Genomic DNA, 50,453 nt, shown 5'->3' with positions numbered 1-50,453 from the left:
ATTTTTATTATTTCTCTATTACAATATTTTTATAGGTGCGTATATTTCATATAATAATTTTAATGCATCTATATTGTTATTGATAATAGTATCAGTAATAGTTTTTTCATCTTTTTTAATCAATGCTTTTTCTATTATATACCATAAAGGCTTTGAACTAATTATTTTACATAGTATCTTATTTTTTATATAATTATCATCTATAAGTCTTTTTACTGCTTCAATATTCAAAGGCATATTAATATCATATAGTTCATAACTTCCAAGCAAATTAGGAGCTTTATCAATTATTATTTTTAATACTCTTTTTTGTATATTATTCAATTCTATATTTATTAATTCATTTCTTTTTTCTTTATAAGGAAAAACTCTTAAAGAAGTTTCAATTAATATATCATCATAACTTTTTTCATTATTAACAACACCTGCAATAAATATATCACTTTTTGTTTTAATGCCTTCAGTATTTAATAATGTTTCAATATCGCTGGAATAAAGCCATGTATGTTTTGCTATATTGGAAAAATTATCGTCCCATACCCAATCAACACCAGCACAATTATTTTCAGCTATGTACAATAGTAAATCAGAAATCTCTTTATTAAACACCCCTGTATAGGCTAAACAAATTGCAGCAGAGCCTCTAACTAAGAGAGATTCACTCGTTTTCATAATATTATAGACTTCTTTAATATGATTATGAACTTCTAATTTTTTATAGCTGTCATCTGTCATATCAATATTTGGATATTCTTTATAATAATTTTTATTAGAAATTTTATAATTATATTGTGCTGCTGTAAAACCTTGTACTAATAAAGTAGAAGCCTGACGAATATAAGCATTAGTTTTATTTCCATTTTCTATTTTCAAGCATTCTTCATAAGAAACATTCAAAACTTTAGGAAAAGACTTTGATATAAAACATAATAAACGCATAGCATTTAAAGAATTACTTTTATTATAATAATCAAATATTTCATCTTTATATTTTTTAACAGTACTGTAATATTTTGTCTTATAAAAAAACGGTGTATTAATAAAATGATTTTCTCCTAATGCTATTCTTGCTAGAAATATGCATGCCAATTCTGAAGCATTATTATTAAACTTAAGTAAATCAGCCAAATAAGGAACAGCCATTTTTGAAGATTTATAAACACTTCCCTGATGAGTAGTTGCAGCATAAAGTCCATACACTCCAAAATTAACATCATTATTATCATCACTTGTAAGGGCCTCTATATAATAAGGAGTTAAATCTGCTTTACCATAAGCATCATAAACATTTCCCCATTTTTCATCATAAAGCCCATTAGGAACATATCTGTTTTTTCCTATTAATGGAGGACGCTCTGTTTTATCCAATTGAAATTCAGAATTATTATCATATTCTATATAATAATTATCCCATTTTGGATATGATTCTATATTCATAATAATTTATATTCCTTACAAAATTCTACCACAAATTAAATATTTTTATTAGCTAATTCTAATACTATACTGAAGATATTTTATTTTGTCAACTGATGCACTTTACATAGAATTATCAACTTTTTTCCGCAGCTTCGTCAAAGTTTTTGCAACAGGCATGTTTCACAAAAAACTCAATTGCTAGAACTTTTTATTTTAAATATATATTAAATATGAAATATGACTTAAATTTAGACTAAAAATGCAGTCGGTGTGTATGCTACCACACCTGCCTAAGGCAACAAAGAAGCAGGTACAGACAGTCACTGAATGACCGCATGTTTATATATTAAAATGATAGTGTATACAACATGTAAAACATTTTGTCTGTAATTTTAAAATAAATAATTTTATACTCAATCTCGTCAAGTAGTTTTGAAACAAGTCTAATATAGAAACTACTTAGCACCGTTAGCCTTTAAAAAATTAACCATATCTTCCTGTTCTTTTTCTTCGGCCATTATCAAAGCAGTTTTTCCATTATCTGCTTTATAATTAATATCAGCCCCAGCATCAAGCAGAACCTGAGCCATTTCAATATTTCCTTTTATAGCAGCCCCCATTAACGGAGTGTATCCCTCTTTGGTAGAAAAATCTATATTAGCCCCCGCATCAATAAGAGCCTCTACAATAACTATATGATCCTCTATTGAAGAAACTACTAATGGATTATACCCAACATTATCAGCTCTGTTAATATCAGCATTAGCTTTTATAAGTTCTTTTACTACATCACTATATCCGTCTATACATGCCGCCAATATTGGAGTAGTACCATCATCAGCAGATATATTAACATCGGCATTATTTTTTATTAATTCCCTAACAGCATCTATTTTTCCAAATCTTGCTGCATATATTAAAGCACTTCCTCCGTTAGAGCCTTTTTCATTTATATTAGCCCCAGCTTTAATTAAGTCTCTTACAATTGTTACATCGCCTATAATAGAACCCATCATCAAAGCAGTATCCCCAAAATTATTTTTTTGATTAACATCGACTCCAAATTTTATTAATTCTTTAACAATACCAGAATAACCGCTGTCAGAAGCTACCATAAGAGGCGTACTGCCGTTAATATCTTTTATATTTATATCTGCCTTAGCATTAACAAGCATTCTCAACACTGATAAATCTCCTTTAACACAAGCCCACATTAAAGCAGTCCATCCATCTTTATTCTTAAGATTCAAATCAGCACCACTCGATATTAGTTCCTTTACAGTACTGCTGCTACCTTCAAGAACCGCTGCCATTATTGGAGTATTTCCAAAACTGTTACCCATATTAATATCAGCTCCATTTGCTAAAAGCTCCTTAACTATTTTTTCATATCCTAAAAGTGAAGCCCATATTAAAGGCGTATTGCCTTCAGTATCTTTTATATTAATATCAGAACCTTCATTTATCAGCTTTTTTAAACCATTAATATCATTGTTTGCAACAGCTTTTATTATTGGTATATTAACAGGAGGCTCTTGCTCCTCTTGAGAATACAAAATATTTAAAGATAAAATAAAAATTATAAATATCAGCCTTCTTAACATAATTCATTCCAAAATAAGATATATTTAATTATAACATATATGAAATATTATTATAATAATCAAATATAGAATTTTTTTATTTTTTATATAAAAATTACATATTGACAATAGTACGTATACGTATTATATTTATGACATAAAATATCAATAGGAGGTAAAAATTGATAAACTTATTACAAAAAACTTGTTTAATTTTCTTAATATCGTTTTTTTCAGTATTTGCAGCCGAAAAAACCCCAATGGATTACCTAAATGACAACACTCCTCTAAAGCCTGCAAAAGTATTTGATAATGTATACTGTATAGGCTCTGTAAGTGTTGTAGCTTGGGTAATAAATACTTCTGACGGACTTATACTTATAGACTCTATGTGGGACGACAGAGATGCCAAACTCATAGAAGAAGGTATCAAAGGTTTTGGATTAGACCCTAAAAACTTAAAATATATAATATTAAGTCATGGTCATGGAGATCATTACGGCGGAGCAAAATATTTAAGGGAAAAATACGGTGCTAAAGTTGTATTAACAAAAACAGATGAAGAGTTAATGTATAATTTAAACACTGGAGCAAATTCTCCTCGTTCTCCAAAAACCAAAGTTGATATTTATTCAAAGGATAAAGATGTAATAACTTTAGGAGAGATGAGTATAACTATATTAGAAACACCAGGTCATACTGCTGGATGCACTTCTTTTATATTTCCCATAAAATTCAGAGGAAAAGAATATACTGCTGTACTTTGGGGAGGAACTGGACTTCCAAAAGAAAAAGAATTAATATCAGAATATAAAAAATCAGCAGAATATTTCAAAAAAGAAGCTCTGTCAAGAAATGCAAGAGTTTCTCTCACAGCACATTTATTTGCTGATAACGGATATACCAATTTAGAAAAAGTAAGAAATTTAAAAAACGGCGAAGAAAATCCATTTATTATGTCAAAAGAGGATATGGAAAAATATTTAAACTCATTAATAAAAAGAGCTGAACAATAATTAATAATATAAGCTATTAACAAAAAATAAATTATATGCTATCATTATAAAAATATGATAGCATTTTTTATATAAGGAGCTTAATATTAAAAATATAGGATACGATGTTTGTTATACTGCAAGAAAAATATATCAGTATATAGGTAAACAAATAATTGATTTTGATATTACACCCGAACAGTTAATAGTATTAAAAGAACTTGCTAAAGAAGAAGGGATATCTCAAAAAGAACTCTCAATAAGATTAGACAAAGATCAAAACACAGTAAAAGCTATGATAGATAAATTAGAAGTAAAATCTTTCATAGAGAGAAGAGAAAATAAACTAGATAAAAGAGCTTTTTCACTGTATCTTACCCCAAAATCAAAAAAAGAACTTCCAATTATAGAAAACTATGAAAAAAAAGTTTTAGAAACAATAGTAAAAGAACTAAATACAGAAGACACTGATAAATTTATAAAAATATTAGAAAAAATTAGAGATAATATATCAAAAATATAAGGCAAAAGATAAATAATTTATCCCTTGCCTATTAATATTACTGCTGAAATAATACAGCTTTAAAATTTCTTCCTATATTTTCTGCAACCTCATAATATTTATTGGCGGCCTTTTCTTCAAAAACCTCGTTTAAACATTCTTTAAACAATTCAAGCCAAGTATCAAATAATTTTATATCAAAAGGAAGTAAATTAATATGAGGCTGAACTGGATTTCCCATATAAAGTCTTTTATTCAATAGCATAGTTTTCCAAAATTTTGCTATTTTTTCTTTATGTCTTTCCCAAGATTCATCATCTATACCAACCGCACCGTTAAATATAGGTCCTAAATCTTTATGAACTCTTATTCTTGCATAGAATATGTCCATTAATTTTTCTATTCCTTCATCGTTTATCTCAGTATATTTCATAATAAATTGTCCTAATAATTTTATTTTTTATTTTTTAATTATATAAAAACTAATAAAAAAATACAATTAAACTTCATAATTTTTTATACTTTTTTAACCTTAATCAATAATATCAAATTTATTCAATAAATAGACTAAAAAAATACGGGGAACATATAGTCCCCCGCATTAATTCTTAACATAAATAAACAAAAATACTATTTAATTATTTTTTAGAATAATCATAAAAACCTTTACCAGTTTTTTGACCAAGTAATCCGCCACGAACCATTTTTCTAAGCAAAGCACTAGGTCTGTATTTAGGATCTCCTGTTTCTTTTTGAAGAACTTCCATAATAGCAAGTACTATATCAAGACCAATTAAATCTCCTAAAGCAAGAGGTCCCATTGGGTGATTAGCTCCTAATTTCATAGCATTATCGATACCTTCAGCAGAAGCTATACCCATAGCATATAATTCAATAGCTTCATTAATCATAGGAACAAGTATACGGTTAACAACAAAACCAGCTGTTTCATTAACTTCTACTGGAGTTTTACCTATTTCCTGAGATATTTTAATAACTTTTTCAACAACATCTCTAGGAGTATTAAGACCAGAAATAACTTCAACCAACTTCATAACAGGAGCAGGATTGAAGAAGTGCATACCAACAATTGGTCTTCCCATACCCGCACCTATTTCAGTAATAGAAAGCGAAGAAGTATTAGAAGAAAATATACAATCTGGTTTGCAAATTTCATGTAATTCTTTGAAAGTTGTTTTCTTAACTTCTAAATTTTCGAAAGCAGCTTCAACTATTAAATCTGCATCTTTACAAATATCTTTAAGACCAGTAGTAATTTTAGCTAAAATTTTATCAGCATCAGCCTGCTGCATTTTGCCTTTAGCAACTCTTCCAGCAAAACTTTTAGCAATTCTATCTTTACCGCCTGCAGCAAATTCTTCTTTTATATCGCACAAATAAACTTCATAACCTTCTGTTTGAGCAAAAGCCTGTGCTATACCAGAACCCATAGCACCAGCACCAATTACACCTACTTTCATTTTTTAACTCCTTAATTTTAAAAATTATTATTTTTTTATTATTGCAAATAAAAATTGTTCGCTCGCACTGTATCATTGAGACAAAATATATAGCAAATAGATTTACTATAGCTCACAATTTTTATATTTAGCATTCTAATAATTATTTATTAACAAATTTTTCTACTTTTCTTTTTTCCAAGAAAGCCTTCATACCTTCTTTTTGATCTTCTGTTTCAAAACAGCTTCCAAATAATTTTTCTTCTATAACAATAGCTTTATCCATATCAACTTGTAAGCCTTCATTAATAGCTTTTTTGCTATTTCTTACAGCTATAGGAGCAGCAGAAGCTATTGAAGAAGCTAATTTTTCTGCAGCTGCCATAAGTTCTGCCTGAGGATAAACAGCATTAACAAGTCCTATTCTTAAAGCCTCATCAGCCTTTATATTTTTTGCTGAATAAATCATTTGTTTAGCCATTCCAACACCTACTATTCTAGGAAGTCTTTGAGTACCTCCGAAACCAGGAGTAATACCAAGACCAACCTCAGGCTGACCGAATAAAGCATTATCAGAACATATACGAATATCACAGCTCATAGCTATCTCACATCCGCCGCCCAAAGCAAAACCATTAACAGCAGCTATTACTGGTATAGGGAATGTTTCAATTTTTCTAAATATATCATTACCTTTTTTACCAAAAGCCTCACCTTCTGCCTTAGTAGATGTACTCATTTGAGATATATCAGCACCTGCTACAAATGATTTCTCACCTGCTCCAGTTAATATTAAACATCTTATATTATTAAGATCAACACTGTCAAAAGTCTTTTCTATTTCATCTAACACTTGAGAGTTTAAGGCATTAAGAGCTTTTTCTCTGCTGATAGTAATAATACCAATCATGCCTTTCTCTTCATATTTAACGAATTCCATTGATTTCTCCTTTTTATTGCTAGTGATAAACTCGCTTACAAATAGCTTATAACTTCCTTTGTCAGTTATAAGCTGCTCGTTTATCACATTTATTGCTAGTGATAAACTCGCCTATAAATACACCACAACTTATTTTATCAGTTATAATTACTTATTTATCACTTTAAAATTACTATTACTTATAAAAAAAGTATAATAATTTTTATAAGCAATAATAAAATAATTTTTCATATAGCCATGTCTTAAAATATAAAACACGACTATATGAAATCTAATAACCTTAATTTGATAAGGCTATCTCATTAAAAAAATCAAACCCATAACACTTAATTTTATAAAAAATAACCAAATATCATTATTCTCTTTCTACAATAGTAGCACAGCCCATACCGCCGCCGATACAAAGAGTAGCAAGACCTCTTTTAGCATTTTTAGCTTCCATTTCATGAAGTAATGTAACTAAAATTCTGCAGCCTGAAGCACCTACTGGGTGTCCTAAAGCTATAGCTCCTCCGTTAGGGTTAAGTTGTTTTTCAACATCTATACCTAATTCTTTACCAACAGCAACTGACTGAGCAGCAAAAGCTTCGTTAGATTCAATAATATCGAAGTCTTTAATAGTTAAACCTGTTTTAGCCATTAATTTTTTAGTAGCTGCAACTGGTCCGATACCCATAATTCTAGGTTCAACACCGCCTAAACCGCCTGCAATCCAAGTAGCCATAGGTTTAATGCCTAATTCTTTAGCTTTTTCTTCGCTCATTACTACTACAGCAGCAGCTCCGTCATTAATACTAGAAGCATTACCTGCTGTTACTCTTCCGCCATCTGGTTTAAAAGCTGGTTTTAATTTAGCTAAAGTTTCTACTGTAGTACCAGGTCTAGGACCTTCATCTTTGTCTACAACTACTTCACCTTTTTTAGTTTTTACTGTTACTGGAACTATTTCTTTTGTGAAAGCTCCTGATTCTTGAGCTTTAACAGCTTTTTGCTGAGAATTAGCAGCAAATGCATCTAATTCTTCTCTTGTAAGTTTCCAATCATCACAGATATTTTCTGCTGTTATACCCATATGATAGTTATTAAATGCATCCCAAAGAGCATCATTAACCATAGTATCAATAATAGTGTCATTACCCATTCTGTATCCATAACGTGCTTTTTTAAGAGCATAAGGAGCCAATGACATATTTTCTGTACCGCCTGCTACTACTATATCAGCATTTCCTGCAGCTATCATATTAGCAGCAACATTAACTGCATCAAGCCCAGAACCGCAAACTACATTAAGAGTCATAGCAGGAACTTCTACTGGCAAACCTGCTTTTATAGAACATTGACGGGCAACATTCTGACCTTGTGAAGCCTGTATAACACAGCCCATATACACCATATCTACTTGATTTGGAGCTACTTTAGCTCTATTTAAAGCTTCTTTTATTACTATTGCACCAAGTTCAGCTGCTGGAACAGTACTTAAAGCTCCGCCCATACTTCCTATTGCTGTACGGCAGGCACTAGCTATTACTATTTTTCTAGACATAATTTTAATCTCCAAAGAATTATTAATTTTTATGCATTTCTATTTATAATATTAATGCGTTGCTTTTAGTATAATACATTTTTTTATCAATTTCAATTAAATATTACAAATTTTTATTATACCTAACTATAGTATATTATCTGCATTTAAATTTACTATATATATTATATAATTTATATAATATACTGCTTAAATATAAACCAAATAATAAATATAATATATACATTAAACAACAAAAAAAATATAATAATTTGTTACCAGTTACATTAAACTCTAAATGATAGCCCAATAATAAACATTAATTTTATATATTGAAAAATACATATATAAAAATATTATTTCTTTTTATTTTATTTTATGATAAAATATAAAAACTATGAATAAAAATATAATGAAACTGCCTCAATCTGTGGCTAATCGTATAGCTGCTGGAGAAGTTATAGAAAGACCTGCTTCTATGCTTAAAGAACTGCTTGAAAATGCTGTTGATTCTGGAGCTTCAGATATAGAAGTATCTGTTGAAGAAGCAGGAATAAAATCCATGATTGTAGAAGATAACGGAGATGGAATACATTTTGATGAGCTTCCTCTTGCTGTTACTCATCATGCTACAAGTAAAATACATTCTATAGAAGATTTAGACTCCATATATACATTAGGTTTTAGGGGAGAGGCTTTAGCTTCTATATCGGATGTTACAAATTTAGAAATCGTTTCAAAAAGCAGAGATGAAAATAACGGAGGAAAAATAATTATAGAAGGCGGTAAAATAATAGAGCATAAACCTTCTGCTGCCTCACAGGGTACAAAAGTTATAGCTAAAAATTTATTCTATAATATACCTGCAAGATATAAATTTTTAAAACACATTTCAAGGGAGTTTTTTCTTGTTAAAGAAGTTTTTGATATGGAGGCATTGGTACAGCCTCAAATTTCAATGAAACTTAAAAATAATGGAAAAGTAGTAAGTTCATATATAAAAGCGGATAACATAAAAGACAGAATCGAAAATTATTTATCCGACAGCAATATATTTAGAAACTTAATAGAAATTGAGATAGAAAAAAATGATGTGTTAATTTACGGGCTATTTTCAAACTCAAAAATAAGCCAATCCATTAGAAAAAATAATTTTATATTCTTAAATAACAGACCTATAGAAAATAGAGTTCTATCCTACGCTATTAAAAATGCGTACTCTAATGCCATACCAAAAGAGCGTTATCCTTTCTTCTTCTTATATATTAATATTGATAGTAGTAAAATAGATGTAAATGTTCACCCCAGCAAAAAAGAAGTGAGAATAAAAAATGAAAGAGAAATTTCTGGAATACTGTATAATGCTATATCAAATAATATAAATTCGGTAAATAATTTTGATTCTGTTAACATAGAAGTTGATCTTGATAAAGATATCACACCTACTTTTCCTATACAGAATAATAATTTTGATAATAATATTGACAATGCCAATAATTCAAAAAATAATAATATAGTTAATAATAACAATCAAACAGTTCAAAACTATTCAAATGAAAATCGTTCAAAAAGTTATACATTTAATAATACATACCAAAAAACAATTAATTACAATGAAACACTTTCAAATCATAATAATACAGAATTCGGAGAATATACAAAAGCCGTAGGACAGGTATTTTCATCATATATAGTAGCCGAGCGCGGTAATGAAATGTATATAATAGATCAGCATGCCGCTTATGAAAGGCTTAATTATGAAAGAATATATAAAACTCTTATATCAAAAAAAATAGAATATGAGAAACTGCTTATACCATGCGAAATAGAATACAAGGATTATGAAATTGATATTTTAAACTCTTCAAAAAAATCAATAGAAGAGATAGGAATAAAATTTGAAACTAATTCAAAACATAGCATTATAATGGAGGATATACCAATATATATCCCTAGAAATCAAAAAATAGAAAAAATAATAAAAGACATTTTAGACATTTATATAAATAAAGGCGACAATAATAATTTAGAAAAAATAATAAAACATACCTGCTCTACAATATCATGCAAATATTCACCAAAGGCTGGAGATAAACTTTCAAACAGTGATATGCAGACATTACTTGATTTGCTTGAAGAAGAAAATATACTTACAAACTGCCCTCATGGAAGACCTTTTGTATTAAGACTTTCAAAAGAGTATTTGGACAAAAAATTCTTTAGATAATCTATTTTTTATTATGTTACATTTTATTGCCATTAACTATAAACTTACTTAAAAATATATTATAAACTCAATAATTAAATTGACAGGTTTACATTTATAATTAATTTAGTATATACCTAAACAATTATAATTTGTCAAAATTAATTTTTTAAATTTAAAATATTTCAGGGCTTCACAGTCGTGCCGCACCTCAGTTTTCTTTTATGATGTATATCCGCCTGCGGTGTGGTATAAAAGAACCATACGCTGTACGCCTATGGAGAAAGAACTGAATTTTTAGTCTGAATTTATATACTATCATACATTTAATACATATTTTAAAAATATAAAGTTCTAGAAATTGCGTTTTTGTGAAATGTATACGAAGGATAAAAACTTTTGGTGAAGCCCACCCGCAAACGAAGGAAGTACCGTTAGGTATGGTGTGTACAGCAAAAAAGTTCATAATTCTGTATAATGTGCACCAATTGATAAAATAAAAATTGTTCCAATATATAATTTTTTAAGCAGATGCTAATTCTCTTCCTACACTTTTTAATTCATCAAGTATATCATTTGAAGGTGTTTCTTTTGCTATTATTGGCTCTCTAAATAAAGATATACCATTATTAATAGCATCTTCTCTCCAATCTCTCATCCATTTTCCATCACCCCAGCCATAAGAACCAAATAGAAATATATTTTTATTTTTTAAATAAGGTTTGATTGTTTCATACATAGGTAAAAACTCTGTATCTTCCAAAGTTTCAGCACCCATAGCAGGACAGCCAAAAGCTATAGTATCATAACTTTCGGTTTCCTCTATGCCAAAATTATAAGACTTAAAAACTTCAACAGAAGCTCCTACACTTTCAGCACCTTCTTTTATAGCCTTAGACATTAATCTAGTGTTGCCTGTCTTACTCCATACTACTATAGCTATTTTTTTTGACATAATTTTTCTCTTTAATTATTAATTAGATTTTTTTGCATTTTCTATAGCTTTAGAAAGATCATCTAATAATTTACCAGTATCAATATTTTTTAGAGCATTAGAAATATCTTCTGGTAATTTGTTAGTGTCAATATTTTCTATTGCCTTTGCAGCATCATCTAGTAATTTACTAGTGTCAACATTTTCCATAGCTTTTGCAGCTTCATTTAGTAATTTACTAGTATCAATATTTTCCATAGCTTTTGAAATATCTTCTGATAATTTATTAGTATCAATATTTTCTATAGCCTTTGAAGCATCTTCTAATAATTTATCAGTATCAATATTTTCTATAGCTTTTGAAGCGTCTTCTAATAATTTATCAGTGTCAATATTTTCTATAGCTTTTGATACATCTTCTAATGCCCCGCCTGCTTTTTTTACACCATCTTTAGCTGCATCTGAAGCATCATCTATTTTTTCATTTATTTTATCAGTTGCCTTATCTATAGCACTTTTATCCTTTCCGCATGAAACAAAAAATAATGACAAAACTATAAATAAAACTAAATAAATATTTTTCATAATGAAATCCTTATATACTTTTTATGTTAAAATTATAATTATTAATGCATATTTGTCAAGATATAGGAGCATTAGATATATAAACATTTATCTTATATTTATTTTTTATGTTTTTTGAATTATATATACTTGTAGCCTTTGCAAGTCTATCATTAAACTTTTCTACTAAAAAATCAGCATCTTCTACTTTAGGAGCTAATATTACCTCTTTTAATGACTTGTTATCAAATATATAAAGATAATTTTTGTAAGAGCGTTTCATTTTATCATCAATATGAAGAGGATTACTTCCATATTCTATAAGCTGTATAATACGCATCTCCTGCTCTTCTATAAATGAAGCATCTTTTATCAAATACTGCATATTCATAAGAAGCTGATACGATAATGCCGATTCTTCTAAATTAAAATCCTTTATTACCTTAAACATAGAATAAAATATATATCCTATATTGTTTTTTAATTTATCATAAAATTTACTGCCTTCATTCCAAACATCATATTCTTTATTTAGATTAATAATAAGATTATCATAATCTGATTCGCATGGATTAAATATTATTTCATTTTTTTTTGTAATTATAATATAATACAAAATACAAAGGCAAAGTCTGCTCTTCATAAAACTCAATATTAGAATAATTATTTTTGTCATAAGAAAATGAAAATAAAATACTAGATCCGCAGTTATTAAAAGATGTATCAAAAAAAGATTTATCAAATACTAAACAGCAGCCCGTACCTTCTTTGTTGTCATATTTGCCGTATAGTCTATACATAGTAAGAGAGTCTTTACATCTACTGAATGATGTTTGTAATGCTATAAAATTATTAATGCTTGCATATTTTGAATTGACATTATTATTTCTTAGAAGCTGCATCAATATCTTGCCTTCTTTAGGATCATTTGCATTTTTTATGCTTGTCATTCTAAGTTTATTTTTCTTTAAGTATGTATTGTATTTCGAGTTATCTGCTTTATCATATCTCTTATCAAACGCCATGTCATCAAATACTTCAATACTTGTATAATGCGATATTTCATTAACTTTATCATTATCTTTTACTGATACCAAATATAAAAACACATACTGCAGTATCCATAGCTTTTTTAATTTTATTCTATTTTCAATATTTATATCCCTTACTATAAAATTAAAATATTCTTCTTTTTCTTCTGTCCAGAAACTATTTTCATTTAATATTGTATTAATAATTTTTTCTATGCCTATATATTCTATAAATCTTGATATAATGCTGAATATATTAACACTTTTAGAATCTTTGATATTTAATATAAGAGTTAAAGCATAATCGTACTGCTCTAAACCTATAAGTGCCTCAGATTTTAAAAAATATATTCTGTCGTATATAGTGTCATTTTCCATCATGCCTATTTCTATATACTCTATATAATCCTTATTTTTTATGATAGTGTCGCCTTTTGAATTTCTTTCATTTAAAATTGATAAAGATTTATCTAAACATTCTATAGCCTCTTTATATTTTTTTATATTTATAAGAAGACTAGCCTTATTTAAATAAATTACCTCCAAAGATTTATTTATAGCCACTGCTTTATCATATGCCTCAAATGCTTCTTCTATTTTACCAATCTTCTCTAATACTATAGCAACATTCAAATATGCATAATCATATCCTAGTTCTGAAGCCTTATTAAAGTAATATAAAGCGTCTTCGTATCTTTCAAGTCTTGAATATATAATGCCTATATTAAAATAAGATATCTCGGATTTATCATTTATTTCCAGAGCCATATTAAATGAGTATAAAGCCTCATCAAATGCCATTAACTTTGCAAGTATTATGCCTTTGTTTATAAAAGCCTTTTCATAAAGAGGATTAATCTCTATAGCCTTACTGTAATAATCTATAGCCTCTTCATATCTATTTAAATAATATAATGTCAATGCTGTTTTATAATAGCTTCTTGCAAAATATCTGTCTTTATAATTGCTTTCTAATACTTCATCATAATTTTCAAAACAGTTTATTATCTTAAAATATATTCTAAGTGCAGAAGAATATTTCTCCAAATTAAAATAAAATCTTGCCTGAACAAATAGGCTTTCTATTCTGTCTTTCATCATCAGCATAACTCCAATAGGCATTTTATTAAATTATTATAAACTATTTTTTGATAATAAAAATAAAAAAATATCTTGACAAATTTTATAGATGTGTTAATATTACTATATAAAGTAATATTACTAAGAAAAACATTTTAATTTAAGGATTTATGATTATGAAAAACAGTAATAAGGGGTTCTTCGGTAAATTCGGAGGGAGATTCGTACCAGAACCATTAGAGAAATTATTAATTGAATTGGAAGAAGCATTTGCACATTACATTAATGACAAAGAGTTTTTAAGCGAGCTTGAGGAATTAAGAGCTGATTTTATAGGAAGACCTACTCCTCTAATGTATGCTAAAAACCTATCAGAAAAAATCGGCGGTGCTAAAATATATGTGAAACTTGAAGGCTTAGCAAATACAGGAGCACATAAGATTAACAATTCAATAGGTCAGGCACTTTTAGCCAAGAAGATGGGAAAGAAGAAGATTATCGCAGAAACAGGAGCAGGTCAGCATGGACTTGCCACCGCTGCAGCATGTGCCAAGCTAGGACTTGAATGTTCTATATATATGGGCGAGATAGATGTAAAAAGACAGCAGCCTAATGTAGCCTCTATGGAACTATACGGAGCTAATGTAGTGTCGGTCACCAGAGGAGGAAGAGGACTTAAAGATGCTGTTGATGCGGCATTAGAAGATTGGGTTAAAGATTTAAAAGATACTCACTATTTGCTTGGAAGTGCAGTAGGACCTAGCCCTTACCCTGATATTGTCAGGACTTTCCAATCGGTAATAGGAAAAGAATTGGATAAACAAATACAAGAAAAGAATTTAAATGTTAAAGCTATGATAGCATGCGTAGGTGGCGGTTCTAATGCTATAGGATTTTTTGAGCCTTTTATAGAAAGAGAAAATCCAAAATTAATAGCTGTTGAAGCAGGCGGTATAAGCATGAACCTCGGAGAAAATGCCATTAGAATGAAAAACCCTTATGCCAAAGATGTAGCAGCTCAAGGGTATATGAGCAAATTTATATTAAAAGAAAATGGCGAAATATCAGAAACTATGTCTATATCTGCTGGTTTGGACTATCCCGGTGTAGGTCCTCAGCTTGCATATTTGGGAGAATCTGGAAGAATAGAGTTTACTTATGCTACTGACAAAGAAGCAATTAATGCAGTTAAAGAGTTTGCTAGAAATGAGGGAGTAATATTTGCATTAGAAAGTGCCCATGCTGGTGCTAAGGCTATAGAATATGCCAAACAATACACAAAAGATGATGTAATTATAGTTAATATGTCTGGAAGAGGAGATAAAGATATATTCATAACTTCTCCGATATTCAGAGCAGACAAATGGAAAGAATTTTTAAAAAGTGAATTAGAAAGATTAGAAAAAAACATAGACATTCACAAATTTTAGCCTCCGATATATATTTTTTATTTATAGGTTTTTGTTTATTATTTATTAATATTCAAAAGCCTATTTTTTTAAAAAATTTTCAATTTTTTTACGTGCATATTTAATTTTTTACGTATTAATTAATAAAGGGATAATTCTACAGTAAAAAGTAACGGAGTTATTATATGAAAAAGAACTTTATTAATAAGAAAATGTATTTTTTACTTCTTTTATTGATTTTGATAGTAGTATTGATAATGTCATGTAAGAAGATTAATTTATTAAGCCCCACATATATACCACCCCCAACAGCATTTCCAAATATAGAAGATGATAAACCAGAAATACCAGACTACCCAAACCCAACCCCAGTTCCAACGCCTCCAGAGGAAGGAGATATTGAAGAAAAGCCAATCGAAGTGAAACCCGAAGTAGTGGCAAACGGTACAGTGTTCGGCGGATATGGAAGAAGATTTAAGTTTAAAAATGACTGGTATGTTTTAGCTACAAATGAATACCAATACAACCCAAACACAAAAACACTTAACCACACAGGCAAAGGAGCAGTATTAAGAATAGAAAATGACGGCAGTACAATAACCAAAATACACAGCCTTTCCTCAGGCAGTGATTTAGAACAAACGGAATATTGGACTAATCTAAATTCAAAAAAATTAATAATAGAAGCGAATAAAGTATCAATACCATCAAATCCTGAACAAAAAGCATACGGCGAATTTTTATATGAAGTAAAATTTGAAAAACTAAATATTGATGGTGTTATTTATTCACCTCCTTACTATCCTTTTGGTGTCTATACAAGTTATACTATGGATTTTATCAGCAGAGAATCAGACAGTCTTATAAATTGGGCATACTCGGCAAATAGAGAAAATAAAACTTATTATATTCCAAAGCCTAATAAAGATAATCCTACTATACAGGGTAGATATGGTGTACATGGTTTAAGTTTTTCATCACTATTTTATCTTAAGGGCAGATTATTTCTTTTTGCTTAGGAAAGCCCTATTGATACAAATCCTGAAGGATACAGAGATCCTTCTGCTCCTAAATTTAGTATTGGAATGAGATATTATAGTGTTGATGTAAATAAAGATACTTCAGATAATAATAATTGGATAGAACATGAATTTCCTCTACGCGAAGGAAGAAAAACACATATATATATTCGGTATGATTTATATGATAAAAATAAATTATATGTATTTGAAAGCGGCGATATTCATTATTATGAGTATGATAAAAATGATAATCTTTGGAAATATACTAGTGAACCTGCTGCAGATGCCTCAAAAACATGGTCAACAGAAGACGGTATAAACTGGAAAGAAGAAAAAGATGTAGATATCTCTAAACTTGGAATATATAGGACATTTGATTATGAAGTTCCTTTATTATCATACGAACCTCCTGACGGTACGCCTTTCGAGCCTTCATACACTGAGTTAAACGGCAAATATTACAGGACTTTCAACAGTACTTATCCTATGCCGCCAATTAAAGAGATTATGGAAACGGTTGACAGATTTGAAACTAACTTTACCGTTACAGAAGAGCATATTAAAAAGTCTGGCTATTATCAATTACAAGTGTCTTCAATTCCTCCAGACAAAGCACAGGAATCCGACTGGATTAATGTTGTGCCTAATAATCAATTAACTTCCGCTATAGGCTGGGAGAGCGGAGGAGCTGATTTATTTACTTTCAACAGCAAAATAGTGCGTTTGGTGGATTATGACAGGCAATTTAAATTAAACAGCCAATACGAAACGGCTTTGAATCTTTCACAGAAATATTATGCTTTACTTGAGGCTTCTAAAACTATGGAAGACTACAAAAAGTATGATTATTATTTCTTATACTATAAAGCTATGGCTGATATGTTAAAAATAATTAAAGACAAGGGCAGCGATTATTTCCGTCCTGACGAGGCTGTTACGCATTATACTTTTGAGATTAATTGATATATACTGAAAATTTTTAAGTTTGTCAACAGCGAGCTCCCCCTCATCTTCGTTCGGGACGCTTCGCGTGCACCTTCCCGCACGGTATTATTTATTATTATCAAATGTCAACGCGACTGAACGAAGTGAGGAAGTACCCGAAGTGGTAGCGGCTGATTACCTATTATTATGTAAAATAAATTATTTATTTTACATTTAAAACTTATAAAACTTATTTTATTAACAACTAATAATACTTTATGTTTTTATAACTTATAATTACATTTATTAATAACTCAAAACTGACAAATCATATTTGTTTAGGTATATACCATAATATGATAATAGAAAAGCGGACTGCATAAAAATAACAATCCGCTTAATTTTTATTTTTAAGTAATTATTTAATTATAAACCTAATGAAACAATTACAAAGTTTTTAATAGTAGCTGGAGAACCTGCTTCTTTAGAGATTTCATCTATCAAACTTTTAATAGAGATTTTGTTGTCAGTAAATAATTTTTGGTCTATAAGCACGCTTTCAGAATACCAAGAACTCATTTTACCATCAACTATTTTTTCTATCATATTTTCTGGTTTGCCAGCATCTCTAACTTGTTTTTCAAATATTTCTTTTTGCTCTTTAACAGCGTTAGGGTCAATTCCTTCCCTATTCAAAGCCAAAGGTTTTTCACTAGCAACATGCATAGCTATTTGATCTGCTATTTCTATACATTTACCTTTTGGTTTAACATCAAATTCTACTATAGCAACAAGTTTATTATTGAAGTGGCAATAAGTACCAAAGAAACCATCTGTTTTCATAACTTTAGCTTCTGCAAGTACTGTTTTTTCTCCCCATTTCTGTATACCTTCATTTATCATACCTTGAATAGTGTCGCCATTAGAACCTTTAGCATTTAGAAGAGAATCTACTGACACATCATCAAATCCCATAGCAGTATTGGCAATCTCTTTAGCTAAATTGATAAATAATTCATTTTTAGCAACAAAATCAGTTTCGCATTGAAGTTCTATGCATGCAAGTTTATTTTTATCATCATTAACACAAAAACCTATAGAACCTTCTTTAACTGTACGCTCATTTTTTTTAGCAGCAACAGCAGCACCTTTTTCTTTAAGAAGGCGAATAGCCTTATCCATATCACCGTCAGTTTCTTGAAGAGCTTTTTTACAGTCCATAATGCCTACACCTGTACGTTCTCTAAGCTCCTTAATAATATCCATATTAATATTTGCCATTGAAAATTATCCTTATATATTTAATTTATTATTTTTAGTATTTAATTACTCATCATCTTCCTGAGAAACACCATATTGTTCAGCAATAGCTTCAGCCGCTTCAGTAGCACTATTGTCATAAACTTCTTCTTCTGGTACTTCGCTTGAAGAGTCATGTTTAGCCAATGTTTCTTTACCTGCTTCATTCTGACCTTCTATAACAGCAGAAGCAACAACACCAGCAAATAAACTTATAGCTCTGATAGCATCATCGTTACCAGGTATAGGGTGGTCAATTACTTCTGGGTTACAGTTAGTGTCTACTACAGCAACTACAGGTATTCCCAATTTTCTAGCTTCGCTCACAGCAATAGCCTCCTGCATAGGATCTATTACGAAAAGCATGTCTGGCAAGTTTTCCATATCTTTAATACCAGCAAAGTTTTTTTCTAATCTTTCTTTTTCTTTAAGAAGTAAAATAACCTCTTTTTTAGGAAGTTTATCGAATGTACCGTCAACTTCTTCTTTTTCTATTCTTTTAAGTCTAGCAATACTTTTTTTGATAGTAGCAAAGTTTGTAAGCATACCGCCAAGCCATCTGTTATTAACATAGTACATATCGCATTTTTCAGCTGCTTCTTTTATGCTTTGTGAAGCTTGTTTTTTAGTGCCTACAAAAAGAACATTTCCGCCATTTCTAGCCATTTCTTTAACTGCATCATATGCTTTTTTTACATAAGTTAAAGTTTTCATAAGGTCGATGATATAGATATCATTTCTCTCTTGGAAAATAAATGGTTTCATTCTAGGGTCCCATTTTCTAGTTGGGTGTCCGAAATGTACGCCTGCCTCTAAAAGGTCTTTCATAACTGGTAATGACATAATCATATCCTTTAAAATAAAATAGAGTACCGACTACGGCACCCTATCCATAAATTTCATACATTATAAAAAACATTAGTATTATTAAAAATCATAATGCTTTGATTACTTAAAATTAAAGTAACAACGTCTTTTCTAATTATTAAAATAATTAATAATTTAAGAGCGTTTTGCTATTATGGAAAAGTTTACCAATATAATCGGCTTCATATATAATATCATACTATAAAAAAAAGTCAACGATTTTATTATAAAAGACCAACTGATATTCCCAAAAATATAATTGCAGTATATAATAATAAAATAATAATTTAAAATAAATAAAAAAGAAATAAAAATGAAAATAAGACTAGCTGCTATAGAAGACACTTTATCAATACTAAAAATATATTCTCATTATATTGATACCCCTATTACTTTTGAGTACAAACTCCCAACTGAAGAAGAGTTCAAAAAAAGAATAGAAAATATAATTAAAAAATATCCGTATTTAGTATGCGAAGATGAAAGTGGCAAAATAATAGGATATGCTTATGCTAATAAGTTTATGGAAAGAGAAGCATATAACTGGAATACAGAGCTTTCTGTATATATAGATAATTCAAATACTTCTAAAGGCATAGGCAGAAAATTATGCTTTATAATTATAGAGATTTTGAAATATCAGGGAATAAAAAATGTATATTCTAAAGTTACACTGCCTAATGAAAAAAGCGAAAAACTTCATTATTCTTTAGGATTTAATCTTATAGGTACTTATCATAATGTAGGATACAAAAGTGATAATTGGTATAATGTAGGACTATTTGAAAAGGAAATTTCTAAAAGTCTTGATAAACCTAAAGATATTATAAATATAAAAGATATTCCAAATGATAAAATAAAAAGTATTATAAATAGTTTTTTATAATTTTAAATTAAATAAAAAAGGAGGTAAAAATATACTATGGAAAAAAGAGAGCTTACGCAAGAAGAAAAAAATGTAATAATTTTTAAAGGTACTGAATATCCGTTTACAGGAAAATATAATGATTTTTTTGAAGAAGGGGTCTACTGCTGCAAACAATGCGGTGCTGAATTATACCGTTCAGAAGACAAATTCAAATCACATTGCGGCTGGCCTAGTTTTGATGATGAGATAAAAGGAGCTGTAAGAAGATCATTAGATGAAGACGGATACAGAATAGAAATAACATGCAGTAATTGCGGCGGACATTTAGGACATGTATTTCAGGGAGAACATCTTACAGAAAAAAATACAAGACATTGCGTAAACTCTATATCATTAACATTTAAACCTAAAAAATAAAATTGTATTAGGATATTATTATGGAAAATGAAAATATTATAAATTTAATAAAGAGCCTTGATATAAATAACTTAATTAATGAAACACTAAATATAAATAATGCAGTATTTTATAAGGATACTAATGCCTTAATGTTATCCTCTTATTTTGGATTTAATGATATAGCAGAAGAGCTAATAAAAAAAGAAATTAATATAAATAAAAAGATATTAACGGTAAATCAGCTATAATGTTTGCTATAGAAAATGATAAAATAGATATAGTTAATATACTCATAGAAAATAATGCTGATATAAATATACAAGATAAAAAAGGCGTAACACCTATTATGTGGGCATCTGGAAACGGAAAAATAGATGCTGTTAAAATATTATTAGATAATAATGCTGATATAAATATAAAAAATACATATGGAGAAAAACCTATTATATGGGCAGCAAAAAAAAATAACCCTGAAATTATACAGCTCTTAATAGATAATGGAGCAGATATTAATGAAATGGATGAAGATAAAAGCAGCTGTGCTATGTGGGCTGCTTATAACAATTTGTATGATAATATGAGAGTTTTGATAAAAAACGGAGCAGACATAAATGCTAAAAACAGCGATGGAAATAACTGCTTAATGCTTGCTGCTGAATGTAATAGTATTGATGTATTAAAACTGTTATTAGAAAATGGAAGCGATTTATACGAAAAAGATAATTACGGAACAACAGCATTAATGTGGGCAGAAATGCTTGATAATAAAGAATGTGTAAAAATATTAAAGGAATATATAAAATAAAAGAGAGCCTATAAAAAATAAACTCTCTCTTATAAATTATATTATCTATAGAATATATTGATTAAATATAATCTTTTTGCAAAACCTTTACTATTGATATCATAGCAAATATCATAATAAATGCAAATGGGAATGCCACCGCTATAGAAGCAGTTTGAAGCATTTGAAGTCCATTAGATGTACCTATCATTAAAGCTAAAGTTAATCCAGACTGCAATACACCCCATAAAATCTTTTTAGGACCTGTAGGATTCAAATCTCCATTAGAACTAAACATAGCCAATACAAATGTGGAAGAATTAGCAGAAGTAACAAAGAAAGTTACAAGCAGACAAACACATATCATAGAAATAATGTTTCCAAATGTATAATTGCTCAATACGCTGAATAATGTAGTAGGAGTAGATTTTATAGCTTCTTTAGCAAATTCTAATCCTTGTTCTATACCCATAGTACCAGCTATAACAAACCATATAAAAGAAGCCAAAGAAGGAGCTATTAATACACCAATAATAAACTCTTTTATAGTACGTCCTTTTGATATACGTGCTATAAAAGTACCTACAAAAGGTGCCCAAGCTATAAACCAAGCAAAATAAAATATAGTCCAAGAACCATACCATTTTTTATTAAAGAAAGCCCCAGTTTCTAAACTACTGCCTATAAATGTCTGCAAATAATCGCCAGTAGCCTCTATCATAGTGTCTAATATTTTAATACTAGGCCCTATTAAAAAACAAGCTATAATAACAAAAGTGAATATATAAACATTAATATTAGATAAATGCTTAATACCGCTGTCTAATCCTGTAACTGTAGAAAAAATGTATATTATAGTAATTATTATAACTATACTTAACTGTACAGAAACTGTTTCTGGAACATTAAATAAGAATTTCAAACCGCTGTTAATTTGATAAGTACCAAGACCTAAAGAAGTAGCAATACCTGCAACAGTAGCAAATATTGAAAATATATCTATAATTTTTCCAATAGGTCCGTTTACTCTTTTCTCTCCTATAAGCGGAATAAATACACTGCTTACCATTCCTGGTTTATTATATCTAAACTGCATTAAAGCTAATGCCAAAGCTAAAATAGCATAATTAGCCCAAGGATGAAATCCCCAATGCAAAAAAGATTTCTGCATAGCAAATTGTGCTGCTTCAGGAGTTCCTGGTTCAGCCCCTAGAGGTGCCACAAAATAATTCATGGGTTCAGCTGCTCCCCAAAATACTAATCCTATACCCATACCAGCAGAAAATAACATAGCAAACCATGTTAAAAAACTGTATTCAGGTTTAGAATCCTGAGCACCTAATCTTACATTTTTATATTTGCTGAAAAAACCTATCCATACAGCAAACACTACAAAACTCATCATTGTAATAGTATAAAACCAACCGAATTTATCTACTAAAAAACTAAACATAGTATTTGCAACTGTTTCAAAAGTTTTTGGAGAAGCAATGCCCCATATAACAACTAATAAAGTAACTATAATAGAAATTATAAAAGTATAATTAATTTGTTTCTTGTCGCTCATAAATATACCTTCCTAATGATTATTTTGAATACAGTGCATCAAAATAATTATTAATGCACTGCATATGATTAATGAAATTTATTTAAAAATTATATTTTTACTTCAAATACAGTTTGTTCTTTTATATCTGTACATAAAGCATCAAGAGCAACACCAACTCTGTGATAACGTAAAGCCCATTGTTCTTCTTTAGTAGTTGCAGGATCGCCCAAAGGATATGGTATAGATATAGCAGGAACCATTCTGTTAGCACCAACACTTTTTGCAACAGGTATTAAGTTGGCAATCTGAACTATAGTTATTCCAGCTTTTTCTATTTCTTTTGTCATCGTTGCACCGCAACGAGTACAAGTTCCTCAAGTAGAAACAAGTAAAGCAACTTTTATTCCAGCTTCCACTAATTCATCAGCAATTTCTCTTCCCATACGTGCAGCTTCAGCCTGAGTAGTACCAGTACCAACTGTAGAATAGAAATATTTATATACGCCGCCTATTTTTCCTTCTTTCTGATAAGCTCTTAAAACATCAAGCGGAACTATTCTGTCTGGGTCTTCATTAGCAGCAGCAGGGTCAAAACCAGCATGTATAGTCATATACTCACCTTCTACCAAATCATCTAAATTAGATATATCATATTTACCCCATTTAGTAGCAGATGCAGATTGTATTCTGTCTGGGTTTCCTACTGGAACTATACCACCGCTTGTTACTATAGCTACTTCTAATTTCTTTAATTCTTCTTTTGTTACAGCTTTTGCTATAGGTACTAATTCTTTTTTAGGTATAATAAGCTCAGAAGTAAACGGCTCTCCTTTAATCTTTTTAAGAAGCATATCCATAACTCTTTCAGTAGCTGGAACATTATCTTTTGTCCAAATTTGTTTTCTAACACCTCTTCCAAAATAGCCCTCTTCTGAAGCAGGTAAAGTCTCTTCACCTTTTAAAAGTTTAACAGCAAACTTACTCATAGCTAAAGTATCTTTACCCATAGCAGCAGCAGAAGCACCACCTTTAAATATGTACATATCTTTTTTGAACATATCAACACCAGGATTTTCATCATTCATAGAAGTGATTACAGGAACTTTGAATTGATCTTTTACAGCCTTACATACTTTACCACATGCAACACCGTAACGTCCAGCTCTAAAAGCAGGACCTGCAAAAAATATATCAAACTCTTTATCTTTTAAAAATCCAATTATAATATTCAAAGCCTCATCTGGATTACTTCCGATGAAATTATCTCCGCATATAATAGTATGAGTAATTTCTACCTCTCCTTTAAGATGCTTAGAAAATGCCGCAGCAGGTCCGATTAACTCTGATTTAATTTCAGGCTTATAATCAGCCATGTCTTCTCCGCCTACTCCAGCAAAAAATTGATTTATATATAAAATACCTTTTTTCATTTTTAAGCTCCTTAAAACTCTGCCATAGTTTTTGTAGACCAACCTACAACCATATCACCGCAGAACATAGCATTATTTTCCATAATAATAGAACCATCTTCTCTAACTGAAGGACCTAACACAGCATCATTACTCCATCCGCCTGACAATCCGTCCCTTGCCAATGATTCTAATTCTCCTATAACTGTAGGCATAGGAGGAAGTTCTATCATCTCAGATACATTTCCACATGATACTATAGCATCTGCTTTTTCATCTAATGTTACCAATGGCTGAGAAGCTCCGTCTCTTCCAGTACATTCATTAGTCAAACCAACAGTTTTTACTTTAGCATCTTCTAAAGCAACTATACATGCAATAAAGTCTGCATCAGGGTTACCGTATCCTTCTTCAGCTACTATAGCAGCATCAGCCCCTATATTATTAGCTATTTGTGCTACGAATAATGCAGCTCTTTCTTTTTGGTCTAAAGCAACATTAAGATTAGAAAAAATAACTCCTAAAAAATTAATAGTTTTTCCATGTTCTGAAAATAATTTTTTGATCATTGGAAAATTTTGAAAATCATAAGTTGACCATTTAGAAGAACAAGGCATAAATGAACCTGATATAACAGCTCCGCCTAATATTTCATTAGGATGCATTAAAGTTGGAAGCATTCTGTTTGTATCCCAACCATAAACTAAATCATTATATCCGTCATTTTCCATCTGTGATTGTGCCTGAAGTACTAAAGCTACTTTAGCTAATTTAGCATCTCTTGAAGCGTCTGTTATACTTGGAAGAGAATAAGTTTCTACCTCTTCAGGTTTTTGTTCTTTTACACAATTTCCTAAATATTCAGCAAGTCTCATACCAGCCCAGCGAAGTGCTTTGTTTTTCTTTTGCTGTTCTCTTTTTTCAAACTCTTCATCGGTATCAGCAACCAAACATACATTTAGAAGACTTGAATAATATGTATATTTAGCACCTTCTCCTCCCATATCTATTAATCCATCTTGGAATCCGCCCCAATGTTTTCCTACCGCCAATACACTGCAGTTTTTAAGAGCATGCATAACTCCGTCACCTGCTCTGTACATAGGACCTAAAACACCCGGAAAAATAGTTTTACCGTCTAAACGGCATCTTGGCTCTATAGCCTCCTTAACAGGAACTATTCTAACCATATCACCAGGCTTAACAATAATAATATCTGCCTCAGTAATATGATTGTCTTCTTTAACAATACTTAAAGCCTCCTCTTTATTGATTGTTAAAGTAGAGTTTTCAAACTTGGTCTTATCACCAAATTTGATGTCTTTTACATAAAAATTTCCAATATGTAATTCCATAATTCTCTCCTTTTTACTAATTTATAAGAAATGAAAATAGGATAATTTGCTTAATGAAATTAAATAATTTAAAATATTAGATTTTAGTTCTTACCTTTATGTAATGTATTAAAGATAAATTTGATAAGAAATTATTCTTTTGAGATATATATAAAATGAAATTATATTTTTGAATTTTTAAATAAATTTGTACTTGGAAATTTGAAATTATTTCTATAAATATAAATTCTGATTTTTTCTTAAGATGATTTAAAATATTATGCGATGCGATGCGATGCGATGCGATGCGATGCGATGCGATGCGATGCGATGCGATGCGATGCGATGCGATGCGATGCGATGCGATGCGATGCGATGCGATGCGATGCGATGCGATGCGATGCCTAATGTTGAGTAATCAAGATACATCATATTATATATTATAGTCAAAATATATATTTTGTCAATATTCTTGTTTCAAAACTATTTTATTTTATAGATAATTTTTTAATAATTTTTATTATCTCTTATTCATCATAAAAACAGTTTTATTATTAAATTTATATTTGATAAATATATTTCATAAAAAAATAGGACTTATATAAATCATATATAAGTCCCATAAAAAGATTAAATTAATTTATAAATTATTTATCTTTATCATCTCTATCTTTTTTGAATTTCTGATAATCATTAGCCAAAACAGCAACTGTACCGCTTAAAGCCAATACACCTATAATGTTAGGAATAACCATCATAGCATTGAAACAGTCAGATAAAGACCATACTAAATCAACTTTTAAAGTAGAACCTATGAATATAAATATTATAGCAAGTATAGAATATACTCTTACAGCTTTTTCACCAAACAAATATCTGATATTTTGCTCACCAAAGAAATACCAAGCAATAATTGTAGAGAATGCAAAGAAGAATAAAGATATTGCTACAAACATAACACCTATAGTTCCAAATTTAGTTTTGAAAGATTCCTGTGCCAAACCTATACCTTTAAGTGTTTCTGGAATAGTAGCCTGAGTTACACCAGTATTATATACTTGGTCCAAAACCCCAGAAGTAAGCATTACTAAAGAAGTCAAAGTTACAACTAGAAATACTGCAAATACACCCATTATAGCAACAGCACCTTGTTCGCATGGATGATCAACATCAGCCAAAGCATGGGCATGAGGAGTAGAACCCATACCAGCTTCATTAGAGAATAAACCTCTTGCAATACCTAAACGTACAGCATTCATTACACCTATACCTATAGCACCTCCAACTACAGCCTGAGGATTAAAAGCACCAACAAATATCATTTGGAAAGCTTGAGGAATTTTGCCTATATTAAGGATTAAAAAAGCAAGAGCACCTAATATATATAATACACCCATTATAGGAACTATTTTTTCTGTAGTTTTAGCTATTCTTCCTATACCGCCTAAAAATATAAATCCTGCAAGTACAGCAACAACTACCCCGATTATAATTTTATTAATACCAAAAGCATTATTAAAAGCAACACCTATAGAGTTTGACTGCACCATATTACCCATAAATCCTAAAGCAAGTATTATTAATATAGAGAATAAACCTGCTAAAAATTTACCAAAACTATTTTTAAATGCTTGTTTTATATAATATGAAGGTCCTCCTATCCATTTACCTTCTTTAGTTTTTTCTCTAAAATGAATTGCTAAACTAGCTTCAGCAAATATAGTAGCCATACCCAAAAATGAAGATACCCACAACCAGAACACAGCTCCGGGACCTCCTGCTAATAAAGCAGTAGCTGTACCTGTTAAGTTACCAGTACCAACTTGCCCTGCTATAGAAGTAGCTAATGATTGGAAAGAACTGATTTTTCCTTCTTCAGCTCCTCCTTTTTTTGAAGATGAAGAGCCTTTAAATGTGCGTTTAGCACTATAAATAAATTCTCTTACTTGAACAAATTTCAATCTAAAAGTAAGAAATAGACCAGTACCTACTAGCAATATAATTAGTAAAGGATCCCATAAAAAACCAGCAACCTTATTAACTATTACTAATAATTGATCATTAAATTGTTCAAATGTCATAATTTTCTCCTCTTTTTTTAATTTGACAATAATAAAACTTTCATTATACATTATTACATACAATGAATTGGTAAAAACTTATACTAATTAGATTTAATCAGTAATTATTAATTAAAATCTATGTAGTATAAGTAATAAAATAAACTAAACGCATAATAAACTCCTATGATTTTAATATTTTAATGAAATAAAAAAATGGAAACACTAGATATTATTTTTTATATCTAATGTTTCCATAATTTACAAAGTTTAGTAAAAAAAGTTACTATAATCGTTATTAGTCTTTACAGCAGATAATCTTAACCTAAGATATAAATCCGCCTTTTCTCAAAATATTTTCTGCATTCTCTTTATTCTTATCACTTACTAATATAATAGGTCCAGTACAGCCCATACCAGACTCAGCATATATACCATTTTCCATAACCAAATCAACAGCTGCATCCAAATCCATAACTTCAACACCAGGAATTTGAGCAGTTACAACTTCTTTAGCTACAGAAGGTTTAGATTTTTCTCCACCTGAAGAAGCATTTGCTTTAGGTTTTAAACTATCTAAAATAGCATCAAAACCATATTTTTTTACTTCTTCTTCTTCTTTGTTCATAACATCTATTAAATTACCACTTATACATTGATAAGCATATTCAATAGCACCAGCAATAACATTAGAACCAGAAGCTCTTGAAATAATGAATATAGGAGTTTTAAATCCGAATCCTATACCAGGACCATATCCATATCCTATAGCCTCATAGCTTCCGCCGCTGTTAAATGATGAGAACATCTTTATAAGTATGTTTCCTGTAAGAGAATCGCACACAACAACATCAACAGCACCAGTTATGAGATCATTTCCTCTCAAAACTGCACCGCCGTCAGCACGGTTAGAAGCTCCGAATTTAATATTATATCCGTTAGATGCTAATTCTTTTAAGGCTCTCTCTACAGTGCGGGCAGAATCAATATTAAGTATTCCAACTGTTGGTTCTTGTATACCGCATGCTTTTGCTGTTATTATTCCGTAAATAGCATTTTTAAACATAGCCTGATCTCTAACTGTAGCAGAAGTACCTGTAGTAGTAGCTATATATGCTTCTTTTCCATTAGCTTGAGATATAACTCTTCCCACAGTAGATACTCCTATAGGGAAAGGATAATGCATAGTAACACAAGCATCCAATTCTCCTTTAGATAGCATTTCTTCCATTATTTTATGGGCTTTTTCATCGCAGTCAGTTTCTATTGTTTGTAATCCTGTAGAATTTTTTTCACCAATTAAAACAACTTCAACATTTTTATTTCTGCTCATAGCTATTACACCGCCAAGAGATACAGCATCCGCACCATGCTCAGAACCTCTGTTTGTAATACCAACACGTACTTTTTTTCCGAATTGACCTGTTTCTAAAGCATTAGCAAGTGAAAGGAAAGTTTCACCTATCATAGATTTTATAGCTGAATTAGAAGCATCACTCATCTAATACCTCCTTACTCGCCTAACATACTTTTAGCGAAATCTCTCATAGCATTAGCAATAAGTTTATTAACTTCTTCTTTTGAAACACCTTCGCTTGTAGATTTATCACCGTTATTTTTTTCGATAATAACAGATATACCGTCAAAAAGATTAGTCATTCTTCCTAAGAATAATGAACCTTTACCTATAAGCATTACACGATTAATTTTACCAGACATAATATCTTCAATAGCATAACCTAAATAAGGCACTCCAGATGGTATATGACCTTGAGTTGGAGCCCAACCAGACATACCATGCTTATCAACGAATTCAGCTATTTGACTTCTTTCTATATCACCTTTTTTAACACCAATAGCAGCTATCATTTTATAATTAGCTTCTGGAACATCACCAGCACCTGCAGGTTTAGTTACATCAGGGTTTTGCATTTCTACAGTATATTTATCTATATCTGTAACTTTTAAGTTTGCTTTTTCTAACGGATTTACTATCAAAGATGTCATAACAGCCTGAGGAGCAGAGCCTGTAGCAACAGTGTGTCTTCCAAGTACATCTGTTCTTATTACTGGATGTACACCGTCATTCTCACTGATAAGTACAGCAAAAGCACCCAATATATCTTCAATAATAGGAAGATTTTTAGTTACATGGCTTTTACCATTCATACCCAATTTAGCAGTGGCACCTCCTGCAACTATTACTACATTTTTATAAGAGCCAGCTTTTACTAAAGAAGCAGCAGTTACCAAAGCATGGGAAGGAGCAGCACAGAATCCTCTAATATCAAAACCTGTAGCATTAGGTATTCCAGCAACTTCAGCTATACTTTTAGCGAAATTACCGCCTCCTCTTTGGTTCATATCACCGCAAGCCTCTTCAGAACATTCTATAACCAAATCTACTGTTTTAGGATCGATATTTTTCTTTCTAATAAGTTCTTTTAAAGCCATAATGCCAGAAGCTTTAACCGCTAAGTTTTCAAAAATAACATGAGCGCTTAAGTTAATATCAACATCATGTGCCCTTTTAATACAGCCTACTAATTTTTCATTGAAATATAAACCTTCAGCATGTTCTTCTTTTATTAATTTTTCTATTTCATCGATTTTAGTCTCACATTTTACCTGAGCTAAATCTTTATTGATTTCTTCTTCTGTTTTATATTTAGATTCTGAAGCAATATAGGCATCTTTCATTTTTTTCTCAAATTCAGCTTCTAAGTATACTAATTCAAAAACATCAGATATTTTCATCATAAAGATGAATTCATCTTCAGCAAAAATTTCACCGAATTTACCATTTCTTTCACCTTTACAAGGCACACCTATCCAGCTTCCGCCAGCTTTTTTAACTTCTTCAGATACTTGAGAAGCAAGTTTTTTCAATTCTTCTGGGTGAAGATTACCAATATAAGTTTGGTTAGGTGCATAATTAACAACATCTTCAAAAGGTCTAAGATGTTCTTTAAGTTTTTTCAAGTAGTCCGAATCAGGATTAACTTCTCTTTCTACTGTTTGCGTAGTACCATTATTAACAACCATATCAGGGGCATGTACTATAGCATAAGCAGCAGCTTTTAATACAGCATAACTCATCTTTTCAATCTCCAATATTTATTTTTTATTTAATGAATGAAATAATGGGGGACATACAAGTATAATTAAATATTTGTACTCCCCCTTCATTTTTATAAAACTTTTATTTATATATAATAGTATATATAAATATTTTAAATTTTCAAATTAATCTTCAAAAACTGTTTGTGTATCTACAGGAGTTGTTAAAGCTTTCAATGCTCTCTCAACCAATGTACGTCTTAATTTTTTCTCATCTTCTTTAGACATGTTAGGATTGCCTAGAGGGTGAGGTATAGCAACTGCTGGAACTATTCTGTTAGCACCAACTGTTAAGGATATAGGAACAATAGTACAAATATGAACTACAGGTATTCCAGTAGCTTCTATTGCTTTAACCATCGTTGCACCGCAACGAGTACAAGTTCCTCAGGTTGATGTTAATATAACAGCCTGAACTCCATCTTTAACTAAAGTCTGAGCGAATTCAGTAGCAAATGCTTTAGAATTTTTAACTGAAGTACCGTTACCAACTGTAGTATAGTAATAAGGATAAAGCTCGCCTATCTTACCTTCTTTTTGTATCTCTTTTAATACATCAACAGGCAATACTCTGTTAGGGTCTTGGTTAGCATAAGTAGGGTCATAACCGCCATGTGCTGTTTCTCCCATATCATCTATAGAATATCTTCCATATTTAGAAGCAGAAGAAGACTCTATATGGTCTGGGTTTCCTGATGGTACTATACCACCGCTTGTTACTAATGCTATTTTAGCTTTAGTAATATCCTTAATAGCTTCACCAGGAGTTACTCTGTCAAAGTCTGGCATTGGATATTCTGTAGTAAATGCTTCACCTTTAAGTTTTTGTATAAGCATATCAACAGCTCTTTCAGCACCAATTTTATCTCTGAATAATACTTTACGTATTCCTCTTGGAATATATCCTTCAACATCTGGAGTTCCAATTTCTTCTTTTTTAAGAAGTTTAGAAGCTAATTTAGCTATAACTGGTAAAGCATTTCTCATACCTGCAGCAGAATCTTTAGTAGAAACGATATAAACATCTTTCTTAAACATATCTGCACCTGGGTTTTCAACGTACATACCAGTAACAGCTGGAATTTTTAATTCATCTTGTACCATTTTAGCAACAGTACCACAAGCTGTACCATAACGTCCCGCATTGAAAGCAGGACCAGCAATAACTAAATCTGGGCTATAGCTTTTTATCATTTCTAAAACTTCAGCTTTAGCTTTATCTAGATTCTCATTGAAATAAGAGTCACCGCATATAACAGTAGCAACTATTTCAGCATCAATACCTACTTTTTTTAATTCGCCTTGTAATCCTGCACCAGGACCTATAACTCCGTCTCTCTTTTCTGGAGCTATATCAGCTTTTTCCTCTCCGCCGATATTAGCGAAGAACTGATTAATGTAATGAACTATTTTATATTGTGGCATTTAAGCCTCCTAATTTTTTAATATAAGGCAACCAAATATTAAATATAAGGCTGCCGATTTTTTAAAAAACCAAACTGGTTTTTAATTACAATGGATTTTTATTTTTTAGAGAATTTATTTTTTATAAAAAATTATAAGTTTATAGTGTATTATTTTAAATATTTGCAGTTTTCATCACGCATTTTTTTAATTTCTGCGATGATTTCATCTACATTTAATGTCATTTCTGCCATACCAATCTGTTCTTCATAAACAGCAGGATCTACTGCTTCTTTGAATTCTGGTTCTACGGCATGATAAGCTGCTAAGCCTAATTCTACTCCAGCTAAAGCACCAGCATAAGTAGGGTCACCTATCATTACTGTTTCAGCTGCTAAACCTGTAGCTTCTGCTTCTGCAGCACCAAATAATACTACTATATTTTCTCCCCCAAATTTTTCTACAAATTCTTTAATTCTCTTTTGATTCTCTAAATCCATCGCTCCTGCGGCTGTTCAAACAAAACACTCCGTAGCAGCAAACAAAACTTCTGCGTCTTTTACTGTTTCAACGCATGCTTTGATAGCTTCTCCAGGAATGCCGTCTCTATCGCCAATGATAATTACTTTTTTACCATTTAAAATACTCATGGCTTTCCTCCTAAAAAATTTTGTTTATATTTTAAAAAATCAGCATCACAAAACTTATAGTCCTGTAGCACTAAATTTATTAAAACCTAATTCATTTGTAGCACCTGTAATAACTTGTATTTCTGCTTCAATAGAACCATCTGGTTTTAATGATCCGTCAAATCCGCCTGCTATTTTATCTGTATAATCTAACATACCTATTATTTTATCCATTTTTGGTAAATTAATAACTACATTAGCATTACCTGCTGTTACCACAGCATTTGCTGATACATCTGAATCTGCTAAAGATTGTGAAGCACCATCTCTTCCAGCATATTCATCTGTTATAATACAAGTTTTAATACCGAATGCTTCTGCTTTTTTACAATTCATTATCAAGTCAGCATCTGGGTTACCAAATCCTTCTTCTGAGATGATTACTGCATCTAATCCGAAGTATTTAGCTAATTTTGATGACCAATCTGATGAACGCATTTTATCAGCTAAGAATACATTTTCATTTGTTATTATAACACCCATAAAGTTAATATCTTTACCATGTTTTTCATATAAAGCTCTAATTACTGGGTTATTCAAATGGTGATAAGTTGTATTTTTATCACAAGCTGATACACAGTTACCGCTTACTATAGCACCGTCCATTACTTCTGTTGGATAAATGAATGTTGGAACTATTTTTTTAGCGTCTACACCATAAACATAAGTGTCATGTAATAGACCTTGTGTTTGAAGCATATATATATAACCTACTTTTGGCAAATTAGGATACATTGCTGCTTGTTCAAATATAGGTTTAGTCTCATAACTGTAAGTATTATCAGGTTTTAAATCTTTAGCTAACTTTCCTAAATAAGTAGCTACTCTTAAACCTGCTCCTCTTACTGCAGCTTCATAATCATGTTTTTCTATAGGCTCTATTGGCTCTATAAGCAAACATAAATTATTAAGTTTTGAGAATGGTGTATAATCAGCTCCAGGTCCTGTCATATCAATGATACCTTCTTGGAAACCAACTATTTTACCGCAAGTAACTACAGCAGCACCTTTTAATACATGAGTTTTACCTTCTCCAACTGTATCTACTTTAGATATCATACCAGGAAATACACCGCCTCTTCCATCAACTTTTACTCTAGGCTCTATTACGTCTTTTACTGGAGTAATACGTACTGATTCTCCAGGACGAGCTACATCAACTGTTACACTTTTTAGTTTGTCATCTTCAAGTACTATTTTTGTAACCTCGTCTACATTTACATAGAGCACACCGTTCTCGACTTTTGAAATTTTGTCAAGCTTTATATCTTTAATATAAATCTCGCCTATCTCTAACTTCATATAGTCTCCTTTTTTTTATTTTTTATATAAAATATGTACATATAATTATATCATCAAAAAAAAGAGCAAAAACATATTCTTTTAAAAATATATTCTGCTCTTAAAATCACACAACAATAGATATACATAAACTTTAATCCCTGAGAAATTCGCTTTTTGCAAACCATATAATTCTACAGCAGAACTATAAAATAAATTACTCATTGCACCGCAAGATAAATTATTTACTCAGCTATTAAATTTCATTAACATATATCCTTTTTAATATTTTTATTTACACTATATAATATATAACATTTTTTTTATCATTGTCAACATTTTTTATTATTTTTTAACTTATTCAACAAATTTCTCTTCTATATACTTGTTTGCTGAAATACCAGCTATTGCTCCGTCTGCTGCTGCAGTAATAACCTGTTTTAACATTTTTGGTCTTAAATCTCCGCAAGCAAATACACCCTCAACATTTGTTTTCATCTCTTCATCTGTAAGAATATATCCATCTTGCATAGCTACTTTACCTTCAAACAATTTTGTCAAAGGAACATAACCAACAAAAATAAATACACCAAATGTTCCGTCTTCTTCATCTGCTTTATATTCATATTTTTCACCTGTTTCATTGTTTAAGAATATAGCAGATTCAACTATTCCATCACCTTTAAGTTCTAAAAGTTCTGTTCTAAATTTTATTTCAATCTTTGGATTTGCTTTAGCTTTTTCTTCGATAGAATTAGCACAGCGTACGTAATCTTTTCTTACTATAAGTGTTACTTTTCTAGCAAATTTAGACAAATACATAGCTTCTTCTACAGCTGTATCGCCTCCTCCAACGCAGAAAACTTCCATACCTTCAAAGAAGTTAGCATCACAAGTAGCACAGTAAGAAACTCCTTTACCTGTATATTCTAATTCACCCTTACAGCCCAATTTTCTAGGCTGAGCACCTGTAGCTATTATAACTACTTTAGATTGATAAACAGTTCCATCAGATAATGTTACCTCTTTAATTTTTCCATCCAACTTAACATCTGTAACTTCTTTATGTTCTATTTCAGCACCAAATTTTTTAGCCTGTTCTATCATTTTATTTATAAGATGTTTAGGGTGTCTTCCTTCTTCTGACTCTTCATAAAAACCTGGATAGTTAGCTATTTCATCGGTTATACTAATTTGACCGCCGAAACTTCCTTTCTCAAAAAGAACTGTTTTTAATCTTGCTCTGGCAGAATATACAGCAGCAGCTAAACCAGATGGACCGCCGCCTATTATAATACAATCATATAAATTACTCATCTATAATCTCCTTACAAATTCCTATTATAAAATACTCTCTATAGCTCCGACAACAAGTTTATAATCTATTAACTTAAAGTCCTCATCTATAGATTCAGTAAGTTTTCTTCTAGGCTTATCTAAAAAATTCTTAGTCAATGCTATAGAATTCTCTATTAGTTCTAATGACTCCAAATCAAGTTCGCCATTATTATTAGAAAGAGCTATACTTTTATATGGAGTCTCATAAGGCTTTATACTGCTTACTATTGGGTGAGTTAAGAGTTTATAACATAAATGTATATAATCTCTAGCCTTATAAAGTATTCCCATAAAATCTAAATCTGGCAAATAAAAAATCTCTATGTTAGAACTATTCACCTCTTTAAATCTGGGATTATTTGTTATTAAAATATTTTTTTTATTAATACTCATACTCATATTACATGTTTATGTTATATTATTTTAAATATTTGTCAAGATATTATTTAAATAATATTTAATTTTATTTAAAAAATATTAAAATAAAACAGCATATTACTATATATAATATTACGGTATATAACTGTTTTTAAACACCTAACAACAATATTATATACCGTAAACACCACATTTTTTATTACTTTTTATTTGATATTTTCATTATAAAGTATACTATAGCTCCTATAACTAAACCGCCCAAACCAAATATTATTTTTTTCAAATCTGACTGTGATAATAACCATAAACTAACAACTGTAGCAACTATTGGTATAACAGGACCAAAAGGAAGTACAAATCCTCTTTCCATATTAGGAGCTTTCTTTCTCATTACTGGAACTGCCAAACATGTTGGTATATATTGAGCAAAACGTGATACTACACTTATAGCTGCTAATGTTGTAAAACTTCCTGTTAATGTTACTAAAGCTGTTAATACTACTGATATTATTACTGCTACATAAGGAACATCTTTTGAATTTCTCTTTGAAATTATACTTGGAAGCTGATGTTCATCTGACATAGCAACACCAGCACGAGGAGTTAAAAATGAAGAAGCTATATTTATGCCACCTATAGATATTAAAGTACCTGCTGTTACCATAGCTCCAGCCCATTTTCCTAAAAACTTTTCTGCTGCTGTTGCAACTGGAGTGCTTGTTGTCGCAAGAGAAGCTCCTAATATACCTATACTATTTACCTGTATAAGTATATATATTATAGCTACCAATATTAAAACTATACATATAGCCAATGGTACATTCTTTTTAGCATTATCCATATCTCCCGCTGCAACTCCTATTGATTCAAAACCTGTAAAAGCATAAAATATAAGTAATGCTGCACTTCCAAAAGTACCTTTTAATAATACCTCTCCGCTTTCAGAAACTGGATTAACAAAGTTTTCACCTTTTATAAAGAAAATCCCCACAGTAACAAATAGTATTAAAGGTATTAATTTACCAGTAGTTACTATATTATTCATTATTTTTGATATTTTTACGCCCATTATATTCATTATACCAAGAAGAACAAGTATAGTTATAGCTATAATCTTTTGAACTACTGGATTTTGTGCAGGAGCCCAAACAGCACCTAAAGCAGTAGGAAAACCCATAGCCATAGCTGCCCAAGCAATTATACTTATAGCCCATTTCATTATACCAACTTCAAAACCTACAAAATCTCCAAATGCATCTTTGGCATAAAGATAAGGCCCTCCATTATTCTTATACATTCCGCCCATTTCAGCAAAACATAATGCTATACTTATAACCAAAAAAGCATCAAAAACTATTACACCTATACTAGTTACTCCAACTTCAGCATATGCCTGATTTGGAAGTAAAAATATACCAGTACCTACTATTGCATTTATGCCTAATAATATTATACTAAATAATCCTAATTTATTTGATGACATATAAAAACTCCTTAATTTAACACTATTTATTACACTTTGAAACAAATTTTTTAAAAATATCTAAAGCAAAATCATAATGGGCATGCATCATTTCTGGGTGAAACTGCACTCCAAGCACAAAATTACCATCTTCCATATATTCTATACTTTCAACTATACCGTCTTTAGAATATCCTGTAGCAATTAATCCTTTACCCAAATCTTTTATAGCCAAATGGTGAAAAGAATTAACTCTTACACTCTCGCCTACTATCTCTCTGATAATACTTCCTTCTTTAGTTGTCATACTATGTGTGGCTTCATAAGGTTTGGCACTTTGAGAATGTTTGATATAGCAATTATCTATAAGAGATAAATCCTGATACAAACTTCCTCCAAAAGCAACATTAATAATCTGACACCCCCTACATATACCGAGTATAGGTTTCTTCATTTCTAAAGCATATTTAACTATCTTTAATTCATGATTATCTCTTCTTGGAAATATTCTGCCTAATTTGGAATGAATTTCTTCACCCCAGTAAATAGGATCAACATCATACCCACCCGACAACAAAATCCCATCAACATGAGATACTTGCTCCTTTATATCCTCATCATTGTCTATCATAGGTACAATATAAGGAATCCCACCTGATCTTGACACTGAAAGAACATAATCATCATTAACATAAGCTCTCTCATATCCTGAAAATACCCCGTCATTATCGTTACTTAAAATACTTCCGCTTATTCCTATTATAGGTTTCATATTAACTCCAATATTTTGATATAGTTTAATTATAATAAATATATTATTCATATTCAAGTAATAAGAACATAAATAATACTTTTTTGTTTATTTTTTATAATTTTATAGGTAAAATATATTTACTTACAATTATTATAAAGTATTACTTTTAACAATATTATTATAAATAAACAGATATAATATACTAAAAATAATTTATACATCACAAAATATTTTATTATAAAAAATACTATTTTATTTCATAACTTTTATTATATTTATAATATGATAGAAAAATAAATATATTCTTCTGTAAATAGCAATAAATATTATTTACATAGTAACAGAATAATATTTATTAATATTGAATATATCTTTTAAGTTATGAATAAGAAATTATATTTAACCATATTTTTGTTAATACTTTTTACAATTTCTATTATATCTTGTAAAAAAATAAATTTATTAAGTCCTTCAATAATACCTCCTCCTACAGAATTTCCAAATAATGAACAAATACCTCAATATCCTATACCAAGCCCAACATTGCAAATACCCCCAGAGAAAATTGAAGAAAAATATATAATAGTAACCCCTGAAATCGTACAAAACGGAACAGTATTTGGAGGATACAGCAGAAGATTTAAATTTAACAATGAATGGCATATACTTGCTACTAATGAATACCAATATGATCCGAATACTAAAAAACTAAGCCCTACAGGTAAAGGAGCTGTATTAAAAATAGATAATAATGGAAAAACTATAACTAAAATACATAGCCTTTCATTGGGTGATGATTTAGAAAAAACAGAATACTGGACTAACCTTAATTCAAGAAAAGTTTTAATAGAACAAAATAAAGTAACAACACTATCAGAAGTAAAATCGGTAACATATATTAGAGGTCAAACATATAGCTTTCCTGATGGGAATATTGTAGATAATACATCAATTTATGATCCTAATTTTAGAGTAATATATTTATATGAACTAAGACCTAGATATAGAGAATCTGCAAGCCTTATAAATTGGAATGATTCAGCAAATCAAATTTCAAAAAAATATTATTTACCTAATACTAATTTTAATAATCCTAATATACAAGGAAGACTTGGATATCATGCATATTTATTTTTCTTTTATTTTAAAGGAAAACTATTATTTACTCCTAAAAGAACATATGTTGATGAAAATCCTACAGGATACAGAGATCCTTCAGCTCCCGAATTTTCATCGGATAGTAGAGAATATTATTATGTAGATATAGAAAAAGATACTTCAGATGAGAAAAATTGGGTTACAAATCAATTTCCATTTCCAGAAAAAAGATGGGGGGTTAATGTAAAATTTTATAATGATAAAATATACATATACGGAGGAGAAACTTCTAAATATGAATGCATTGGAGGAATTTGGTATGAAATGATTGGCGTTGATTTTTTTACTATAGAAGACGGAATATGGTCAACAGAAGATGGTGTAAATTGGAAGGAAGAGAAAAATGTAGATACATCTAAATTGGGTTATGTTCCCATTAATAATGTAGCACTTTTAGGATACGGAGATAAAGAAACTACTCCTTTTGAACCTAAATACACAGAACTAAATGGTAAATATTATAGAACTTTTAATACAACATATCCAATACCGCCTGTAAAAGAAATTATAGAAGCAGTTGAAAGATTTGAAACCAATTTCACAATTACAGAAGAACATATAAAAAATTCAGGTATTTATCAAATTCAAATGTCCTCTGTTCACCCTGATAATGCTAAAGAAACAGATTGGGTTACAATAGTTCCTAAAAATCAAACAACCTCATCTACAGCTTGGGCAAGTGGAGGAGCAGATTTATTTAATTTTAATGGAAAATTAGTTCGTTTGGTAGATTATGACAGAGAGTTCAAATTGAATACTCAATATCAAGAAGCATTGAATTTATCTAAACAATATTATAATTTACTTGAAATGAGTAAAACTATGTCTGACTACAAAAAATATAATTATTATTATCTATATTATAAAGCTATGGCGGATATGATTAAAATAATTATAGATAAAAGCAATGATTATTTTAAACCTGATAAGGCTTTTACCCATTACATTTTCGAAATAAACTAAAAAAATCCGTATATATCTAAACAATTACAATTTGTCAAAATTAATTTTTTTAATTTAAAATATTGGCAGGGCTTCACAGTCGTGCCGCACCCCTGTTCTTTTGTTGGCACAAAAAACCAAAAATACTGTATTTTTAGCCCAATTTTTTGTATTACCATACATTTAATACATATATTTAAAATATAAAGTTCTAGCAATTGAGTTTTTCGCTCTGCGTGCCTTTGGCATCAACTTTTTTGTGCGGAAAAAAAGTTGATGATTCTGTATAATGTGCAGCAATTGACAAAATAAAATTGTTCCAGTATATATAAATAACTTTTTTAGTTATTTGCAATTTTATATTCTTATTACATAATTTTTCCATATATCTGCTTTTGAAGCTTTTGCAACAGGAAAAGTTGATATATTTTATTACTAATATCATCAATAATAAAAAATAATCAGTTTTAATATCATATAGATAGATAGTATATATTTATTTATAGTATTATTTTTATACATATTATTATTTTATATATATAAAATTTATACAATCATAATAATTAAAACATAAAAAATAATTAATAAAATATAATCATGATGTATTAAAACAAAACATTTCAAACCTATCAATTGGCACATTTTTTGCATGCATATAAGCATAGCAGTTAAATGCTTGAAACAAATTATTTAATTAAACTTAAATAATTAATTTATAAAGGAGTGAGGCGGTATAAAAAACCGTCTATGAATTAGAATATGGATTATAATAAATATACAATAAAAGCCCAAGAAGCTATAAATGAAGCTGCAAATATAGCTAATGGCGAAGATCATAATGAAATAAAAAGCGAACACTTACTTCTAGCATTATTAAAACAAGAAGACGGACTTATTCAGCCTTTAGTAGAAAGAATAGGTGTTCCTATAAGTACTTTAATAGATAAAACTCAAAGATTAGTTGATGAAAATGTGAAAGTAACAGGAGAAAATGTTCAATTACATTTATCATCTAATGCTGGTAAAATTTTAGCAAAAGCAGAAAAAGAAGCAAATGCTTTAAAAGATCAGTATGTATCTACAGAACATATATTCTTAGCACTTGTTGAAGCTGACAATAAAGCAGGAGACATGCTAAGAAAAAGCGGAATATCAAAAAAAGAAGTTTTAAGTGCATTAAAAGCATTAAGAAACGGACAGAGAGTTAATAGCCAAGACCCAGAAGCAAAAATGCAGGCACTAGATAAATACTGCCGTGATTTAACAGCATTAGCAAAAGAAGGAAAAATAGACCCTGTTATAGGACGTGATGAAGAGATAAGACGTGTTATGCAGGTATTGTCAAGAAGAACGAAAAACAATCCTGTACTTATAGGTGAGCCGGGTGTTGGTAAGACAGCTATTGTTGAAGGGCTTGCTAGAAGGATAGTTTCTCAAGATGTACCTGAAGGACTTAAAAATAAAAGATTACTAGCTTTGGATTTGGGAGCATTAGTAGCTGGTGCTAAATTCAGAGGGGAGTTTGAAGAGAGATTAAAAGCTGTTATTACTGAAATAGAAAAATCAGAAGGTAACATAATATTATTTATAGATGAACTTCATACTTTAGTGGGAGCGGGAGCTACTGAAGGAGCAATGGACGCTTCTAATTTATTAAAACCTGCATTAGCAAGAGGTGAATTAAGAGCAATAGGTGCTACTACTTTAGACGAATACAGAAAATATATAGAAAAAGATAAAGCACTTGAAAGAAGATTCCAGCAAGTTTATTGTAAAGAGCCTAGCGTTGAAGATACTATTTCAATATTAAGAGGCTTAAAAGATAAATACGAAGTTCATCATGGTGTAAGAATAAAAGATGATGCTTTAGTTGCTGCTGCTGTATTGTCAAACAGATATATAACAAATAGATTCTTACCAGACAAAGCCATTGACTTGGTAGATGAAGCTGCAAGCCAATTAAAAATAGAAATAGACAGTCAGCCTACTGAACTTGATAAATTAGAAAGAAAAATATTACAGCTTAATATAGAAAAACAGGCTCTTTCAAAAGAAAATGATCCTGCTTCTAAAGAAAGATTAGAAAAACTAGAAAAAGAATTATCCGAGCTTTCAGAAGAGCGTAATGCTATGAAACTTCAATGGGATAATGAAAAAGGAAGAATTGAAGAGACTAGAAAATTAAAAGAAGAACTTGAAGAGTTAAATATAAAAGAAACTCAATATACAAGAGAAGGAAATTTAGCAAAAGCTGCCGAAATAAAATACGGTAAAATTCCAGAACTTCAGAAAAAACTTGATGAGGCTTCTAAAGCAATGGAAGATGCTAAAAACTCAGATAAAAAAAGACTATTAAGAGAAGAGATTTCAGAAGATGATATAGCGAGGGTTATATCTGTATGGACTGGAATACCTGTAAGCAAAATGCTTGCTAGTGAAAAACAAAAATACTTACAGCTTGAAGAAGTATTACATAAGAGAGTTGTGGGACAAGATGAGGCTATAACTTCCGTTGCTGATGCTATTAGAAGAAACAGGGCTGGACTTTCTGATGAAAATAAACCTCTTGGAAGTTTCTTATTCATAGGACCTACTGGAGTTGGTAAAACTGAGCTTGCTAAAACTCTTGCTGATTTCTTGTTTAGCGATGAACATGCTTTGACAAGAATAGATATGAGTGAGTATATGGAGAAATTCTCCGTTACTAGACTTATAGGAGCTCCTCCGGGATATGTTGGTTATGATGAAGGCGGACAATTAACAGAGGCTGTAAGAAGAAGACCTTATTCTGTTATACTTTTTGATGAAATAGAAAAAGCTCACCCTGATGTATTTAATGTACTTCTTCAGGTATTAGATGACGGAAGGCTTACAGACGGACAAGGCAGAATAGTAGATTTTAAAAATACTATTATAATAATGACTAGTAATTTGGGTTCTGATTTGATTCTTGAGGCTAATGATGTAAAAGACATAAAAGAAAAAATTCAGGAACTCTTAAAAATGTCATTTAGACCAGAGTTCTTAAACAGAATAGATGAAATAATAACATTTACTAGACTTGACAAAAAATATATTGCTGAGATAGTAAGAAATCAAATAAATAGAGTTGCTAACAGACTTAAAGACAGAAGAATAACTTTGGATGTAAGTGATGAAGCTATAGATTATATTGCTGATATTGGTTATGATCCTCAATTTGGAGCAAGACCATTAAAAAGAGCTATACAAAACTATATAGAAAATCCTCTAGCTAAAGAAATGCTTGCAGGCAAATATTTAGAAGGAGATACTATAAAAGTAAAAAAATCAGGAGATAGTTTAGTATTTGAAAAATAACTTTTAATTATTTAATTTAATAAAAGGCTTACTAATATATGATAATTAGTAAGCCTTAATTTATTTTAAAATATTTTTACTCAAAATTTAATTATTTCTGAAAAATAAAGCAGCACATCCAAAAACACCCGCATCATTACCCAAAGAAGCAGGTTTTATTTCAACATTATTAACCATCATTCTAAGTCCATAATTTCTTACACCTCTTTTAATATGCTCTATCATCATATCAAAATCCTTACAAAGCCCTCCGCCTATAAGTACCAAATCCAAATCAAGCATATTCAAAGCCTGTGCTATAGACATACCCAAATAATAAGAACATTCTGCAATAGTTTCTTTAGCAAGTTCATCACCTTTTTTAGCCGCATCAAATAAAGCTTTTGCCTTACCTTTATCTAATTCTTCATAAGTAAGAGATGTAGGAATAACGCCTTTATGAATCTTTTGCTTAGCCATAGCAATAAAACCAGTAGCAGAGGCATAACGCTCTATACATCCGCTTGAACCGCAATTACATTTATCACCATCTGGAACTACAAATACATGTCCAATCTCTCCAGCTCCGCCCAAAGAACCTGTAAATAACTGCCCATTAAGTACGAATCCTCCCCCAACACCTGTACCAAGTGTAACAAACATTACAGACTGATAAGCCTTTTCTTTACCGCTGCCATATTTTGCCTCACCTAAAGCGGCCATACTAGCATCATTAGCAGTTTTTGTAGGCAAGTTAAATTTATCCCCTATGTCCGAAAACTTCAATCCTTTAAGCCCAGGTATATTTTCAGCTCCTCCCATATGAAGAGTTTCTCTATTCATAACACCAGGGCAATCTATTCCCAAACCAATAGCTTTATAATCATTAGGAATATTATTTTTTAATTTTTCTACAAACTCTGAAATAACTTTTTCATGTTCTTCTGTAGTATGTTTAGGATCAACGTCAAAATTATCTTTATATAAAATATTTCCGTTTTCTTCTATAACAGCACCTTTCATAGAAGTGCCGCCTATATCTATAGCTATAACTACATCTTTCATATGTTTAATACTCCTAATTTATATTTATTATACTATTTTAGTACAATAATACTAATTGTCAACCATAAATTAAAATTATCTTTGTATACGTCCTGAAGCATCTCCATTATAAACGGTCATAACTTCATCAACTGTTACAACATTAAAATCACCCTCTATAGAATGTTTTAAACAGCTTGCCGCAGTTGCAAACTCAAGTGCTTCTCTGTCATCTTTGCCATTTAAAAATGAGTATATAAGACCAGCAGCAAAACTATCACCGCCTCCTACTCTATCTACTATTTTTATTAAATACTCTTTTGAGAAAAAATATTCGCTGCCATTATAAAGCATACAAGACCATAGATTCTCACTCGCAGAAATTGATCCTCTTAAAGTTATACCAACTTTTTTTATATTAAATCTATCAGCTATTTCTTTGGCTACTTCTTTATAGCCATCATGAGAAAGTTTGCCTTCTATTATATTACTATCTTTTGCCTTTATACCGAATACTTTTTCAGCATCTTCTTCATTAGCTATACATATATCAACGTAAGGCATTAATTTACTCATAGTCTCATTAGCCTCTTTTGATGTCCATAATTTCTTTCTGAAATTTAAATCTAAGCTAATAATAAGTCCTTTTTCTTTAGCTTTTTTGCAAGCTTCAATAGATACTTCAGCAACATTCTTACCAAGTGCAGGAGTAATGCCAGTAATATGAAACCATTTTGCCCCTTCAAAAATTTTATCCCAATCAAAATCATCTTTAGTACATTTTGATATTGAAGAATTAGCCCTATCATATATAACTTTAGAACCTCTCTGACTAGCACCTTTCTCCAAAAAATATATACCTATTCTCTCCCCGCCGAAAACTATATTTGATACATCAACACCATATCGTCTTAATTCATTAATACAAGCCTGAGAAATATCATTTTTGGGAAGTTTGGTTACAAATGAAGTATCAACTCCTAAATTTGATAAAGCAAAAGATACATTAGCCTCTCCTCCTCCAAATCTTGCATCATAAGAATCAGTCTGCACAAATCTTAAATTAGAAGGAGGAGAAAGTCTTAGCATTATTTCTCCAAATGTTATAACTGAAGCCATAGAAAATCCTTTAATAAATCACATAATTAACATAATTTAATTAACATAATAGTACATTATTTTGATTATTATTTCAATTAAATTTTATATTATATTGATTAAAAATCTGCTGACATACAGTTTTTATAATATAGCTGCTGAAATTTTCTAATTTTATAAAACAAAATTAAAAATACATAATATGATTTTATTATTTTATATTTAAAATATAATACTATACAAACAATATATAAAAAATAGAAAACAAAACCATAACTACAAAAATAAATAACTACATATCATTATTAAGTGTTAACCTTTTATTTTCCTCAACAGATTCTAAAACTATACAGTTAGCACCTATTATAGCGTTTTCTCCTATAACAGTATTGCCACCAAATATAGAAGCATTAGCATATATAGTAACATAATCACAAACTGTAGGGTGTCTTTTTTGTCCTTCCAAACTCCTTCCATTAGTTAAAGATAATGCCCCTAAAGTTACCCCCTGATATATTTTAACATGATGCCCTATAACAGTTGTTTCTCCAATAACTATGCCTGTACCATGATCTATAAAGAAATAATCCCCTATAGAAGCACCTGGGTGAATATCTATACCAGTTTTTGAATGAGCAAATTCAGATATTGTTCTTGCTATTAAATACTCTCTTTGATTATAAAATATATGTGCTATTCTATAATGAAAAATAGCCCTAAATCCGGGATAAGTTAATACTATTTCATCATAAGATTTTGAGGCAGGATCCGACTGATAAAAAAACTCTAAATCCTTCTGCAAACTTAATGTAATATCATCAAGCTGCTCTATAAAATCAAGCAAATAAGAATCATTAGTAACTATATTCATATAAAGTTTTGCTATATTTTTTTTTACAATATCTTTATTAGGACTCTCTCTAAAAAAATTAGGAAAAGCATAGTCTCTAATAAGTTTAACAATCTCTTTTATATCTTTTTGATTAGGAAGTTCATTAAAAGTTTTTAATTTCATAAATATATCCTTTAATTCCAAGAGTATCTCTCACCAGTATCAGGTAAAATACAAAGCATTTTTATTTTTTTATTAGTTTCCTCTAATTCTTTAGATAAATGGATAGCGGCATAAACACTAGCTCCAGACGATATCCCAACATATAACCCTTCATTAAAACAAATTTCTCTGGCTGTATTTATTGCATTGTCATTTGATACATCTATTATCCTTGATATCACAGTTAAATCCAATATTTTAGGTACAAAATTAGCCCCTATACCCTGTATTTTATGAGGTGCAGCACGACCTTTAGTTAAAAGAGGTGAAGATTCAGGCTCTACCCCAATAACTTTTGTATTTTTTTTATTATCCCTCACATACTGACCAATCCCAGTTATAGTGCCTCCAGTACCAATACCTGCAAAAATATAATCAACATCAAGCATATCTCTAAATATTTCAGGTGCAGTTGTAAGATAATGTGCCATAACGTTAGACTCATTAACAAACTGACCTGGTATAACAGAATCAGGTATTTTTCTATTCAATTGATTAGCTCTTTCAACTGCCGCATCCATTCCTCCGTCAACTAATTCAAGTTTGGCTCCATAATCTCTTATCAATTTTCTTCTCTCTTCAGACATAGATGAAGGCATGACTATTATAACATTAAGTTTTAAATACCTGCCAATTGCTGCCATAGCAATGCCTGTATTACCAGATGTAGGCTCTATTATAGTTGAACCCTCTTTTAGTTTTCCATCTTTAAATAAATCCAATATTATTTGTTTTACAGCTCTATCCTTTATTGAACCAGCTGGATTAGTTTTTTCAACCTTTCCGTATAATTCCACATTTTTATTTAAATCAAATTTTGCTTCTATATTATTTAGTCTCAATATAGGAGTATTTCCTATTAAATCAAGTATGCTGTTATATATCATATTACTCTCCAAAATAACATATACATCTAATATATATTAATATCTTAATAAAAACAATACCTATAAACTAAACTTTACTTATATCAATTTTCTTACATTTTCATTCTTTTATAATTTTTTATATAAAATATATCAATATTTCAAATATAACTATTTTTCTCATATGCTAAATCAAGAAGAAATTTTTTCTATAAAATTATTAGTTTGTTAATATAAAAAATATAATTTATTTTCAAGTTTATTATAAATTATATCTACAAAATTATTAACATATTTTTATTCAAAAAACTGATTAATCTAATATATAAAAAAACATATAAATTACTATTAACAATTAAAATATATAAAAAAATCATAATGCTATACCAAAAAAGTAAAGCATTATGATTTTTATAAATTTTATAGTATTATAATCATTTTATACTTATGATTAATTCTTTTAAGACTTTCCACATTGTATCAGCAGAAGATATGCTTAAATGTTCTTCTGGAGTATGAGCTCCCCAAATATTAGGTCCAATACTTATCATATCAACATTAGGCAAAGCTTTTTTTAATATTCCGCATTCCAAACCTGCATGTACAGCTTCTATTTTGGCATCTTTTTTTGTAATTTTCTTGTATACATCACAAGCTATATTTTTCACTTTAGAGTTTTCATCATATTCCCAAGCAGGATATCCATCCTCAGCTTTATAGCTGGCATTTGTTCTTGCAGCAGCAGTTTCTATCCTTGAAGTTATTTCATTTAAAGAACTTTCAACAGAACTTCTTATAGATATAGTTAAAGTCAATTTCTCTTTTTCTTCTTTAAGAACACCATTATTTGCACTTGTCTGAACTAAACCTTGAATATCTCTGCTCATATAAAGAACACCATCTGGAGCAAGCATAATGAGGTCTATAACTCTTTCAGTTAAATCTTTAGTATAACATTCTTTTACACTATCGGCTTTTGAAACAGTTATGTTCATGTCTGGGTCTTCAACTTTGTATTCGGATTTTATACTATCAGCAAGTTTTTCTATAGCTCCTTTTACTTTATCAATATCTTTAGCAGTAATAACAGCATCAGCACTCTTAGCAATAGCATTATGTTTAGCACCACCTTCTATGCAGGCAATATTAACATCATTTTTTACTGCATACAAAAGTCTTCCCAACACTTTAATAGCATTAGCTCTTTGCTTATCAATTTCTAAACCAGAGTGTCCGCCTTTAAGACCTGAAACTTCAATCTTTAATGCTTCATTACTATTAGATTCTCTTTTTATATCAAAAGATACTAATGTATTAACTCCTCCCGCACAACTTACTAAAAAGATACCTTCTTCTTCAGCATCTACATTAATAAGTGTTTTTCCATCTAAATGCTCTCCTGTAACTGCAGCAGCACCGCCCATATTAGTTTCTTCAGAAGTTGTAAATAATATATTTAATGCAGGATGAGGTATATCTTTAGAATCAAGCAAAGCAAGCCCCATAGCAACAGCAATACCATCGTCTGCTCCTAAAGTAGTATCTTTGGCTCTTAAAATATCACCTTCAACTACCAATTCAATAGGATCTTTCCTAAAATCATGAGTTGATTCTTTGGTCTTTTCACAAACCATATCCATATGCCCCTGTATTATAACAGGATTTAAATTTTCATATCCGCTTGTAGCTTTCTTTTTAATAATGACGTTATTTTTTTCATCTTGATATACTTCTAAATTCCTATCTTTAGCAAATTTTACTAAAAAATCGCTTACTTCTTTTTCATGTCCTGATTCTCTTGGAATTTTGCTTATTTCTGCAAACCATCTAAATACTTCCTTAGAATCAAGGTCATTAAAATTATTTAAATCCATATAAAAAACTCCTTAAAATTTATTATTTAATAAAAAATATTAAAATACACTATATATAAATTACTTTAATATATTTTTTATTTTTCGATAAATAACTATAGAAAAATATTCCTCAAAAAAACACTTATACCAGCTATGGAACTTTATATAATTCATATTAGCTTCAATAATTATTCTTTCATCAATACATATTTCATGCATTTAAAAATGTATATTTTATATATAAGTTTAAAGATTCATAATTCAAGTATGTAAATTTATTTTTATTATCGCTTATATCCTAGCTTTATGCTATTGCTAATAGTATTTTATACAATTGGACATCAAACCTTCAAAAGCATTTATTATATTCAACTTTAATCTATTGATGAGTTTAACGTAGGAACTATGGTTTGAGATTCATGTACAACATTAATTACTTAAATGCTCTCTTCATATCATATATTATTACTCTTACTCAGCCTGAAATCATAAATATAAATGCAAATATGTAAAAATGATTTTAATAATTTC

At 30.0% G+C, this 50,453-nt stretch carries 38 protein-coding genes and 2 pseudogenes; 11 read left to right on the top strand and 29 right to left on the bottom strand.

Going from position 1 to position 50,453, the window contains the following annotated elements:
- Positions 1-18: 18 nt before the first annotated feature.
- Together KQ44_RS03280 and KQ44_RS03275 are read right to left on the bottom strand one after the other, a co-directional pair.
- The gene (locus tag KQ44_RS03280) at positions 19-1,437 is read right to left on the bottom strand and encodes a hypothetical protein (protein ID WP_240516453.1); all 1,419 of its coding nucleotides are present in this window, start codon (positions 1,435-1,437) and stop codon (positions 19-21) included.
- Between the two features lie 437 nt (positions 1,438-1,874).
- On the bottom strand, positions 1,875-3,023 hold the full coding sequence (locus KQ44_RS03275; protein ID WP_096736229.1) for an ankyrin repeat domain-containing protein: 1,149 nt from the start codon (positions 3,021-3,023) through the stop codon (positions 1,875-1,877).
- A 161-nt stretch (positions 3,024-3,184) separates the two neighbouring features.
- On the opposite strand from KQ44_RS03275, the gene KQ44_RS03270 reads away from it, so the two are divergent.
- Together KQ44_RS03270 and KQ44_RS14745 are read left to right on the top strand one after the other, a co-directional pair.
- On the top strand, positions 3,185-4,018 hold the full coding sequence (locus KQ44_RS03270; protein ID WP_096736228.1) for an MBL fold metallo-hydrolase: 834 nt from the start codon (positions 3,185-3,187) through the stop codon (positions 4,016-4,018).
- Between the two features lie 85 nt (positions 4,019-4,103).
- Entirely contained in the window at positions 4,104-4,520 is a 417-nt protein-coding gene (locus KQ44_RS14745; protein ID WP_346426131.1) for a MarR family winged helix-turn-helix transcriptional regulator, read from the top strand.
- Positions 4,521-4,557: 37 nt separating this feature from the next.
- Here the strand turns inward: KQ44_RS14745 and KQ44_RS03260 are convergent, their stop codons facing one another.
- The 4 genes from KQ44_RS03260 to KQ44_RS03245 form a co-directional block, all read right to left on the bottom strand.
- Entirely contained in the window at positions 4,558-4,932 is a 375-nt protein-coding gene (locus tag KQ44_RS03260; protein ID WP_096736226.1) for a group III truncated hemoglobin, read from the bottom strand.
- Positions 4,933-5,137: 205 nt separating this feature from the next.
- Positions 5,138-5,980: a 3-hydroxyacyl-CoA dehydrogenase NAD-binding domain-containing protein gene (locus KQ44_RS03255; RefSeq protein WP_096736225.1), complete on the bottom strand. Its 843-nt coding sequence runs from the start codon at positions 5,978-5,980 to the stop codon at positions 5,138-5,140.
- Between the two features lie 142 nt (positions 5,981-6,122).
- Positions 6,123-6,899 (bottom strand): enoyl-CoA hydratase-related protein, encoded by a 777-nt coding sequence (locus tag KQ44_RS03250; RefSeq protein WP_096736224.1) that lies wholly within the window; start codon positions 6,897-6,899, stop codon positions 6,123-6,125.
- Positions 6,900-7,254: 355 nt separating this feature from the next.
- The gene (locus tag KQ44_RS03245) at positions 7,255-8,442 is read right to left on the bottom strand and encodes an acetyl-CoA C-acetyltransferase (RefSeq protein ID WP_096736223.1); all 1,188 of its coding nucleotides are present in this window, start codon (positions 8,440-8,442) and stop codon (positions 7,255-7,257) included.
- Between the two features lie 376 nt (positions 8,443-8,818).
- On the opposite strand from KQ44_RS03245, the gene mutL reads away from it, so the two are divergent.
- Positions 8,819-10,648 carry a DNA mismatch repair endonuclease MutL gene (gene mutL, locus KQ44_RS03240; RefSeq protein ID WP_096736222.1) on the top strand — a complete coding sequence of 610 codons (1,830 nt, stop codon included), beginning with the start codon at positions 8,819-8,821 and terminating at the stop codon, positions 10,646-10,648.
- 502 nt (positions 10,649-11,150) lie between these two features.
- Here mutL and KQ44_RS03235 read toward each other — a convergent pair.
- The 3 genes and pseudogenes from KQ44_RS03235 to KQ44_RS03225 all read right to left on the bottom strand — a co-directional run bounded on the left by KQ44_RS03235 (position 11,151) and on the right by KQ44_RS03225 (position 14,257).
- A complete protein-coding gene (locus KQ44_RS03235) occupies positions 11,151-11,582 on the bottom strand; it encodes a flavodoxin domain-containing protein (RefSeq protein WP_096736221.1) in 432 nt (143 codons plus the stop codon).
- A gap of 18 nt (positions 11,583-11,600) precedes the next feature.
- Positions 11,601-12,146: a hypothetical protein gene (locus tag KQ44_RS14740; protein ID WP_240516451.1), complete on the bottom strand. Its 546-nt coding sequence runs from the start codon at positions 12,144-12,146 to the stop codon at positions 11,601-11,603.
- Between the two features lie 55 nt (positions 12,147-12,201).
- A pseudogene (locus KQ44_RS03225) lies at positions 12,202-14,257 on the bottom strand (tetratricopeptide repeat protein).
- A gap of 155 nt (positions 14,258-14,412) precedes the next feature.
- Between KQ44_RS03225 and trpB the strand changes: the two are divergent.
- Positions 14,413-15,666 (top strand): tryptophan synthase subunit beta, encoded by a 1,254-nt coding sequence (gene trpB / locus KQ44_RS03220; protein ID WP_096736220.1) that lies wholly within the window; start codon positions 14,413-14,415, stop codon positions 15,664-15,666.
- A gap of 191 nt (positions 15,667-15,857) precedes the next feature.
- Positions 15,858-17,630 (top strand): annotated as a pseudogene (locus tag KQ44_RS03215) (hypothetical protein).
- 387 nt (positions 17,631-18,017) lie between these two features.
- On the opposite strand, the gene tsf reads toward KQ44_RS03215, so the two are convergent.
- Together tsf and rpsB are read right to left on the bottom strand one after the other, a co-directional pair.
- Positions 18,018-18,872: a translation elongation factor Ts gene (tsf, locus tag KQ44_RS03210; RefSeq protein ID WP_096736219.1), complete on the bottom strand. Its 855-nt coding sequence runs from the start codon at positions 18,870-18,872 to the stop codon at positions 18,018-18,020.
- 45 nt (positions 18,873-18,917) lie between these two features.
- Entirely contained in the window at positions 18,918-19,733 is an 816-nt protein-coding gene (gene rpsB / locus KQ44_RS03205; protein ID WP_013115136.1) for a 30S ribosomal protein S2, read from the bottom strand.
- A 337-nt stretch (positions 19,734-20,070) separates the two neighbouring features.
- On the opposite strand from rpsB, the gene KQ44_RS03200 reads away from it, so the two are divergent.
- The 4 genes from KQ44_RS03200 to KQ44_RS03190 are packed head-to-tail and all read left to right on the top strand — an operon-like array spanning position 20,071 to position 21,829.
- A complete protein-coding gene (locus tag KQ44_RS03200) occupies positions 20,071-20,643 on the top strand; it encodes a GNAT family N-acetyltransferase (protein WP_096736218.1) in 573 nt (190 codons plus the stop codon).
- A 36-nt stretch (positions 20,644-20,679) separates the two neighbouring features.
- Positions 20,680-21,042, top strand: a complete 363-nt coding sequence (locus KQ44_RS03195; RefSeq protein WP_096736217.1) for a methionine-R-sulfoxide reductase — start codon at positions 20,680-20,682, stop codon at positions 21,040-21,042.
- A gap of 20 nt (positions 21,043-21,062) precedes the next feature.
- Complete coding sequence (locus tag KQ44_RS14735; RefSeq protein ID WP_240516450.1) at positions 21,063-21,272, top strand: hypothetical protein; 210 nt, start codon at positions 21,063-21,065, stop codon at positions 21,270-21,272.
- On the top strand, positions 21,272-21,829 hold the full coding sequence (locus KQ44_RS03190; RefSeq protein WP_240516449.1) for an ankyrin repeat domain-containing protein: 558 nt from the start codon (positions 21,272-21,274) through the stop codon (positions 21,827-21,829). Before KQ44_RS14735 ends, KQ44_RS03190 begins: the two co-directional genes overlap by 1 nt.
- Positions 21,830-21,890: 61 nt before the next feature.
- Here KQ44_RS03190 and KQ44_RS03185 read toward each other — a convergent pair whose 3' ends face one another.
- The 13 genes from KQ44_RS03185 to KQ44_RS03125 form a co-directional block, all read right to left on the bottom strand.
- Positions 21,891-23,375, bottom strand: a complete 1,485-nt coding sequence (locus tag KQ44_RS03185; RefSeq protein ID WP_096736216.1) for a BCCT family transporter — start codon at positions 23,373-23,375, stop codon at positions 21,891-21,893.
- 89 nt (positions 23,376-23,464) lie between these two features.
- Entirely contained in the window at positions 23,465-24,787 is a 1,323-nt protein-coding gene (gene grdH / locus KQ44_RS03180) for a betaine reductase selenoprotein B (RefSeq protein WP_096736215.1), read from the bottom strand.
- A gap of 11 nt (positions 24,788-24,798) precedes the next feature.
- Positions 24,799-26,121 carry a glycine/sarcosine/betaine reductase component B subunit gene (locus KQ44_RS03175; protein ID WP_096736214.1) on the bottom strand — a complete coding sequence of 441 codons (1,323 nt, stop codon included), beginning with the start codon at positions 26,119-26,121 and terminating at the stop codon, positions 24,799-24,801.
- Between the two features lie 626 nt (positions 26,122-26,747).
- A complete protein-coding gene (locus KQ44_RS03170; RefSeq protein ID WP_205676542.1) occupies positions 26,748-28,181 on the bottom strand; it encodes a sodium:alanine symporter family protein in 1,434 nt (477 codons plus the stop codon).
- 304 nt (positions 28,182-28,485) lie between these two features.
- Positions 28,486-29,661, bottom strand: coding sequence for a glycine/sarcosine/betaine reductase complex component C subunit alpha (gene grdD, locus KQ44_RS03165; protein WP_096736212.1), 1,176 nt, complete (start codon positions 29,659-29,661; stop codon positions 28,486-28,488).
- 11 nt (positions 29,662-29,672) lie between these two features.
- Positions 29,673-31,259: a glycine/sarcosine/betaine reductase complex component C subunit beta gene (gene grdC / locus KQ44_RS03160; protein ID WP_096736211.1), complete on the bottom strand. Its 1,587-nt coding sequence runs from the start codon at positions 31,257-31,259 to the stop codon at positions 29,673-29,675.
- 147 nt (positions 31,260-31,406) lie between these two features.
- On the bottom strand, positions 31,407-32,705 hold the full coding sequence (gene grdB, locus KQ44_RS03155; protein ID WP_096736210.1) for a glycine reductase complex selenoprotein B: 1,299 nt from the start codon (positions 32,703-32,705) through the stop codon (positions 31,407-31,409).
- Positions 32,706-32,854: 149 nt separating this feature from the next.
- Entirely contained in the window at positions 32,855-33,334 is a 480-nt protein-coding gene (gene grdA, locus KQ44_RS03150; RefSeq protein ID WP_096736209.1) for a glycine/sarcosine/betaine reductase complex selenoprotein A, read from the bottom strand.
- Positions 33,335-33,388: 54 nt separating this feature from the next.
- Positions 33,389-34,675: a glycine/sarcosine/betaine reductase component B subunit gene (locus KQ44_RS03145; RefSeq protein ID WP_096736208.1), complete on the bottom strand. Its 1,287-nt coding sequence runs from the start codon at positions 34,673-34,675 to the stop codon at positions 33,389-33,391.
- 336 nt (positions 34,676-35,011) lie between these two features.
- The gene (locus KQ44_RS03140; protein ID WP_096736207.1) at positions 35,012-35,971 is read right to left on the bottom strand and encodes an FAD-dependent oxidoreductase; all 960 of its coding nucleotides are present in this window, start codon (positions 35,969-35,971) and stop codon (positions 35,012-35,014) included.
- Positions 35,972-35,995: 24 nt separating this feature from the next.
- A complete protein-coding gene (locus KQ44_RS03135; RefSeq protein WP_240516448.1) occupies positions 35,996-36,385 on the bottom strand; it encodes a GrdX family protein in 390 nt (129 codons plus the stop codon).
- Positions 36,386-36,569: 184 nt separating this feature from the next.
- Positions 36,570-37,853 (bottom strand): APC family permease, encoded by a 1,284-nt coding sequence (locus tag KQ44_RS03130; RefSeq protein ID WP_096736205.1) that lies wholly within the window; start codon positions 37,851-37,853, stop codon positions 36,570-36,572.
- Positions 37,854-37,875: 22 nt separating this feature from the next.
- Positions 37,876-38,604: a gamma-glutamyl-gamma-aminobutyrate hydrolase family protein gene (locus KQ44_RS03125; protein WP_096736204.1), complete on the bottom strand. Its 729-nt coding sequence runs from the start codon at positions 38,602-38,604 to the stop codon at positions 37,876-37,878.
- A 363-nt stretch (positions 38,605-38,967) separates the two neighbouring features.
- On the opposite strand from KQ44_RS03125, the gene KQ44_RS03120 reads away from it, so the two are divergent.
- Positions 38,968-40,707 carry a hypothetical protein gene (locus KQ44_RS03120; RefSeq protein WP_096736203.1) on the top strand — a complete coding sequence of 580 codons (1,740 nt, stop codon included), beginning with the start codon at positions 38,968-38,970 and terminating at the stop codon, positions 40,705-40,707.
- 738 nt (positions 40,708-41,445) lie between these two features.
- Entirely contained in the window at positions 41,446-44,025 is a 2,580-nt protein-coding gene (gene clpB / locus KQ44_RS03115) for an ATP-dependent chaperone ClpB (protein ID WP_096736202.1), read from the top strand.
- An 87-nt stretch (positions 44,026-44,112) separates the two neighbouring features.
- Here clpB and KQ44_RS03110 read toward each other — a convergent pair whose 3' ends face one another.
- The 5 genes from KQ44_RS03110 to KQ44_RS03090 all read right to left on the bottom strand — a co-directional run bounded on the left by KQ44_RS03110 (position 44,113) and on the right by KQ44_RS03090 (position 49,940).
- Complete coding sequence (locus KQ44_RS03110) at positions 44,113-45,069, bottom strand: ROK family protein (RefSeq protein ID WP_096736201.1); 957 nt, start codon at positions 45,067-45,069, stop codon at positions 44,113-44,115.
- 75 nt (positions 45,070-45,144) lie between these two features.
- Positions 45,145-46,167, bottom strand: coding sequence for a sugar kinase (locus KQ44_RS03105; RefSeq protein ID WP_096736200.1), 1,023 nt, complete (start codon positions 46,165-46,167; stop codon positions 45,145-45,147).
- A gap of 271 nt (positions 46,168-46,438) precedes the next feature.
- A complete protein-coding gene (epsC, locus tag KQ44_RS03100) occupies positions 46,439-47,161 on the bottom strand; it encodes a serine O-acetyltransferase EpsC (RefSeq protein WP_096736199.1) in 723 nt (240 codons plus the stop codon).
- An 11-nt stretch (positions 47,162-47,172) separates the two neighbouring features.
- Positions 47,173-48,087 (bottom strand): cysteine synthase family protein, encoded by a 915-nt coding sequence (locus KQ44_RS03095; RefSeq protein WP_096736198.1) that lies wholly within the window; start codon positions 48,085-48,087, stop codon positions 47,173-47,175.
- Positions 48,088-48,500: 413 nt separating this feature from the next.
- A complete protein-coding gene (locus tag KQ44_RS03090; protein ID WP_096736197.1) occupies positions 48,501-49,940 on the bottom strand; it encodes an aminoacyl-histidine dipeptidase in 1,440 nt (479 codons plus the stop codon).
- Positions 49,941-50,453: the final 513 nt, after the last annotated feature.

This window comes from Brachyspira sp. G79 (assembly GCF_002379365.1).
Lineage (GTDB): Bacteria > Spirochaetota > Brachyspiria > Brachyspirales > Brachyspiraceae > Brachyspira.
The sequence above is the reverse complement of the archived record's forward strand: the minus strand, read 5'-3'. Positions and strand labels throughout refer to the sequence as shown.

Coding starts and splice junctions, on each gene's coding strand:
- clpB (WP_096736202.1), top strand. CDS start 41,446: ATGGATTATAATAAATATACAATAAAAGCCCAAGAAGCTATAAATGAA.
- KQ44_RS03095 (WP_096736198.1), bottom strand. CDS start 48,087: ATGATATATAACAGCATACTTGATTTAATAGGAAATACTCCTATATTG.
- epsC (WP_096736199.1), bottom strand. CDS start 47,161: ATGAAATTAAAAACTTTTAATGAACTTCCTAATCAAAAAGATATAAAA.
- KQ44_RS03120 (WP_096736203.1), top strand. CDS start 38,968: ATGAATAAGAAATTATATTTAACCATATTTTTGTTAATACTTTTTACA.
- KQ44_RS03105 (WP_096736200.1), bottom strand. CDS start 46,167: ATGGCTTCAGTTATAACATTTGGAGAAATAATGCTAAGACTTTCTCCT.
- KQ44_RS03235 (WP_096736221.1), bottom strand. CDS start 11,582: ATGTCAAAAAAAATAGCTATAGTAGTATGGAGTAAGACAGGCAACACT.
- KQ44_RS14740 (WP_240516451.1), bottom strand. CDS start 12,146: ATGAAAAATATTTATTTAGTTTTATTTATAGTTTTGTCATTATTTTTT.
- KQ44_RS03110 (WP_096736201.1), bottom strand. CDS start 45,069: ATGAAAGATGTAGTTATAGCTATAGATATAGGCGGCACTTCTATGAAA.
- KQ44_RS03140 (WP_096736207.1), bottom strand. CDS start 35,971: ATGAGTAATTTATATGATTGTATTATAATAGGCGGCGGTCCATCTGGT.
- KQ44_RS03200 (WP_096736218.1), top strand. CDS start 20,071: ATGAAAATAAGACTAGCTGCTATAGAAGACACTTTATCAATACTAAAA.
- grdD (WP_096736212.1), bottom strand. CDS start 29,661: ATGAGTGATGCTTCTAATTCAGCTATAAAATCTATGATAGGTGAAACT.
- grdC (WP_096736211.1), bottom strand. CDS start 31,259: ATGAGTTATGCTGTATTAAAAGCTGCTGCTTATGCTATAGTACATGCC.
- KQ44_RS03125 (WP_096736204.1), bottom strand. CDS start 38,604: ATGAAACCTATAATAGGAATAAGCGGAAGTATTTTAAGTAACGATAAT.
- tsf (WP_096736219.1), bottom strand. CDS start 18,872: ATGGCAAATATTAATATGGATATTATTAAGGAGCTTAGAGAACGTACA.
- KQ44_RS03260 (WP_096736226.1), bottom strand. CDS start 4,932: ATGAAATATACTGAGATAAACGATGAAGGAATAGAAAAATTAATGGAC.
- KQ44_RS03250 (WP_096736224.1), bottom strand. CDS start 6,899: ATGGAATTCGTTAAATATGAAGAGAAAGGCATGATTGGTATTATTACT.
- KQ44_RS03245 (WP_096736223.1), bottom strand. CDS start 8,442: ATGTCTAGAAAAATAGTAATAGCTAGTGCCTGCCGTACAGCAATAGGA.
- KQ44_RS03145 (WP_096736208.1), bottom strand. CDS start 34,675: ATGAAGTTAGAGATAGGCGAGATTTATATTAAAGATATAAAGCTTGAC.
- KQ44_RS14735 (WP_240516450.1), top strand. CDS start 21,063: ATGGAAAATGAAAATATTATAAATTTAATAAAGAGCCTTGATATAAAT.
- KQ44_RS03130 (WP_096736205.1), bottom strand. CDS start 37,853: ATGTCATCAAATAAATTAGGATTATTTAGTATAATATTATTAGGCATA.
- KQ44_RS03175 (WP_096736214.1), bottom strand. CDS start 26,121: ATGGAATTACATATTGGAAATTTTTATGTAAAAGACATCAAATTTGGT.
- KQ44_RS03190 (WP_240516449.1), top strand. CDS start 21,272: ATGTTTGCTATAGAAAATGATAAAATAGATATAGTTAATATACTCATA.
- KQ44_RS03255 (WP_096736225.1), bottom strand. CDS start 5,980: ATGAAAGTAGGTGTAATTGGTGCTGGTGCTATGGGTTCTGGTATAGCA.
- KQ44_RS03170 (WP_205676542.1), bottom strand. CDS start 28,181: ATGACATTTGAACAATTTAATGATCAATTATTAGTAATAGTTAATAAG.
- KQ44_RS03090 (WP_096736197.1), bottom strand. CDS start 49,940: ATGGATTTAAATAATTTTAATGACCTTGATTCTAAGGAAGTATTTAGA.
- KQ44_RS03185 (WP_096736216.1), bottom strand. CDS start 23,375: ATGAGCGACAAGAAACAAATTAATTATACTTTTATAATTTCTATTATA.
- trpB (WP_096736220.1), top strand. CDS start 14,413: ATGAAAAACAGTAATAAGGGGTTCTTCGGTAAATTCGGAGGGAGATTC.
- KQ44_RS03275 (WP_096736229.1), bottom strand. CDS start 3,023: ATGTTAAGAAGGCTGATATTTATAATTTTTATTTTATCTTTAAATATT.
- KQ44_RS03195 (WP_096736217.1), top strand. CDS start 20,680: ATGGAAAAAAGAGAGCTTACGCAAGAAGAAAAAAATGTAATAATTTTT.
- KQ44_RS03135 (WP_240516448.1), bottom strand. CDS start 36,385: ATGAGTATTAATAAAAAAAATATTTTAATAACAAATAATCCCAGATTT.
- KQ44_RS03280 (WP_240516453.1), bottom strand. CDS start 1,437: ATGAATATAGAATCATATCCAAAATGGGATAATTATTATATAGAATAT.
- rpsB (WP_013115136.1), bottom strand. CDS start 19,733: ATGTCATTACCAGTTATGAAAGACCTTTTAGAGGCAGGCGTACATTTC.
- mutL (WP_096736222.1), top strand. CDS start 8,819: ATGAATAAAAATATAATGAAACTGCCTCAATCTGTGGCTAATCGTATA.